Source organism: Palleronia sp. THAF1 (genome assembly GCF_009363795.1).
Lineage (GTDB): Bacteria > Pseudomonadota > Alphaproteobacteria > Rhodobacterales > Rhodobacteraceae > Palleronia.
Window position 1 is genome coordinate 722,643 of record NZ_CP045420.1, and the last position, 52,955, is coordinate 775,597.

The 52,955-nt window shown below is 63.3% G+C and carries 66 protein-coding genes (2 of these 66 cut by a window edge); 31 read left to right on the plus strand and 35 right to left on the minus strand.

Going from position 1 to position 52,955, the window contains the following annotated elements:
- The 6 genes in view from FIU81_RS03560 to FIU81_RS03585 are tightly spaced (at most 32 nt apart) and all read left to right on the plus strand, a layout consistent with a single transcriptional unit that may run on beyond the window.
- A protein-coding gene (locus FIU81_RS03560) for an ABC transporter ATP-binding protein (RefSeq protein WP_124111910.1) crosses the window boundary here: on the plus strand, positions 1–327 show its 3' portion. It extends 690 nt beyond the left edge of the window; 327 of the gene's 1,017 nt are visible here — the last part of the coding sequence; its start codon lies beyond the left edge, outside the window; it ends in the stop codon at positions 325–327.
- A complete protein-coding gene (locus FIU81_RS03565; protein WP_216644276.1) occupies positions 324–1,394 on the plus strand; it encodes a Gfo/Idh/MocA family protein in 1,071 nt (356 codons plus the stop codon). The genes FIU81_RS03560 and FIU81_RS03565 overlap by 4 nt, the downstream gene beginning before the upstream one ends.
- Positions 1,391–2,044 (plus strand): ThuA domain-containing protein, encoded by a 654-nt coding sequence (locus FIU81_RS03570; RefSeq protein WP_124111912.1) that lies wholly within the window; start codon positions 1,391–1,393, stop codon positions 2,042–2,044. Before FIU81_RS03565 ends, FIU81_RS03570 begins: the two co-directional genes overlap by 4 nt.
- A 32-nt stretch (positions 2,045–2,076) precedes the next feature.
- Positions 2,077–3,372 carry a xylose isomerase gene (gene xylA, locus FIU81_RS03575; protein ID WP_124111913.1) on the plus strand — a complete coding sequence of 432 codons (1,296 nt, stop codon included), beginning with the start codon at positions 2,077–2,079 and terminating at the stop codon, positions 3,370–3,372.
- Positions 3,373–3,392: 20 nt separating this feature from the next.
- Positions 3,393–4,451 carry a sugar phosphate isomerase/epimerase family protein gene (locus FIU81_RS03580; RefSeq protein WP_124111914.1) on the plus strand — a complete coding sequence of 353 codons (1,059 nt, stop codon included), beginning with the start codon at positions 3,393–3,395 and terminating at the stop codon, positions 4,449–4,451.
- Positions 4,448–5,590 carry a Gfo/Idh/MocA family protein gene (locus FIU81_RS03585; RefSeq protein WP_124111915.1) on the plus strand — a complete coding sequence of 381 codons (1,143 nt, stop codon included), beginning with the start codon at positions 4,448–4,450 and terminating at the stop codon, positions 5,588–5,590. The genes FIU81_RS03580 and FIU81_RS03585 overlap by 4 nt, the downstream gene beginning before the upstream one ends.
- A 186-nt stretch (positions 5,591–5,776) precedes the next feature.
- Here the strand turns inward: FIU81_RS03585 and FIU81_RS03590 are convergent, their stop codons facing one another.
- Positions 5,777–7,090 carry an NAD(P)/FAD-dependent oxidoreductase gene (locus FIU81_RS03590; protein ID WP_124111916.1) on the minus strand — a complete coding sequence of 438 codons (1,314 nt, stop codon included), beginning with the start codon at positions 7,088–7,090 and terminating at the stop codon, positions 5,777–5,779.
- A gap of 44 nt (positions 7,091–7,134) precedes the next feature.
- The gene (gene trpA / locus FIU81_RS03595) at positions 7,135–7,926 is read right to left on the minus strand and encodes a tryptophan synthase subunit alpha (protein ID WP_124111917.1); all 792 of its coding nucleotides are present in this window, start codon (positions 7,924–7,926) and stop codon (positions 7,135–7,137) included.
- Positions 7,927–8,048: 122 nt separating this feature from the next.
- On the opposite strand from trpA, the gene FIU81_RS03600 reads away from it, so the two are divergent.
- The 3 genes from FIU81_RS03600 (at position 8,049) to FIU81_RS03610 (ending at position 9,668) form a co-directional block, all read left to right on the plus strand.
- Positions 8,049–8,237 (plus strand): hypothetical protein, encoded by a 189-nt coding sequence (locus tag FIU81_RS03600; protein ID WP_124111918.1) that lies wholly within the window; start codon positions 8,049–8,051, stop codon positions 8,235–8,237.
- Positions 8,238–8,305: 68 nt separating this feature from the next.
- Positions 8,306–9,403 (plus strand): redox-regulated ATPase YchF, encoded by a 1,098-nt coding sequence (gene ychF / locus FIU81_RS03605; RefSeq protein WP_124111919.1) that lies wholly within the window; start codon positions 8,306–8,308, stop codon positions 9,401–9,403.
- Between the two features lie 67 nt (positions 9,404–9,470).
- Complete coding sequence (locus FIU81_RS03610) at positions 9,471–9,668, plus strand: hypothetical protein (protein ID WP_124111920.1); 198 nt, start codon at positions 9,471–9,473, stop codon at positions 9,666–9,668.
- Positions 9,669–9,687: 19 nt separating this feature from the next.
- Here FIU81_RS03610 and FIU81_RS03615 read toward each other — a convergent pair whose 3' ends face one another.
- Both FIU81_RS03615 and FIU81_RS03620 read right to left on the minus strand, forming a co-directional pair.
- Positions 9,688–10,032: a hypothetical protein gene (locus tag FIU81_RS03615; protein ID WP_124111921.1), complete on the minus strand. Its 345-nt coding sequence runs from the start codon at positions 10,030–10,032 to the stop codon at positions 9,688–9,690.
- Between the two features lie 10 nt (positions 10,033–10,042).
- Positions 10,043–10,915 (minus strand): hypothetical protein, encoded by an 873-nt coding sequence (locus FIU81_RS03620; protein WP_124111922.1) that lies wholly within the window; start codon positions 10,913–10,915, stop codon positions 10,043–10,045.
- Positions 10,916–11,076: 161 nt separating this feature from the next.
- Here FIU81_RS03620 and lepA point away from each other — a divergent pair, with 161 nt between their 5' ends.
- Together lepA and FIU81_RS03630 are read left to right on the plus strand one after the other, a co-directional pair.
- Positions 11,077–12,879: a translation elongation factor 4 gene (gene lepA, locus FIU81_RS03625; RefSeq protein WP_124111923.1), complete on the plus strand. Its 1,803-nt coding sequence runs from the start codon at positions 11,077–11,079 to the stop codon at positions 12,877–12,879.
- A 14-nt stretch (positions 12,880–12,893) separates the two neighbouring features.
- Complete coding sequence (locus FIU81_RS03630) at positions 12,894–13,922, plus strand: hypothetical protein (protein ID WP_124111924.1); 1,029 nt, start codon at positions 12,894–12,896, stop codon at positions 13,920–13,922.
- A gap of 173 nt (positions 13,923–14,095) precedes the next feature.
- Here FIU81_RS03630 and FIU81_RS03635 read toward each other — a convergent pair whose 3' ends face one another.
- The 8 genes from FIU81_RS03635 to glyA all read right to left on the minus strand — a co-directional run bounded on the left by FIU81_RS03635 (position 14,096) and on the right by glyA (position 17,998).
- Entirely contained in the window at positions 14,096–14,233 is a 138-nt protein-coding gene (locus FIU81_RS03635) for an entericidin A/B family lipoprotein (RefSeq protein ID WP_124111925.1), read from the minus strand.
- A gap of 144 nt (positions 14,234–14,377) precedes the next feature.
- A complete protein-coding gene (locus tag FIU81_RS03640; RefSeq protein ID WP_124111926.1) occupies positions 14,378–14,731 on the minus strand; it encodes a BrnA antitoxin family protein in 354 nt (117 codons plus the stop codon).
- A 198-nt stretch (positions 14,732–14,929) separates the two neighbouring features.
- Positions 14,930–15,079, minus strand: coding sequence for a hypothetical protein (locus FIU81_RS16645; protein ID WP_172971387.1), 150 nt, complete (start codon positions 15,077–15,079; stop codon positions 14,930–14,932).
- A gap of 116 nt (positions 15,080–15,195) precedes the next feature.
- Positions 15,196–15,549: a hypothetical protein gene (locus FIU81_RS03645; protein ID WP_124111927.1), complete on the minus strand. Its 354-nt coding sequence runs from the start codon at positions 15,547–15,549 to the stop codon at positions 15,196–15,198.
- A 91-nt stretch (positions 15,550–15,640) separates the two neighbouring features.
- Positions 15,641–15,754 (minus strand): entericidin, EcnA/B family, encoded by a 114-nt coding sequence (locus tag FIU81_RS03650; protein WP_124111928.1) that lies wholly within the window; start codon positions 15,752–15,754, stop codon positions 15,641–15,643.
- Entirely contained in the window at positions 15,754–15,891 is a 138-nt protein-coding gene (locus FIU81_RS16650; protein ID WP_172971388.1) for a hypothetical protein, read from the minus strand. The genes FIU81_RS03650 and FIU81_RS16650 overlap by 1 nt, the downstream gene beginning before the upstream one ends.
- Before the next feature lie 65 nt (positions 15,892–15,956).
- Positions 15,957–16,703: an alpha/beta fold hydrolase gene (locus FIU81_RS03655; protein WP_124111929.1), complete on the minus strand. Its 747-nt coding sequence runs from the start codon at positions 16,701–16,703 to the stop codon at positions 15,957–15,959.
- Complete coding sequence (glyA, locus tag FIU81_RS03660) at positions 16,703–17,998, minus strand: serine hydroxymethyltransferase (RefSeq protein WP_124111930.1); 1,296 nt, start codon at positions 17,996–17,998, stop codon at positions 16,703–16,705. The genes FIU81_RS03655 and glyA overlap by 1 nt, the downstream gene beginning before the upstream one ends.
- 137 nt (positions 17,999–18,135) lie before the next feature.
- On the opposite strand from glyA, the gene FIU81_RS03665 reads away from it, so the two are divergent.
- Positions 18,136–18,897: an NAD kinase gene (locus tag FIU81_RS03665; RefSeq protein WP_124111931.1), complete on the plus strand. Its 762-nt coding sequence runs from the start codon at positions 18,136–18,138 to the stop codon at positions 18,895–18,897.
- Here the strand turns inward: FIU81_RS03665 and FIU81_RS03670 are convergent.
- Positions 18,894–19,883: a DUF2125 domain-containing protein gene (locus tag FIU81_RS03670; protein ID WP_172971389.1), complete on the minus strand. Its 990-nt coding sequence runs from the start codon at positions 19,881–19,883 to the stop codon at positions 18,894–18,896. The two genes, FIU81_RS03665 and FIU81_RS03670, sit on opposite strands and share 4 nt — an antisense overlap.
- Before the next feature lie 57 nt (positions 19,884–19,940).
- Between FIU81_RS03670 and FIU81_RS03675 the strand changes: the two genes are divergently transcribed.
- The 3 genes from FIU81_RS03675 to FIU81_RS03685 all read left to right on the plus strand — a co-directional run bounded on the left by FIU81_RS03675 (position 19,941) and on the right by FIU81_RS03685 (position 23,787).
- On the plus strand, positions 19,941–20,495 hold the full coding sequence (locus FIU81_RS03675; protein WP_254695984.1) for a gamma-glutamylcyclotransferase: 555 nt from the start codon (positions 19,941–19,943) through the stop codon (positions 20,493–20,495).
- 70 nt (positions 20,496–20,565) lie between these two features.
- Positions 20,566–21,723, plus strand: coding sequence for a biopolymer transporter ExbB (locus tag FIU81_RS03680; RefSeq protein WP_124111934.1), 1,158 nt, complete (start codon positions 20,566–20,568; stop codon positions 21,721–21,723).
- Positions 21,724–21,726: 3 nt separating this feature from the next.
- Positions 21,727–23,787 (plus strand): peptidoglycan -binding protein, encoded by a 2,061-nt coding sequence (locus FIU81_RS03685; RefSeq protein WP_124111935.1) that lies wholly within the window; start codon positions 21,727–21,729, stop codon positions 23,785–23,787.
- Here the strand turns inward: FIU81_RS03685 and FIU81_RS03690 are convergent.
- From FIU81_RS03690 to gloB, 3 genes are all read right to left on the minus strand, one after another.
- Positions 23,784–24,740 (minus strand): M23 family metallopeptidase, encoded by a 957-nt coding sequence (locus FIU81_RS03690; RefSeq protein WP_124111936.1) that lies wholly within the window; start codon positions 24,738–24,740, stop codon positions 23,784–23,786. The two genes, FIU81_RS03685 and FIU81_RS03690, sit on opposite strands and share 4 nt — an antisense overlap.
- 60 nt (positions 24,741–24,800) lie before the next feature.
- A complete protein-coding gene (clpA, locus tag FIU81_RS03695) occupies positions 24,801–27,125 on the minus strand; it encodes an ATP-dependent Clp protease ATP-binding subunit ClpA (RefSeq protein ID WP_124111937.1) in 2,325 nt (774 codons plus the stop codon).
- Positions 27,126–27,310: 185 nt separating this feature from the next.
- The gene (gene gloB / locus FIU81_RS03700; RefSeq protein ID WP_124111938.1) at positions 27,311–28,075 is read right to left on the minus strand and encodes a hydroxyacylglutathione hydrolase; all 765 of its coding nucleotides are present in this window, start codon (positions 28,073–28,075) and stop codon (positions 27,311–27,313) included.
- 64 nt (positions 28,076–28,139) lie between these two features.
- Here gloB and FIU81_RS03705 point away from each other — a divergent pair, with 64 nt between their 5' ends.
- The 8 genes from FIU81_RS03705 (at position 28,140) to FIU81_RS03740 (ending at position 35,146) form a co-directional block, all read left to right on the plus strand.
- A complete protein-coding gene (locus FIU81_RS03705; protein WP_124111939.1) occupies positions 28,140–28,892 on the plus strand; it encodes a class I SAM-dependent methyltransferase in 753 nt (250 codons plus the stop codon).
- 188 nt (positions 28,893–29,080) lie between these two features.
- Positions 29,081–29,647 carry a F0F1 ATP synthase subunit delta gene (locus tag FIU81_RS03710; protein ID WP_124111940.1) on the plus strand — a complete coding sequence of 189 codons (567 nt, stop codon included), beginning with the start codon at positions 29,081–29,083 and terminating at the stop codon, positions 29,645–29,647.
- Positions 29,647–31,185 (plus strand): F0F1 ATP synthase subunit alpha, encoded by a 1,539-nt coding sequence (gene atpA / locus FIU81_RS03715; RefSeq protein WP_124111941.1) that lies wholly within the window; start codon positions 29,647–29,649, stop codon positions 31,183–31,185. Before FIU81_RS03710 ends, atpA begins: the two co-directional genes overlap by 1 nt.
- 27 nt (positions 31,186–31,212) lie before the next feature.
- Complete coding sequence (locus tag FIU81_RS03720; RefSeq protein WP_124111942.1) at positions 31,213–32,094, plus strand: F0F1 ATP synthase subunit gamma; 882 nt, start codon at positions 31,213–31,215, stop codon at positions 32,092–32,094.
- Between the two features lie 19 nt (positions 32,095–32,113).
- Positions 32,114–33,535 carry a F0F1 ATP synthase subunit beta gene (gene atpD, locus FIU81_RS03725; protein WP_124111943.1) on the plus strand — a complete coding sequence of 474 codons (1,422 nt, stop codon included), beginning with the start codon at positions 32,114–32,116 and terminating at the stop codon, positions 33,533–33,535.
- A gap of 55 nt (positions 33,536–33,590) precedes the next feature.
- Positions 33,591–34,028, plus strand: coding sequence for a F0F1 ATP synthase subunit epsilon (locus FIU81_RS03730; protein ID WP_124111944.1), 438 nt, complete (start codon positions 33,591–33,593; stop codon positions 34,026–34,028).
- 44 nt (positions 34,029–34,072) lie between these two features.
- Positions 34,073–34,426, plus strand: a complete 354-nt coding sequence (locus FIU81_RS03735; RefSeq protein ID WP_254695985.1) for an H-type lectin domain-containing protein — start codon at positions 34,073–34,075, stop codon at positions 34,424–34,426.
- A 78-nt stretch (positions 34,427–34,504) separates the two neighbouring features.
- Positions 34,505–35,146 carry a hypothetical protein gene (locus FIU81_RS03740; protein ID WP_124111946.1) on the plus strand — a complete coding sequence of 214 codons (642 nt, stop codon included), beginning with the start codon at positions 34,505–34,507 and terminating at the stop codon, positions 35,144–35,146.
- On the opposite strand, the gene FIU81_RS03745 is transcribed toward FIU81_RS03740, so the two are convergent.
- The 12 genes from FIU81_RS03745 to FIU81_RS03800 all read right to left on the minus strand — a co-directional run bounded on the left by FIU81_RS03745 (position 35,143) and on the right by FIU81_RS03800 (position 42,082).
- Positions 35,143–35,952, minus strand: coding sequence for a division plane positioning ATPase MipZ (locus tag FIU81_RS03745; protein ID WP_124111947.1), 810 nt, complete (start codon positions 35,950–35,952; stop codon positions 35,143–35,145). The two genes, FIU81_RS03740 and FIU81_RS03745, sit on opposite strands and share 4 nt — an antisense overlap.
- A 161-nt stretch (positions 35,953–36,113) precedes the next feature.
- On the minus strand, positions 36,114–36,335 hold the full coding sequence (gene rpmE, locus FIU81_RS03750; RefSeq protein ID WP_124111948.1) for a 50S ribosomal protein L31: 222 nt from the start codon (positions 36,333–36,335) through the stop codon (positions 36,114–36,116).
- An 11-nt stretch (positions 36,336–36,346) separates the two neighbouring features.
- Positions 36,347–36,739, minus strand: a complete 393-nt coding sequence (gene rplS, locus FIU81_RS03755; protein ID WP_124111949.1) for a 50S ribosomal protein L19 — start codon at positions 36,737–36,739, stop codon at positions 36,347–36,349.
- Between the two features lie 51 nt (positions 36,740–36,790).
- A complete protein-coding gene (gene trmD, locus FIU81_RS03760; protein WP_124111950.1) occupies positions 36,791–37,621 on the minus strand; it encodes a tRNA (guanosine(37)-N1)-methyltransferase TrmD in 831 nt (276 codons plus the stop codon).
- Between the two features lie 38 nt (positions 37,622–37,659).
- Positions 37,660–37,821, minus strand: coding sequence for a DUF1328 family protein (locus FIU81_RS03765; protein WP_124111951.1), 162 nt, complete (start codon positions 37,819–37,821; stop codon positions 37,660–37,662).
- A 61-nt stretch (positions 37,822–37,882) separates the two neighbouring features.
- Positions 37,883–38,389 (minus strand): ribosome maturation factor RimM, encoded by a 507-nt coding sequence (gene rimM, locus FIU81_RS03770; protein WP_124111952.1) that lies wholly within the window; start codon positions 38,387–38,389, stop codon positions 37,883–37,885.
- 67 nt (positions 38,390–38,456) lie between these two features.
- Entirely contained in the window at positions 38,457–38,855 is a 399-nt protein-coding gene (gene rpsP / locus FIU81_RS03775; protein ID WP_124111953.1) for a 30S ribosomal protein S16, read from the minus strand.
- Between the two features lies 1 nt (position 38,856).
- Positions 38,857–39,135 (minus strand): chorismate mutase, encoded by a 279-nt coding sequence (locus tag FIU81_RS03780; RefSeq protein WP_124111954.1) that lies wholly within the window; start codon positions 39,133–39,135, stop codon positions 38,857–38,859.
- Positions 39,132–39,644, minus strand: a complete 513-nt coding sequence (locus tag FIU81_RS03785; protein ID WP_124111955.1) for a GNAT family N-acetyltransferase — start codon at positions 39,642–39,644, stop codon at positions 39,132–39,134. Before FIU81_RS03785 ends, FIU81_RS03780 begins: the two co-directional genes overlap by 4 nt.
- Complete coding sequence (gene ffh, locus FIU81_RS03790) at positions 39,641–41,146, minus strand: signal recognition particle protein (protein WP_124111956.1); 1,506 nt, start codon at positions 41,144–41,146, stop codon at positions 39,641–39,643. The genes FIU81_RS03785 and ffh overlap by 4 nt, the downstream gene beginning before the upstream one ends.
- 116 nt (positions 41,147–41,262) lie before the next feature.
- Complete coding sequence (locus tag FIU81_RS03795; RefSeq protein WP_124111957.1) at positions 41,263–41,604, minus strand: DoxX family protein; 342 nt, start codon at positions 41,602–41,604, stop codon at positions 41,263–41,265.
- Positions 41,597–42,082 (minus strand): hypothetical protein, encoded by a 486-nt coding sequence (locus tag FIU81_RS03800; RefSeq protein WP_124111958.1) that lies wholly within the window; start codon positions 42,080–42,082, stop codon positions 41,597–41,599. Before FIU81_RS03800 ends, FIU81_RS03795 begins: the two co-directional genes overlap by 8 nt.
- Positions 42,083–42,245: 163 nt before the next feature.
- Between FIU81_RS03800 and FIU81_RS03805 the strand changes: the two genes are divergently transcribed.
- Positions 42,246–43,133 carry a LysR family transcriptional regulator gene (locus FIU81_RS03805; protein ID WP_124112074.1) on the plus strand — a complete coding sequence of 296 codons (888 nt, stop codon included), beginning with the start codon at positions 42,246–42,248 and terminating at the stop codon, positions 43,131–43,133.
- Here the strand turns inward: FIU81_RS03805 and FIU81_RS03810 are convergent.
- Entirely contained in the window at positions 43,130–43,468 is a 339-nt protein-coding gene (locus FIU81_RS03810; protein ID WP_124111959.1) for an ArsR/SmtB family transcription factor, read from the minus strand. The genes FIU81_RS03805 and FIU81_RS03810 overlap by 4 nt on opposite strands.
- 238 nt (positions 43,469–43,706) lie before the next feature.
- Here FIU81_RS03810 and FIU81_RS03815 point away from each other — a divergent pair, with 238 nt between their 5' ends.
- From FIU81_RS03815 to FIU81_RS03835, 5 genes are all read left to right on the plus strand, one after another.
- Positions 43,707–44,048: an AtpZ/AtpI family protein gene (locus tag FIU81_RS03815; RefSeq protein ID WP_124111960.1), complete on the plus strand. Its 342-nt coding sequence runs from the start codon at positions 43,707–43,709 to the stop codon at positions 44,046–44,048.
- Between the two features lie 3 nt (positions 44,049–44,051).
- A complete protein-coding gene (locus FIU81_RS03820) occupies positions 44,052–44,855 on the plus strand; it encodes a F0F1 ATP synthase subunit A (protein WP_413816221.1) in 804 nt (267 codons plus the stop codon).
- A 59-nt stretch (positions 44,856–44,914) separates the two neighbouring features.
- Complete coding sequence (locus tag FIU81_RS03825) at positions 44,915–45,151, plus strand: F0F1 ATP synthase subunit C (protein WP_124111961.1); 237 nt, start codon at positions 44,915–44,917, stop codon at positions 45,149–45,151.
- A 73-nt stretch (positions 45,152–45,224) separates the two neighbouring features.
- Entirely contained in the window at positions 45,225–45,770 is a 546-nt protein-coding gene (locus tag FIU81_RS03830; protein WP_124111962.1) for a F0F1 ATP synthase subunit B', read from the plus strand.
- A complete protein-coding gene (locus tag FIU81_RS03835) occupies positions 45,767–46,324 on the plus strand; it encodes an ATP F0F1 synthase subunit B (protein WP_124111963.1) in 558 nt (185 codons plus the stop codon). Before FIU81_RS03830 ends, FIU81_RS03835 begins: the two co-directional genes overlap by 4 nt.
- A gap of 147 nt (positions 46,325–46,471) precedes the next feature.
- Here the strand turns inward: FIU81_RS03835 and FIU81_RS03840 are convergent, their stop codons facing one another.
- Both FIU81_RS03840 and FIU81_RS03845 read right to left on the minus strand, forming a co-directional pair.
- Positions 46,472–47,131 carry an OmpA family protein gene (locus FIU81_RS03840; RefSeq protein ID WP_124111964.1) on the minus strand — a complete coding sequence of 220 codons (660 nt, stop codon included), beginning with the start codon at positions 47,129–47,131 and terminating at the stop codon, positions 46,472–46,474.
- A gap of 109 nt (positions 47,132–47,240) precedes the next feature.
- Positions 47,241–48,068 carry a methylated-DNA--[protein]-cysteine S-methyltransferase gene (locus FIU81_RS03845; RefSeq protein ID WP_124112076.1) on the minus strand — a complete coding sequence of 276 codons (828 nt, stop codon included), beginning with the start codon at positions 48,066–48,068 and terminating at the stop codon, positions 47,241–47,243.
- 135 nt (positions 48,069–48,203) lie between these two features.
- On the opposite strand from FIU81_RS03845, the gene nth reads away from it, so the two are divergent.
- Together nth and FIU81_RS03855 are read left to right on the plus strand one after the other, a co-directional pair.
- A complete protein-coding gene (gene nth, locus FIU81_RS03850; RefSeq protein ID WP_124111965.1) occupies positions 48,204–48,848 on the plus strand; it encodes an endonuclease III in 645 nt (214 codons plus the stop codon).
- Positions 48,845–49,825, plus strand: coding sequence for an adenosine kinase (locus FIU81_RS03855; protein ID WP_124111966.1), 981 nt, complete (start codon positions 48,845–48,847; stop codon positions 49,823–49,825). Before nth ends, FIU81_RS03855 begins: the two co-directional genes overlap by 4 nt.
- On the opposite strand, the gene FIU81_RS03860 is transcribed toward FIU81_RS03855, so the two are convergent.
- The 4 genes in view from FIU81_RS03860 to FIU81_RS03875 are tightly spaced (at most 3 nt apart) and all read right to left on the minus strand, a layout consistent with a single transcriptional unit that may run on beyond the window.
- The gene (locus tag FIU81_RS03860; RefSeq protein ID WP_124111967.1) at positions 49,803–50,924 is read right to left on the minus strand and encodes an MFS transporter; all 1,122 of its coding nucleotides are present in this window, start codon (positions 50,922–50,924) and stop codon (positions 49,803–49,805) included. The genes FIU81_RS03855 and FIU81_RS03860 overlap by 23 nt on opposite strands.
- 3 nt (positions 50,925–50,927) lie before the next feature.
- Positions 50,928–51,683, minus strand: coding sequence for a LamB/YcsF family protein (locus FIU81_RS03865; RefSeq protein WP_124111968.1), 756 nt, complete (start codon positions 51,681–51,683; stop codon positions 50,928–50,930).
- On the minus strand, positions 51,680–52,678 hold the full coding sequence (locus tag FIU81_RS03870; RefSeq protein ID WP_124111969.1) for a biotin-dependent carboxyltransferase family protein: 999 nt from the start codon (positions 52,676–52,678) through the stop codon (positions 51,680–51,682). The genes FIU81_RS03865 and FIU81_RS03870 overlap by 4 nt, the downstream gene beginning before the upstream one ends.
- Positions 52,675–52,955, minus strand: partial view of a 5-oxoprolinase subunit B family protein gene (locus FIU81_RS03875; RefSeq protein ID WP_124111970.1) — the 3' end only. The gene runs 448 nt beyond the window's last position; 281 of the gene's 729 nt are visible here — the last part of the coding sequence; its start codon lies off the right edge, out of view; it ends in the stop codon at positions 52,675–52,677. The genes FIU81_RS03870 and FIU81_RS03875 overlap by 4 nt, the downstream gene beginning before the upstream one ends.

Here is a 52,955-nt window from a genome sequence, read left to right on the forward strand (position 1 = left end):
GCGGGCTTCATCGGTTCGCCCAAAATGAACCTTCTGCCCGGTAAAGCCGTCGGCAGGCCTGACGTCGCAACGGTCGGCATCCGCCCCGAAGACGTGGAAGTCACCGAAGGCGAGGGCTGGGAGACGAAGGCCCGCGTGGTCGAAACGCTGGGCTCGGACACCATCGCCTATGTGCGGGTGGAGAACGTGGGCGAGATGACCGTCCGCCTGCCGGGCCACATCCGCATCCAAGGGGGTGAGCGGTTGAAGCTGCACGCCGACCCCGCACGCTACCATCATTTCGATCAAGACGGTCGCCGCATCGAACGGACAGAAGTATCCGCATGACCGGCATCGGGATCATCGGCTGCGGTGTCATCAGCGGCATCTACCTCGATAATATCGCCCGCCTGTCGGGGCTGGAGTTGCGGGCCGTCGCGGATGCGAAGGCGGACGCCGCGCAAAAAGTCGGGCAGGCGCGCGATGTGCCCGCCCTGTCGGTCGAAGACCTGCTGGCCCGCGACGATATCGACATTGTCGTGAATCTGACGATCCCCGCCGCACACGCGCCGGTCGGTCGGCAAATCCTAGGGGCGGGCAAGCACCTCTACCTCGAAAAACCACTCTCTGCCTCGCTGAACGCTGCACAAGACCTGATGCAATTGGCCGAAGATCGCGGCCTGCACGTCGGTTGCGCACCGGACACCTTTCTGGGCGGCGGCCTTCAAGCGGCCCGCGCCGCCCTCGATGCCGGGAAGATCGGGCGGGCGATCGGCGGCAGCGCCACGATGATGGTCGCGGGCCACGAACGCTGGCACCCGAACCCGGACTTCTACTACAGCGCCCCCGGCGGCGGCGCGCTGATGGACATGGGGCCGTACTACCTGACCGCTTTGGTCAATCTGCTCGGTCCCGTGCGCGAGGTCGCGTCCCTGTCCAGCCGCCCGCGCAGCGAACGCCGCATTGCCACCGGTGACCGCGCCGGACAGACCCTCCCGGTCGAGGTCGACACACATTTGCTGGGCCTTCTGGCTTTTGAGACCGGCGCGCTCATTCAGATCGCCATGAGCTTCGACGTCCAGACCCACTGGCACAGCCCGCTCGAAGTGTATGGCACCGAAGGCTCCATGCGCCTGCCGGATCCCAACCGCTTCGACGGCGAAGTCACCTTCGGCGACGAAACGACCATGCCCGCGTCCGACCGCGTATATGGCGCAGGCAACTGGCGCGGGATCGGTCTGGCGGACATGGCGGACGCAATTGCAACGGGTCGCGATCACCGGGCGAGCGGCGCGCTGGCGCTTCACGTCCTTGAAGTCATTGACGCGCTGCACCACGCCGCCGACACCAAGAGAACCATCCACATCAAAAGCGACTGCACTCGACCGCTGGCGCTGGAAACGGAACTGACATGAGCGATCCGCGCGCACTGATCTTCTGGGGCGGCTGGGACGGGCACGACCCCGAAGCCTGCGCCGCCGTCGTGGCGACGATGCTCGAAGAAGAGGGCATGGCCGTCACATCCGTTCAGGGCGCCGAAGTCCTGCGTTCTGACGACCTGACCGACTATGCGCTGATCGTGCCGATGATGACGCAGGTCGCCTCGGACAAGGACGGGATCGATAAGCTCTGCGCTGCCGTTCGTGGCGGCGTCGGCCTTGGTGGCTTTCACGGCGGCATGGGCGACGCATTTCGCGATTCCCCGGCCTACCAGTTCATGGTCGGCGGCCAGTGGGTCGCGCATCCGGGCGACTTCATTGACTACCGCATCGAGGTTACGCGCCCCGATCACCCGCTGATGGAGGGGATCGACAGCTTCGACTACCACTCCGAGCAGTATTTCATGCACGTGGACCCCGGCAACGACGTGCTCGCCACGACCACCTTCACCGGCGAACACGCGCCAGAGATCGATGGCACCACCATGCCCGTCTTCTGGACCCGCAACTTCGGCAAGGGCCGGGTTTTCTACTCGGCGCTGGGCCACAACTCCGCCGAACTCGCCCATCCCCAAGCGCGCGAAGTCCTGCGCCGCGGCCTGATCTGGGCCACCGCTACCACATAATTCAACATCCGAACTAAAGGAGAGCCGCCAAGATGAGCGACTTTTTCAAGGGCATCAGCCCGCTAAGCTACAACCCCGACGCCGATGATCTGGCCTTCCGCCACTACAACCCGGACGAGATGCTGATGGGCAAGCGCATGGAAGACCACCTGCGCTTTGCCGTCGCCTACTGGCACAGTTTCGCATGGCCCGGTGGCGACCCCTTCGGCGGCCAGACCTTCGACCGCCCCTGGTGGGGCGAGACGATGGAAGGCGCGCGCCTCAAGGCCGACATCGCGTTCGAGATGTTCGACATCCTGAACGCGCCGTTCTTCTGCTGGCACGACCACGACATCCGCCCCGAAGGCGACACCTTCGCCGAAAGCAAGCGCAACTTCGACGAGATCATCGATATCTTCGAGCAGAAGATGGAAAGCTCGAAGACGCGCCTTCTGTGGGGTACGGCGAACCTGTTTTCCAATCGTCGCTTCATGTCGGGTGCCGCCACCAACCCCGACCCGGACGTATATGCCTGGTCGGCGGCGACGGTGAAAGACTGCCTTGACGCCACCCACCGTCTGAACGGCGAAAACTACGTTCTGTGGGGCGGCCGCGAAGGCTACGAGACGCTGCTGAACACCGACATGGGGCAGGAACTGGAGCATATGGGCCGCTTCCTGTCGATGGTCGTCGACTACAAGCACAAGATCGGCTTCAAGGGCCAGATCCTGATCGAGCCGAAGCCGCAGGAACCCACCAAGCACCAGTATGATTACGACGTGGCGACCGTCTACGGCTTCCTCCAGCGCTTCGGGTTGGAGAAGGAGGTGAAGGTCAACATCGAGCAGGGCCATGCGATCCTTGCAGGCCATTCGTTCGAACACGAGCTGGCCTTGGCACGCGAGCTTGGCATCCTCGGCTCCATCGACATGAACCGCAACGACTACCAGTCCGGCTGGGACACCGACCAATTCCCGAACAACGTGCCGGAAGTCGCCTTGGCCTATTATGAGGTGCTGAAGGCGGGTGGCTTCACCCAAGGTGGCACCAACTTCGACGCCAAGCTGCGCCGGCAGTCGCTGGATCCGTCGGATCTGATCGCGGCCCACGCTGGGGCCATGGACGTCTGCGCGCGCGGCCTGAAGGCGGCGGCGAAGATGCTGGAAGATGACGCGCTCGAAGCCCCGCGCCGCGCCCGCTACGCCGGATGGGATACGGATGAGGCGCAGAAGATGCTGACCGGCGATCTGGAAACCGTTGCGGCGCGTGTCACAAAGGAAAACCTGAACCCGCAGCCACGCTCAGGTCAGCAGGAGAAGCTGGAAAACATCGTTAATCGCTACGTCTAGAAGCGATGGGGGAGGGGACCATGAAGACCATCAAGGGGCCGGGCTTGTTCCTGGCGCAATTCGCCGGGGACGACGCGCCGTTCAATTCGTGGAGCGCCATCACCAAATGGGCGGCGGATTGCGGCTACAAAGGTGTTCAGGTCCCCGTCTGGGACGCGCGGCTGGTCGATCTGGACAAGCTGGCGACCTCTCAGACCTATTGCGACGAATGGGCCGGAGAGGCGCGCGACAACGGCGTCGAGGTGACGGACCTGTCGACCCACGTTCTTGGCCAGTTGGTCGCGGTCCATCCTGCCTATGACGCCTGGGTCGATGGTTTCGCCGCGCCAGAGGTGCAGGGCAAACCAGACGCCCGCACCGACTGGGCGATCGAGCAGGTCAAGAAGGCGCTGACCGCGTCGAAGAACCTGGGAATCAGCCAGCACGTCACCTTCTCGGGCGGTCTGTGCTGGCCCTTCATCTATCCCTTTCCCCAACGCCCTCAGGGCATGGTGGAAATGGGATTCGACGAGCTCGCGCGCCGCTGGCGGCCGATCCTAGACCACGCAGAGGATTGCGGCGTCGATGTCTGCTACGAAATCCACCCGATGGAGGACCTGCACGACGGCATCACCTTCGAGATGTTTCTTGAACGCTTGGACGGCCACAAACGCTGCAACATGCTCTACGATCCGTCGCATTACGTGCTGCAATGCCTCGATTATCTGGAGAACATCGACATCTATGCCGAGCGCATCGCGATGTTCCACGTCAAGGATGCCGAGTTCAACCCGACCGGCCGCCAAGGCGTTTACGGCGGCTACCAACCGTGGGTGAACCGCGCGGGCCGCTTCCGCAGCCCCGGTGACGGTCAGGTCGACTTCGGTGCGGTCTTCGCGAAGATGGCGGCCAATGACTTCGACGGCTGGGCCGTCGTCGAATGGGAATGCGCGCTCAAGCACCCCGAAGACGGCGCGCGCGAAGGCGCGCAGTTCGTCAAGGACCACATCATCCGCGTCACGCCCCACGCCTTCGACGACTTCGCGGGCGGCGATATCGACGAGTCCACCAACCGTAAACTGCTGGGGATCGACCGATGAGCCGTATCAGACTGGGCATGGTCGGCGGCGGCAACGACGCCTTCATCGGTGCCGTCCACCGCATCGCCAGCCGCATCGACGATAAGTTTGAGCTGGTTGCGGGCGCGCTGTCCTCAACCCCCGAGAAGGCGAAGAAAAGCGCCGATGCGCTGGGTCTCGACCCCGCGCGTTCCTACGGCAGCTTCGATGAGATGGCAGAGGCGGAAGCCGCCCGCGATGACGGAATCGAAGCGGTCAGCATCGTGACCCCAAACCACGTGCATTTCCCGGCGGCCAAAGCGTTCCTGTCGCGCGGTATCCACGTGATCTGCGACAAACCCCTGACCGCAACGTTGGAAGACGCACAGGCGATGGAGCAGGCCGTCACCGCCTCCGACTCCCTGTTCGTGCTGACCCACAACTACACCGGCTATCCGATGGTCCGGCAGGCGCAGGCGATGGTCGCGGACGGCCAGATCGGCCAGATCCGTGTCGTGCAGGTCGAATATCCGCAGGACTGGATGACCGACGCGGTGGAAACCGAAGGCGTGAAGCAGGCCGAATGGCGCACCGACCCCGAACGCTCGGGCGCGGGCGGCTCCATCGGCGATATCGGCACCCACGCCTACAACCTCGCCTCCTTCGTGACGGGCCTCACGGGTGCGGAACTGGCTGCCGACCTGCACAGCTTCGGTGCGGGCCGACAGTTGGACGACAACGCCCACATCATGCTGCGCTTTGATGGCGGCGCGCGTGGCATGCTCTGGTGCAGCCAGGTCGCGCCCGGATGCGAAAATGGCCTGCGTCTGCGCGTCTATGGCGACAAGGGCGGGCTGGAATGGTCGCAGGAAGACCCGAATTATCTATGGTTCACTCCGCATGGGGAAGCCACGCGCAAACTTACCCGGAACGGGGCAGGGGCCACGGCCCCCGCAACCGCCGTCAGCCGTATCCCGCCGGGCCACCCCGAGGGTTACCTCGAAGGCTTCGCCAACATCTACACCGAAGCCGCGACGGCGATCCGCGCAGTGCAGGGCGGGCAGTCCCGTGACGCGGTGATGGGCAAGCTGCCGGGCATCAAGGCGGGCATGGAAGGCATGTCCTTCATCCGGGCCTGCGTCGCCTCGTCCAAGAACAACGCGACCTGGACGAAGATATGAGCACCGCCCCTGTCCTGGCTCTACGCGATGTCACGAAAAGTTCCGGTCCTGTCGTGGTGCCGCATGGCGTCTCGCTGAACGCAGCCCTTAGCCATTCCCTCAATGGCCATGGATCGACCTGCGCGTGGCCCGAGCGCCGCTCTCAGGGCCTGAAACCAAAGCTCGCTACGAGGCTATCGTTCGCGTTTAGTGCAGCTTCAGCTTCGGGCGCGTGGCCTTTGAAATCTCGCGCGCGGCAATCTGAACCGGTCCTCTGATCGGGCCGTGGATCGCAAGAAGATGCAAGCGATACAGCGACATGTAGGCCACTCGTGCCACCCAGCCTTCGACCTTCATCGTGCCGCCGATCAGGTTGCCCATCAGCGCGCCGGTGGTCGCGAAGCGCGACAAAGACACCAGCGCGCCCTTGTCCCGGTAGACGAAATCGGTCAACGGCTTGCCCTTCTGCGCGCGCTCAAGCTGACCCACCATATGATCGGCCATCTGCCCGGCGGACTGGGCACGCGGTGGCACCGGGCGCTCTTCACCGGGCAGCACGCAATGGGCGCAGTCGCCGATGGCGAAGATGCGCGGATCGTCCTTGCTGCGCAGCGTCGGCTCGACCTCGATCCGGCCCTGTCCGGACAGCGACAGGTCCGTCATCTCCGCCAGCGCGTGATCGCCCCGCACGCCCGTCGCCCAAAGGATCATGCTCGCTTCGAGTGGCGGCTCATCTTCGATTTGCACCGTGTCCTTCGTCACTTCGGTAACCTTCGCGCCCGTCCGCACATCGACGTTAAGGCCCTTCAGTTCAGCTTGCACCTTGTCTGAGACCTCTTCGGGCAACGCGGGCAGCAAGCGCGGACCGGCCTCCAACAGCGTGATCTGGATCGCCTCGTCGTCGAACACTTCCAACCCGTAGGAGCGCAACGATCGCGACGCGTGGACCAGTTCGGCCGACAGCTCCACCCCTGTTGCCCCGCCGCCGACGATGCAGATGGGCAGAGTGGCATCCTCGCCTGCCTGTCGCTTCTCGTTCACCCTTAGGCAAGAGTTCAGCAGACGGCGGCGGAATTGATCCGCCTGACGGCGACTTTCCAGGAACATCGCGTTCTCACGCACGCCGGGGATGCCGAAATCGTTGGACACTCCGCCCATCGCCAGCACCAGCCAGTCGTAGCGGATGGTGTGGCGGTCCACGATTACGCTGCCGTCCTCGTCCAGCAGCGGCGCGGTCGTCAGGGTCTGTTTCTCACGATCGATCTTCTCCAAGGCGCCGTTGAAGAAGCGATAGCCCCAGCGCGCGGCATGGCCCCCGTAACCGACCTCGTCGGCGTTGGCATCCATGGATCCCGCCGCCACCTCGTGCAGCAGCGGTTTCCACACGTGCGTGCGGTTCTTTTCGATCAGGATGATATCGTGCTTGTCGCGGCCATACTTGGCGCCCAAGCGGCGCACCAGCGCCAGCCCGGCGGCACCGCCACCCACCACCACGATTTGAGTCTTGCGTTTGGGGTCCATGGCGCGCTCCTTCCCACGCCTATTTAGGCGCGGGTCTGGATTCGTCACGCCCCGTGCGTGCCGTCCGCCAATCCGCGCACGAAGGACAGAACCTCGTCCACCGGCTTTCCGGTCGCGTTCTCTGCCACAATGGCAGACCCGACGACCACACCATCGGCCACGCGCGCCATTTCCGCCGCCGCCTCTGGCGTGCGGATGCCGAAGCCCACCACGACCGGCAGACCACCCGCGTCGCGGATGCGGGTCACGTCAGGGGCCACATCCCCCGCCACCGCGGCCGCCGCGCCTGTGATCCCGGTGACCGAGACGTAGTAAACGAAGCCAGACGTGTTCTCCAATACTTTGGGTAGCCGCTTCTCGTCCGTCGTCGGCGTGGCCAGCCGGATGAAGTCGATCCCCGCCGCCCGTGCGGGCAGGCAAAGCTCGTCATCTTCCTCTGGCGGCAGATCCACGATGATCAAGCCGTCCACGCCCGCCTCTGACGCCTCTGCCACGAAGCGCTCGACGCCGCGCGAATAGATCGGATTGTAGTAGCCCATGATGACGATCGGCGTGTCTGCATCGACCTCGCGGAAGGTCCGCACCATCGCCAACGTCTTCTCCAGCGTCTGCCCGCCTTCCAGGCTGCGCTGCCCCGCCAGCTGGATCGTCTCACCATCCGCCATCGGATCGGTGAAGGGCATCCCCAGTTCGATCACGTCGACCCCGGCCCCCGGCAGCCCGCACATCAGCTCCAACGAGCGATCGTAATCCGGATCGCCGCCCATGATGTAGGCAACGAAGGCGGTCTTGCCCTCGGCCTTCAGGTCATCAAAACGCGCAGCGATACGGCTCATCGGGCTCTCCTTCATCGTTCCCCAAGTACCTCGGGGTTTGGGGCAGCGCCCCAAGAGGTCCCAACGCTTGTGACCCCCGCGCCCGTCTTGTTCAAGGCCGGATGCTTCCCCATATATTACCTATGAACTACGTCCTTGCGCTTCTGCTCCCGCCATTGTCGATCCTGCTTCTGGGCCGGATCTTCCTGTCCATCATCGTCTTCCTGATCTGGGTGCCCGCCATCCTGATTTCGGGCGGCCTGACGCACCCGATGTTCATCGTGCTCGCCTGGATCCTGATCTACCAGGATCACGCCGACCGGCGCGTGTAGGCGCACCGCTTGTCCCTGCGCGCCAACGGCCTTAAAGCCGGGCGCGAACCAGCAAGCGGAGACGAGCGATGGGTTTCAAGATGGGCATCGTGGGCATGCCGAACGTCGGCAAGTCCACGCTTTTCAACGCGCTGACGAAGACCGCCGCCGCGCAGGCCGCGAACTTCCCCTTCTGCACGATCGAGCCCAACGTGGGCGAGGTCGCGGTTCCCGACACGCGCCTCGATCAACTGGCCCAGATCGCCAAGTCCAAGCAGATCGTGCCCACACGCATGACCTTCGTGGACATCGCGGGCCTTGTGAAGGGCGCATCGCGCGGCGAAGGCCTCGGCAACCAGTTCCTTGCCAACATCCGCGAATGCGACGCCATCGCCCACGTCCTGCGCTGCTTCGAGGATGACGACGTCACCCATGTGGACGGCCGCGTGAACCCGGTCGAGGACGCCTCTACCATCGAGACCGAACTCATGCTGGCCGACCTCGATTCGGTCGAACGTCGCCTCCAGAACCTATCCCGCAAGGTCCGCGGTGGCGACAAGGAGGCCGTCCAGCAGGAGCGTCTGCTGAAAGCCGCCCAGGCCGTGCTGGAAGACGGCAAGCCCGCCCGCACCGTCGACATCGACGCAGAGGATCAGAAGGCCTGGAAGATGCTCCAGCTTCTCACCTCCAAGCCCATCCTCTTCGTGTGCAACGTGGCAGAGGATGAGGCCGCCACCGGCAACGCCCATTCCCAAGCCGTCACCCAGATGGCCGCCGAGCAGGGCGCGGGCGTCGTCGTCATCTCCGCCCAGATCGAAGAGGAAATCGCCCAGCTCGACGCGGAAGAGGCGCGCGAATTCCTTGAAGAACTGGGCCTCGAACAGGCGGGCCTCGACCGTTTGATACAGGCCGGTTACGACCTTCTGGGCCTGATGACCTACTTCACCGTCGGCCCCAAGGAAGCCCGCGCCTGGACCGTCCGGCGCGGCACGCTGGCGCCCCAAGCCGCAGGCGTCATCCACGGCGATTTCGAACGCGGCTTCATCCGCGCCGAAACCACCGCCTTCACCGACTACGTGGCGCTGGGCGGCGAAGCGGGCGCGAAAGACGCAGGCAAGATGCGCGTCGAGGGCAAGACCTACGAAGTGAAGGACGGCGACGTCATGCACTTCCTCCACAGCGGCTGACCCTGCGACACCCCGCCCATTGCCCACCGCGCGTCCGCGCTAGGTCACTGGGCAAAGGAGCATCCCCATGACCGACGACCAATCAGAGACCCGTGCCCGCATCCTCGCCGTCGCCGGGCAGATGGGAAACCCCGCCACCCCGGCTGAGCAAACCGCCACAAGCCGAGGCTGGCTCGACGCCGACGGCACCCCCACCGACGATGGCCGCGACATGCTCGAAGCCATGGGCGAGCAGACGGGAACCCGGTCGGTGTTCCGGGGATAGGTCTGTGCGTGGGCCCGAGTCAGAGGCCGCCGCCCTCGGCCTCCTCTGCGCCGGATGTCACCCCTTCGTCCGCCTGATCCACGTTAAGGTCGAAGGCGACAAGGCCGCTGCTGATCATCGCGACAAACAGGAAGACCATTGAAAGGGCCGCCGATGTCCCGACCGGGCCCGCCTTGCCCAAAGCCGCTGCAAGAGAGCCTGTCTGATCGAGAATAGCCCCGCCCGACATTGGCCCGGCATCCCGCGACTTCCCAGAATGCTCCACTTCCCGAACCGGACGTGTGACGCGCAGAGCCAGAACCGCGAAAAGGCAAAAGCTGGCGACCGACAAACCAAGCGAAACTATGGAAATAATCTGTGGCATAGTAACCTCCTTACGTCAGCGTCAGTCCGTAAACCCCGATGCGTTGGATCTGGTAAGTGACCGACTGCACCAAGGACATCCCATTCGGCGTTCCGGCGACCAGCGTTCCAATCGGAGCAAAATGGGAATCGTAGACGGCAGATCCCGAATCCCCTCCGCGTGCGACCCCGTTCATCAATTCGAACACCTGTCCGTAGCAGCCATTGATCGTTCGCGTATAATAGAAGTCGCTGTAGGCGCGAACGTTATCGGTCTTCTGTCCTAATCGCGTGGAAAGGGTCACCGGCTCCATCGCGCCGGGGCGAACTACGGCTCGATGAAGATTGACTGCAGGTGTATATGCGGCCTCGACGACGGCAACATCGGGTTCCGGTGCGGTACCGGTGGCGACGCTGGGCTCACGCGACGCAATTACCCGGCCCGCCGTTCCTGTGGCCGTGAAATAGACCGGCCCACCGGACATGCGCGCCACATGGCCTGCCGTCAGATATCCGCTGCCGCCGGCCCAATTCACGGAAAAGCCTGCGGTTCCGTGATCGGGTTGGGTCTGTATGATCTCGTCTCCCAAAGGCGTCACCGGCTCCCGCGCTTCGATCAGGACGCTTGGCACCCACTCTGGCGTGCCGCCCCAGTCGAGCGCCTTGAATATCATGGCGCGAACGTCTGTTTCGATGTCGATCCCGACGAGCGTATCACGCGGAGCGACTGTTCGGCTTGCGTCGACGATCGCCACGATCTTTAACCCACCGTCGATGAAGCGCAGGCTGATTGCGTTGATGACGCGCAAGACCTCAGGTCCCTGCGTCAGCATCGCGGAACTTAACAGGCCCGCGCGTTCCGCGATCTGGAAGTTTTCAGGTCCCGCGAATGCGTAAAAGCTCATGCGGCCCTCCTTCGCTTCGGGCTGTTTTCAGAATAAGCCCCTTGGTTGACGTTAGGTCAATACCTCTGAAGGATGGCGGTATGCTCGCAGGCTCTTTCAAACCGGTGCGCAGGGCGCTCTAACGCATGGACAACCAGCCCTTCAGTCCGCATATCCAACCCATGACCGACCTTGCACACATCCGCAATTTCTCGATCGTCGCGCATATCGACCACGGGAAATCCACGCTTGCCGACCGGCTGATCCAGCTGACCGGTACCGTTGCCGAACGCGACATGCAGGCCCAGATGCTGGACAGCATGGATATCGAGCGCGAGCGCGGTATCACCATCAAGGCCAACACCGTCCGCATCGAATACCCCGCCAAGGACGGCCACACCTATATCCTGAACCTCATCGACACCCCCGGCCACGTGGACTTCGCGTATGAGGTCTCCCGCTCCATGCAGGCCGTCGAAGGCTCTCTGCTGGTGGTCGATGCCTCTCAGGGCGTCGAGGCGCAGACCCTCGCCAACGTCTACACCGCGATGGAGGCCGACCACGAGATCGTGCCCGTCCTCAACAAGGTCGATCTGCCCGCCGCCGACGTCGAGCGCGTGCGGACCCAGATCGAGGACGTCATCGGCATCGAAGCCCACGACGCCGTCGAGATCAGCGCCAAGACCGGCCTCGGCATCCCCGACGTCCTCGAAGCCATCGTCCAGCGCCTGCCCGCGCCCACCGAAGGCGACCGCGACGCCCCGCTCAAGGCCATGCTGGTGGACAGCAAGTACGACCAGTACCTTGGCGTCATCGTCATCGTGCGCATCATCGACGGCACCCTGAAGAAGGGCGACCGCATCCGCATGATGAAGACCGGCGGCACCTACGACGTGGACGACGTGGGCATCTACCGCCCCGCCATGACCGCCGTGAAGGAGCTGGGGCCGGGAGAGATCGGCTACCTCAACGCCTCCATCAAGCAGGTGCGCGACACCCGCGTGGGCGACACGATCACGCATGAGAAGAAGCCCTGCGCCACAGCACTTCCCGGCTTCAAACCCTCCATCCCCGTTGTCTTCTGCGGCCTCTTCCCCGTGGACACCAACGACTTCGAGGACATGCGCGACGCCATCGAGAAGCTCGCCCTGAACGACGCCTCCTTCACGTCGGAGATGGAAACGTCTGCCGCGCTGGGCTTCGGCTTCCGCTGCGGCTTCCTGGGCCTGTTGCACCTCGAAGTCATCCGCGACCGGCTGGAGCGTGAGTATGACATCGACCTGATCACCACGGCTCCTTCCGTGATCTACCACGTCTACCTCAAGGACGGCACGCGCACCGACCTGCACAACCCCGCCGACATGCCCGACATGACGCTGGTGGACCGCATCGAAGAGCCGCGCATCAAGGCCACGATCCTGGTGCCCGACGAATACCTGGGCGACGTGCTGAAGCTGTGCCAGGACCGCCGCGGCATCCAGCTGGACCTGACATACGCGGGCACCCGCGCAATGGTTGTCTACGACCTTCCCCTCAACGAAGTGGTGTTCGACTTCTACGATAGGCTGAAATCCGTAACGAAAGGTTACGCCAGCTTCGATTACCAGATGATCGGCTACCGCGAGGACGCGCTGGTCAAGATGCAGATCCTGGTGAATGACGAGCCTGTGGACGCCCTGTCCATGATGGTCCACCGCGACCGGGCAGAGGGGCGGGGCCGCGCCATGTGTGAAAAGCTCAAGGACCTGATCCCCCGCCACATGTTCAAGATCCCGATCCAGGCCGCCATCGGAGGCCGCGTCATCGCGCGCGAGACCCTGTCGGCCATGCGCAAGGACGTCACCGCCAAATGCTACGGCGGCGACGCGACCCGCAAGAAGAAGCTGCTGGAGAAGCAGAAGGCGGGTAAGAAAAAGATGCGCCAGTTCGGGAAGGTGGAGATTCCGCAAGAGGCTTTCATAAACGCGCTTAAGATGGATAGCTGATCCTCGGAGCTTCGATGACAAAAATTGTAATGATAATTGGCGCTGGAGCTAGTCAAGAATTTGGATTTCCTACTGGCGGCGATCTCATGGGGCAGATTGGAAATCTGTGTAAATTTGATACTCGTTACAATGGAATTGAAGCTGGTGACCGCGCCTTTTTTGGTTTGTTGAAGAAAGCGTCGGAGAAGTTCGATGTTCGTTTCGATGAGGTTCTTGCTGGAGCGCGACTGATAAGTCAAAATATGCATTTAGCTCCATCAATCGACAACTTTCTTCATACTCATTCAGAGAGCGAAGAACTTGTCATTGCTGGCAAGCTCGCGATCTTCACCTGCCTGCGAAGGGCGGAAGAAGGCTCTTCATTGTTTGAAGAGGAAGCGACTCTTGGTCGCCCGCGTGTCCCGGAATTTGCTACGCGAACTTGGCTAGTAGAGCTTTTTAAAATTCTTGCTTCAGGCAGGACCTCTGAACAGTTTCTCAAGGATCTAAGTGAGATCAGATTCATCAGTTTCAATTACGATAGGTGTATCGAAAGATTTTTTACTGCAGCATATGAAAGCTACTTCAATAATCCGGGAGCAGCTGCCGACCTAGCTGACAATCTCAATATTCTACATCCTTATGGCGTACTTGAGCAATATGATTTCGCCAACATCAATGGTGATAGGCGAATGTACAGTGGGGGCTTCCCAGTAGTGGCTCTGGACGCAGTTGATAACATCAGGACATTTACGGAAGGCAGCGAAAAGATAAATCGCGGCCGATTGGAAACACAGATTACAGATTCATCTGTTGTTATGTTCTTAGGCTTTGGTTTTCATGCCCTCAACAATAGGCTACTGCCTGGTAAGAAGGTGAGTGGAGAAGTACTGGCAACTTCTTACGGTCTTTCCCAGTCAAACAAGTCTGAGATCGAGCATGAGCTAATTGCAAATATCTACGGCGGCGATCCTCGATATAAGAAGAACATTCAATTTTCTGACTGCAAATGTTCTGAGCTTATCTCAAGATATTCGAGGCTACTCGAGCGGATTTTGAACTAGCTGTTTACCCTCACTCCCCATATACAATCGGCAGAACCTTCCGCGACACCGCCTCGGCGTTGCCCATGCCGTTCTTGCGCAGGACCTCCCCGACGTCTTTATCGAGCGTCATCCGCTGCATCATCGTTCGTCTGGGGACGGGCCGGTTCGATGACCGCGCCCGTCCCTTGATCTCACAGGTCGTTCTGGACGTCCTGCGCGGTGTTCTCGATGGCGCCGCCGGCGCTCTGGATGTCCTCTCCTGCACCGCCGACGGTCTCGCAGGCGGTGAGGGTGAAAAGGCCCAGAAGGGCGGCTAGGGTGATACGCATGGGTGTTCTCCGTGGGTTGCTTCCGTCGCCCAACCGATCGGAGCGGTTCGTGTTCCTGTCTCGATCACGAATCGGCGATTCCATGCAACTTTTCCGCGCCGGGCTGCATAAGCCGCCCCTTATCTTGCCAAGCACAGGCGGACATCACTCCCCATCCACGATCGTCAGAATCTCCCGTGACAGCGCCTCGGCGTTGCCCATGCCCTTCTTGCGCAGGAGTTTCTCGATCTCTTTCTCCAGCGTCATCCGCTGCATCATCGAGCGTTTGGGGATCGGGATGCCCGTGCGGGTCATCATGAAGTAGCGCAGCACCGTGTTCATGCGGGTGTGCCAGCCGTGGCCGGACCCTTTGAAGTAATGCACCACGTCCTGATCCACGCGGATCGTCAGCCGCGTCTTCGCGGGTTTCCTGTAGGTCGGGATGCGGGCCCAGGCGTCGGGCGGGTGGATGCCGCCGATCTCTGCCCGGATCGCCCGCCACTCGTGATCCTTGTCCATCGCTGCCCCCTTGTATCACGGGGCAGACTGGCCGGGACGGGGTAAACGCCGCGCAAACGCAGCGCGCTGTAGGGGCAGGGGGATGTACATCGGCCCGACACCCTATGCACATCGGCCCGCCCTTTACTGCACATCGGCCCGCCTTTTGCTGCACATCTGCCCTACGGCATATGCACGCCTGCGGGACGGATGCGGGACTTATTTTCGCTTGGTGCCCGGCATCCACATGGACATCCACATCTCGACCCATTGGTTCATCATCTGGGTCTGCATCTTGCTGGCCTCGGCCATCATCTGGCCGCGCGCCGGGGCCGCCATCTGGTTCGCAGCCGACAGCCAGGCACTCATATAGGGGTTTTTCATCTTGGAAGGTCCACATATCGAAGGGTACATCATAACCTCCACATGGCCCCTATTCTGCCCCAGCGTAAGGGGAGAGAGGCCTGCAATCGTTGCGTGTGCGTTCAGTGGGCGGGTTTACGCGCAAGGGCGTAAACGGCCGTCGCGACGATGGCGTATATCCCGTTGAAGATAAACACCAATCCCCAAGGTGCCGCCGCGCCCCAGATCAGCTTTGCGCTTAGTGTGGCCAGTAGATTCAGCACCACGATCCCCGTGATCCAAGCCGCCGCACCGCCCATCCGCGCAAAGATAGGGATCAAGGCCAAGGCGAAGACGACCGACCAGAACTCTCGCCCCGCCGACAGGATCAACCCCATGACGGGCGTGCCGGTGACGACGGTGATGGCAATGGAATTGGCGATGCAGCCAAGAATGCCAGCAACGACGGCGATCAGGATATTGCGGGTGGTGAACATGTCGGGCGGTCCTTGATTATCCGTTTCGGTATAAGCTAGGCCGCCCATCCAAGATGTCCCGCGGCCCTTTAATCATGGGCCGCAAAAGGCTTCAGCCGTCGACGATGACGTCGGCTGCGTTGTCGAAGTCATCCCCGACACCTTGCGCGGTTTCGCATGCTGCAAGGCCGGTGATCAGGGCGAGAAGAACAGCGATCCGGATCATCAGAACAGGTTCTCGCCGTTCTCTTCGGCGATCGAGTCGGCTCCGATCGCGGCGCCTGCGCCAACGGCAGCGGCGCACCCGCCAAGGGTCGTGAGGGACAGCATCAGTCCCAGTATCATCGTCAGTCGCGTTGCCATCTTGGCTCTCCTGCTGGTTGTTCCTTCTGAAACGGATCACAGCCGTTCGAGTTCCCGTGAGCAGGTCATTGCAGGAAGGTGCGCACCGCCGCCTCGACCTCACGCGGCTTCTCCGCATGCAGCCAATGCCCCGCCCCCGGTATCGCCGCAAACCGCGCCTTCGGGAAAACCTCCCGTATCGCTGGGCGCATATCCCGTGTAACGTAATCGCTGTCGGCGCCCGACAGGAACAGGGCCTCTCGCGGGAATGCGCCGGGCAGATCGGCCCAGCCGGTGATCGCATCCATCCGGGCTGCCAGCGCGTCTAGGTTCAGTCGCCAGCGCCCCTCTGCCATATCGAGGCTTTGCAGAAGGAACGCGCGAACGCCGGGGGTGTCGACCGTTTCGGCCAGCCGCGCATCGGCGTCCTTCCGGCTGTCCAGACCGCTCAGGTCCAGCGCGCGCATGGCGTCGATCAAGTGCATCTGGCTGTGGGTATAGGCGACGGGCGCGATGTCGGCGACGATCAGCTTTTGCACCTTGTCCGGGTGCCGCAAGGCCAGCGCCATAGCAGCCTTGCCACCCATGGAGTGGCCCAGAACATGTGCCGGGCCATCCAGCGTCTCTGCCAAATCATCGGCCAGATCGGTGTAGGCGTGATCCTCCGACCAGTCCGAGCCGCTGTGATTGCGCATGTCCACCGCCGTGACGCGAAAGGCGTCCGACAGGCGTTTCTGCAGAACGCCCCAGTTGCGCCCCGACCCGAAGAGGCCGTGGGCGATCAGCAGGCGCGGGGCGTCCGCGGGCCCAAGGGTCGTGGACGCCAGCCGCATCAGAGTTCGGGGTAGATCGGGTAGCGTCCGCAGAGTTCGGCGACTTCGGCGCGCACTTTCTCTTCCACTTCCTCATTGCCGTCGGGGCCCTTGGCGGCGAGGCCGTCGACGACCTGCACGATCCAGTCTGCGATCTGGCGGAACTCGGGCTCACCGAAGCCGCGGGTGGTTCCGGCGGGCGATCCCAAGCGGATGCCGCTGGTGATCATCGGCTTTTCGTCGTCGAATGGGATGCCGTTCTTGTTGCAGGTGATGTGGGCGCGACCCAGGGTCTTCTCGGTGTCGTTGCCCTTCACGCCCTTGGGGCGCAAGTCCACCAGCATCACGTGGGTGTCGGTGCCGTCTGTGACGATGTCCAACCCGCCTTTCATCAGCTGATCGGCCAGCGCCTTGGCGTTCAGGATCACCTGCTGCTGGTAGGTCTTGAAGCCCGGCTCCAGCGCTTCCTTGAAAGCGGCGGCCTTGCCCGCGATCACGTGCATCAGGGGGCCGCCCTGAATGCCGGGGAAGATGGCGGAATTGAACTTCTTGGCCAGCGCCTCGTCATTGGTGACGATCATGCCGCCGCGCGGGCCGCGCAGGGTCTTGTGCGTGGTCGTCGTGGCAACATGGGCATGGGGGAAGGGCGAGGGGTATTCGCCCGCTGCCACGAGTCCTGCGAAGTGGGCCATGTCGACCAGCAGGTAGGCACCTACCATGTCGGCGATCTCTCGCATGCGCTTGAAGTCGATGACGCGCGGAATGGCCGAGCCGCCGGCGATGATCATCTTGGGCTGGTGCTCTTTCGCCAGCTCTTCGATTTGATCGTAGTCGGGCAGCAGCGTGTCGCGCTTGACGCCGTATTGGATGGCGTTGAACCACTTGCCGGACTGGTTGGGCTTGGCGCCGTGAGTCAGGTGACCACCGGCGTCCAGGCTCATGCCAAGGATCGTGTCGCCCGGCTGCAGCAGCGCCGTGAACACGCCTTGGTTCGCCTGGCTGCCGGAGTTCGGCTGCACGTTGGCGAACTGGCAGTCGAACAGCTTGCAGGCACGCTCGATTGCAAGGTTCTCGGCCACGTCAACGTACTGGCAACCACCGTAGTAGCGGCGACCTGGATAGCCCTCGGCGTACTTGTTGGTCAGGACAGAGCCCTGCGCTTCCATCACCGCCTTCGAGACGATGTTTTCGGAGGCGATCAGCTCGATCTCGTCGCGCTGACGACCCAGCTCCTGATCCATGGCCTGCGCCAGTTCGGGGTCGGACTGATGAAGCGGCTTTGTGAAGAAGCCTTCGTCGCGATGCGGTGCATTCATGGGGTGTGCTCCTTGGCCAGCGGGAAACGGTTGGCCGCTCTTACCGCAGGGTCGGGCAAGGGGGAAGTGTTCTGGGCGACGCACCGCTTGTCATTCGCGCCATGGGCGGGCAACCCTGCCATGCAGGAGGGCCGCCCATGGACCGCAGGATCGCGTTTCTCGCCAGTCGCAGCGATGTGGCCCGCGACGCGCTGGCCGCTTTGTCGCGCGCCTACGGTAACGTCACGCCCGAAGAGGCCGACGTGATCGTGGCGCTGGGCGGGGACGGTCACATGCTGCAAACCCTGCACGAGACGCAGGCGCTGCCCGCGCCGGTCTATGGCATGAATTGCGGCACCATCGGCTTCCTGATGAACGAGTATTCCGAGACCGGGTTGCTGGAGCGTCTGGACGTGGCCGAGATCGAAACGATCAATCCTTTGAGCATGCGCGCGATGAAGGCCGACGGTTCGTCGGAGATGCATCTGGCGATAAACGAGGTCTCGCTTCTGCGCCAAGGCCCGCAGGCGGCGAAGCTGCGCATCATGGTGGACGGGCGCGAGCGTATGGAAGAGCTGGTGTGCGACGGCGCGCTGGTCGCGACGCCCGCCGGGTCCACCGCCTACAACTACTCTGCCCACGGGCCGATCCTGCCCATCGGCGCGGATGTTCTGGCGTTGACGGCGGTTGCGGCGTTTCGTCCTCGCCGCTGGCGCGGCGCATTGCTGCCCAAGACCTGTACCGTGCGATTCGAAGTGCGCGAACCGAAAAAACGCCCCGTTATGGCCGACGCCGACGGCCATTCGGTGCGCGATGTCGTTGCGGTGGAAGTGACGACCGCGCCGGACATCACTCATTCGATCCTGTTCGATCCGGGGCACGGGCTGCAGGAACGCCTGCTGCGCGAACAGTTCGTCTAAAGACGGGGGGCCGGCCCCAGTGCCACGGGGCCAAGGAACGTCTGGCCGTTGCGGAACTCCAGCGGCAGGGTCAGCCGTCCGTCGCCTCCCGACATCATGGCGACCAGCCCCAGTGCCTGCTCCACTTGCCGCAGGTTGTCTTGCGGGAACAATCCCGCCTGTGCCGCGATCTGCAGCGCGCCCTGCCAGTTGCGCAGGGTCGTTTCCAGCGTGCCGGTGACGAAGCCGTCCGCGCCGACGTTCAGGTCTCCGGCTGCATCCAGACCGATCTCACCCCAGTCGATCTTCAGGTCCGCGATCTCCAGCACCTGCACTTCCAGCGGCGCACCTTGGTAGACGGCCAGATCGACGGGCCGGTCGAAGGTCACGGTCGCGTCCAGCGTCGCCCCGTCGATCAGCCCGCTGTCCGGCCCACCCAGCCGGTCGGCCAGCGCGGGCGGCAGGCGCACGTCGTCCAGTGTGATGCCGATGTTATGCGCGCGTCCACTGTCGTCACCCGGCGCCAAGCGGCTGGCGGCAAGGATGCGTAGCGCGCTAAGGTCTACGCCGTTAGAGGACAGCACGGCATCGTCTACCACCAGATTCGCGTGGTCGAGCGTTAAATCCGTGCTCGGAGACACCGTCGCCGACCCGCGCGCGCTTTCGGTGGTCAGCGTAGCCTCTCCGAACGGCCCGGTCAGGCGCTGCGAGGGCGGCAGCGCCACGATCACCTGATTGGGCCGATACGACAAGGCGAAGATCTGCAGGAAGGGCAGGGACCACGTAAGGCCGCTTGCGGGCACGTGTACTTCCAGCTCGTCGATCATCGTGTCGAACCGGTTGGGAAAGCCGGTGACATTCAGCGCCTCTGTCTGCACCTCGACGCCTTCGGACCGTGCGGCGTCGATGCTGTCGGTCAACGCGCGCTCCAACGCGGTGGCGCCGATGAACCAGTAGGCGGACCAGCCCAAGGCAGCGACGACGATCAATCCGATAAGCCAGCGCATGATGTTCCTTTCCCGGTGGCCTTTCGCAACGGCCTGTCCCCCGATATAGGCGCGGCCATGAACGTGCCAGTGCAACCAGAAAAGATGTGGGTCTTCGGCTACGGCTCGCTTGTATGGAATCCAGAGTTTCCGGTGGCCGAACAGGTCGTCGCGCGGCTTGATGGCTACGCGCGCTCGTTTTGCATGTCCTCTATCCACCATCGCGGGACGCCTGAAGCACCCGGCCTTGTGCTGGCACTGGACGAGCGGCCCGGACAGGTCTGCACCGGCGTTGCCTTGCGGGTGCGTGACGGTCATGAGGATGCGACGCTGGCCATGCTGCGCGAACGCGAACTGGTGTCATCGGCCTATGTCGAGCGCAACCTATCCGTTGATTTGGAGGACGGGCGGCAGGTTACGGCGGTGTCCTACGTGATCGACCAGAATCATGAGCAATACCTGCGCGATCTGGACCTGGAGACTCAGGCGAAGATCATCGCGGGGGCCGTCGGCGGACGCGGGCCGAACGATGAATATCTGTTCAACACGACCAGTCATCTGGCGCAGCTTGGAATCGCCGACGCGGACCTTGATTGGCTGAGTGCACGGGTGCGTGACCTGAAAGCCACGTAATTGTCAGCGGCTTGGCGGCAAAGGCCGCGTGATATAAGAATGCCAATAAGAAACGCAGCAAGGTAAAGCGATGCAGGCCGATACCGATCAGGGCACACGTCCGGTGTTCACATTGCCCGTGCGCCAAATCGTGTCGATGGTGCTCGTTCTGGTGCTGGTCGCCGTCGGCACCGTCTTTGCGCTGCCAAGCGTGCTGCCAGTCTTCCTGAACAATCCGCTTCTGTCGGGCTTCATCGCGATGGTCTTCGTGATCGGCGTGATGGCCTGTTTCTGGCAGGTCTATCAACTGATCGTCTCGGTCCAGTGGATCGAAGGCTTTGTGCGCGAAGATCCCGACCACCGCCTGTCAGCCGCACCGCGCTTGCTGGCCCCGCTGGCCACGCTGATGCGGTCGCGCGGGCGGCGGATGCAGATTTCGTCGTCGTCCTCACGCTCGATCCTCGACTCGGTCGCCACCCGGATCGACGAGGCGCGCGACATCACGCGTTACCTGGTGAACCTGCTGATCTTCCTTGGTCTTCTGGGCACTTTCTACGGCCTTGCCACCACCGTGCCCGCCATCGTCGACACGATCCGCGCGCTCGATCCCGGCGACGGCGACGATGGGCTGGCGATCTTCGGACGCCTGATGGATGGGCTGGAGACTCAGCTTGGCGGCATGGGCGTGGCTTTCGGGTCGTCGCTGATCGGCCTTGCCGGATCGCTGATCGTGGGCCTTCTGGAACTGTTCGCCAGCCACGGCCAGAACCGCTTTTACCGCGAGCTGGAGGAATGGCTGTCTAGTATCACACGCATCGGCCTAGCCGGTGGTGATGCCGACGGCACCGGCGAACCTTTGGGAACGTCCGGCGTGTTGGAACACATCAGCGGCCAGATCGACCGTTTGGAAGACTTGTTCGTGCGGTCCGAAGCGGGGCGCATGGCCACCGATGACCGGATCGAGGCGTTGACCGGCGGGCTGGAACGTATCGCCGACCGGCTGGATGGCGAAACGGATATGAGCACCGCTCTGTCCCGCGTGGCCGAGGGGCAAGAGCGGCTGTCAGAGGCGCTTTCGGACAGTCAGGGCGGATTGGACGCCGAAAGCCGGATGCGCCTGCGGTCCATCGACGTGCAAATGCTGCGAATGCTGGAAGAGATGGCTGCCGGTCGCCAAGAGGCCACCGGAGAGTTACGGCAGGAACTGCGCCAGATCGCCCGTGCCCTTGGTCGCCGGTCGGAGGTCTAGGCCATGGCGTCACTACGCCGATCCTCTGCCCGCGTAACGGCCAATATCTGGCCGGGTTTCGTGGACGCCGTCACCTCGCTCTTGATGGTGATGACCTTCGTTCTGACGATCTTCATCGTCGTGCAATACGTCTTGCGCGAAGAGATCACCGGTCAGGAAAGCCAACTTGATGCGCTGTCGGGCGAGATCGCGGGCCTGACCCAAGCACTGGGCCTTGCCAACGCCCGCGCCGACACGCTGGAATCAGAGCGCGACACGCAGGCCGATCGCATCGCGCAGTTGCAGCAGACTATCGGCACGCAGGAACAGCAGATCGCGGGGTTCGAGCGTCAGGCCGCCACCTTCGAGGAGCGTATCGCGTCCCTGCTCGCGGAACGCGACGCGGATCAGCAGCGCATCGCCGGTCTGGAAGGGGCGCGCGACGAGCTGCTGTCCGAGCAAGAGGCGCTGAACCTTGCACTGGCGCAGGCCCGCGACGAGATCGACGCCAGCGCCGAGGAAGCACGCTTGGCCGCTGCCCGGCGCGCGGCGCTTGAGGCGCTGGTTGCCGATCTGGAAGGAGAGCGGGATCAGCAGAACACGGCTGTCGCCTCCCTCCAGGACGCTTTGTCCGAAGAAGAAGCCACGCGATTGGCCGAAGCCGCAGCAGCAGAGGCTTTGCGCGAGCGGCTCGCCAACTCCGACGCAGAACTGAGTGCGCTATCGCTGGCGCTGGAAGAACAGCGCCGTGAGGCAGAGGAAACGCTGACGCTTCTAGCTGCAGCGGAAGCGGCGGAAGAGGATCTGAGCGCGCGGTTGGCGGCGGCCTTGTTGGCGCGCGGCGATACTCAGGAACAGCTTGACGCGGTGACCCAGCGCCTGTCGGCAGCGTTGGAGCAAAACGCGGAGCTCAGCGCAGCGGATCAGGAGCTGCAGGCTGCCTTGAACGCGCAGGCGGCGGCAGAGGATCGGGTGGACCGCACGCAAGCCATTCTGGAAGCGGCGTTGGCCCAGCGGGATCAGGATCAGGCCGAAATGGCCTCTATCGCCAGCGCATTGGAGGCGGCAGAGGCCGCGCGGCTGGCGTTCCAAGGTGATCTGGATGACGCGCGGGCCGCACTTGCCGAAGCAGAGGCAGAGGTCGCACAGTTGCGCGCCGATGTGGGCCGCGAGGCGACGGAGCGGGATCGGCTGGCCGCAGCACTACAGGCGGCACGCGCGGAAGCGGCGGCGCTGGACTCGGCACAGGATGCTCAGGCCGAATTGCGCGACCAGCTTGAGCAGGCGTTGACCCTGAAGCTGCAGGCAGAGAACCGCGCCGCGGAGCAGTTGACGGAAGCCGAGCGTCAGGCGACCTTGTTGTCGACCGCGCGCGCTGAACTGTCAAAGCAGGAGAACCTGACCGATGCCGCCCAACGCCGGGTGGCCGCGCTTAACGAACAGGTCCAGCAGTTGCGCCGCGATCTTGGGTCACTACAGGCGGCGCTCGACTTGCAGGACGAAGAAGACGCCGAGGCGCAGGTGCGTATCGAAACGCTGACCCAGCAGCTTAATGCCGCCATGGCGCGGGAGCTTCTGGAACAGCGTCGCGTGGCCGAGCTGGAAGCGGCAGAGCGGGCGCGGTTGGAGTCCTATCAGTCCGAGTTCTTCGGCCGCCTGCGCGAAGTGCTGGGCGACCGCGAAGGCATCCAGATCGTCGGTGACCGCTTCGTGTTCTCGTCGGAAGTGCTGTTCCCCTCGGGCTCTGCCGACCTGTCCGTAGCGGGGCAAGCGCAGGTGGCGCGAGTCGCCGATCTGCTCGGGGACGTGGCGGACGAGATCCCCGAAAACATCGACTGGGTCGTACGTGTCGATGGCCATACCGACAACATCCCGTTGTCCGGCTTCGGCGAATTCGCTGACAATTGGGAGCTTAGCCAGGCCCGAGCGCTGTCCGTTGTGCGTTACATGGCAGAGGAACTGGGGTTCCCGGAACGGCGACTGGCGCCCACTGGCTTCGGCGACACTCGCCCGGTCGATCCGGCGAACACCAGTGCGGCGCGCGCCCAGAACCGGCGCATCGAGCTGAAACTGACGGAGCGCTAATCCAGCGTGATCTGTATGGTTTGCCGGTCGATCACGTCATCACCGCGACGCAGCGCGATCTCTCCGGTGTAGCTGCCAGCGGGCCACCCTTCTGGCGGCGTGCGGCGACCGATCGCGCGGAAGAGTTGCGCCTGCGTGCGCTCCAGATCGACGCTCTGCGCGATCACCTCGTCTTCGGGACCGGTGATCTTCATGTCCAGCGCGTCGCCTGCGCGGCTGCCGAAAGCATAGGACCAGATGACCAGCGCCGGATCATTCGTGCTCAGGGAGGCGGCCCCGGCAGTGCCCGCCTTCACGTCGGCATATTCGGGCACGGCATCTGAAAATCCCGACGCGATCAGGCCGCCGGGCTGATAAGCTGGGGGATCGGCGAACAGTGTTGCGGTGGGATCGTAGCCGCACGCGCCGTCGTCGACCGCCTCGAACGGATCGACGACGGCGCCATCCTTTCGCACCGATAGATGCAGATGCGGAAATTGGGTGCGGCCCGACAGGCCGACTTGCCCTAGTACGGTCGTCAGGCTGACCGTATCGCCTGCGGCCACAGCGACCGATCCCTGTTTCATATGGCAATACTGGGTTTCCCAGCCGCCGCCGTGATCCACGACGACACCGTTGCCGCAATCGCGGCCGTCCAAATCGGGGGCGTAGGGCGCGTCGGCGGGGATGTCAGGCAGTTCGTCGCGGACGCCCGTAATCGTGCCGGGGGCGGCGGCGCGGACGGGGACGCCGCCTTCCATCATTGCCAGAGACGGCAGGGCAAAATCCGTGCCTTTGTGATCGTCGTAGGACAGGGGGCCGCAGGTCAGGTCGGTCGCGCCCGGGCCGGGGTCCCGGTCCACGTATTGTTGTATGAAACAGCTGTCATCCGGGCAATCCAGCGGGACGGACAGGGTGAAATCCTGCGCGACAAGCGGTGTGGCAAGCAGGCAAAGGGGCAGGGCAAGGCGCATTTGAATCGGATCCGTAGAAACGAAAAACGCCCCGGCGCGATGGCCGGGGCGTTTGATGTCTTACTCTGCGGTCAAAAGAGGCGGCTTTTTCGACGACAGGCGCTTGGTCTCGGGCGGATCGATCTTCAGTTCGATCTCTCCGTCCTTCACGCCGACCTGCACGATACCGCCCTTGGCGAGCTTGCCGAACAGCAGCTCTTCCGCCAACGGTTTCTTGATGTGCTCTTGGATCACACGACCCAGCGGGCGAGCGCCCATCTTGTCGTCGTAGCCCTTGTCGGCGAGCCATGCGGCGGCGGGTTCGGTCAGTTCGATGGATACATTGCGATCCATCAGCTGCGCTTCGAGTTGCAATACGAACTTCTCGACGACCTTCAGGATCACCTCTTTCGGCAGCGCGCCGAACGAGATCACCGCATCCAGACGGTTGCGGAACTCGGGCGTGAATGTCCGCTCGATGGCGGCGGTATCTTCGCCCGTACGCTTGTCGCGTCCGAAACCGATGGCTTCCTTCGCCATGTCCGAGGCCCCCGCGTTAGAGGTCATGATCAGGATCACGTTGCGGAAATCCACCGCCCGGCCGTTGTGGTCGGTCAACTTGCCGTGGTCCATCACCTGCAGAAGGATGTTGAAGACATCCGGGTGGGCCTTTTCGATCTCGTCCAGCAGCAGCACGCAGTGCGGGTGCTGGTCTACGCCGTCGGTCAGCATACCGCCCTGGTCGAAGCCGACGTAGCCCGGAGGCGCGCCGATCAGACGGGAGACAGCGTGCTTCTCCATGTATTCCGACATGTCGAAGCGCAGCAGTTCCACGCCCAGCGTATCGGCCAGTTGGTTTGCGACCTCCGTTTTGCCGACACCCGTCGGTCCGGCGAACAGGTAGTTGCCGATGGGCTTTTCGGGCTCTCGCAGACCGGCACGGGCCAGCTTGATGGCCGACGCCAGCGACTCGATCGCCTTGTCCTGTCCGAAGACGACGCGCTTCAGCGTGCCTTCCAGATCTTTCAGGACGGACGCATCATCCTTGGACACGTTCTTCGGCGGGATTCGGGCGATCTTGGCGACGACAGCCTCGATCTCCTTGGTACCGATGGATTTGCGCCGCTTCGAAACCGCTACGAGATGCTGGGCTGCACCGGCTTCGTCGATCACGTCGATCGCCTTGTCGGGCAGCTTACGGTCGTTGATGTAGCGTGCCGACAGTTCCACGGCCGTCTTGATGGCGTCCTGCGTGTAACGGATGTCGTGGTGGTCCTCGAAGTAGGGCTTGAGGCCCATGAGGATCTTCACGCTGTCGTCCACAGACGGCTCGTTCACGTCGATCTTCTGGAAGCGACGGGACAGGGCGCGATCCTTCTCGAAGTGCTGACGGAACTCCTTGTAGGTGGTGGAGCCCATGCAACGCAGCTTGCCGCCCTGAAGCGCGGGCTTCAGCAGGTTTGACGCGTCCATCGCGCCACCAGAGGTCGCACCGGCGCCGATCACCGTGTGAATTTCGTCGATGAAGAGCACGGCGTCGTCGTGCTGTTCCATTTCGGTCATCACTGCCTTTAGACGCTCCTCAAAATCACCACGGTAGCGGGTGCCTGCGAGCAGCGCGCCCATGTCGAGGCTGTAGATGGTGGTCTTCGACAGGACTTCCGGCGTCTGACCTTCGACGATCTTCTTGGCGAGACCTTCGGCGATGGCCGTCTTGCCAACGCCGGGGTCGCCCACGAGCAGTGGGTTGTTCTTGCGGCGGCGGCAAAGGACCTGGATGCAGCGTTCGACTTCGTGCTCGCGGCCGATCAGGGGATCGACGTCGCCTTTCGAAGACTTCGCGTTCAGATCCACGCAGTATTTCCCAAGCGCCGAGTCGTCCTTGTCGGGCTCGTCAATGGCTGTGTCATCTTCAAAGCCATCCTCCGGCGCACCGGAGACGGGACGGGTTTCGGCTTGGCTGGGGTCCTTGGCGACGCCATGCGCGATGAAGTTCACCGCATCGTAGCGCGTCATGTCCTGCTCTTGCAGGAAGTAGGCGGCGTTGGACTCACGCTCGGCGAAGATCGCGACCAGGACGTTCGCGCCGGTCACCTCGGTGCGACCGGAGGACTGCACGTGGATGGCGGCGCGCTGGATCACGCGTTGGAACGCGGCTGTGGGGACGGCTTCGTTGCCTTCCACGTCCGTCACCAGCGTCGACAGATCGTCGTCGATGAATTCCACGAGGGTTTGCTTGAGTTCTTCCAGGTCGACGGAACAGGCCCGCATCACCTTGGCGGCGTCAGGCTCATCCGTCAGGGCCAGAAGGAGGTGCTCCAACGTGGCCAGTTCATGTCTGCGGGTGTTGGCCAGCGCCAGTGCCTGGTGAATGGCCTGCTCGAGTGTGGTCGAAAATGACGGCACGCGCGTGCTCCTTGTTCTTTGGCGGTCAAAGCGAGAGGCCGGGACCACCTTTGCATCTTCAAGTTAAAGCTTGGTTGTCTCCGCCCTGTCTTCAAGCAATTTCTTTGCGTCAGCGCTCACAATTACCGTGAGTTGCGAAACTGTGCCGCGCCGGGGCCCAGAAAGCGGCTGCGCGGAAACGGATCCTAGAAGCTGTCCTTGCGGGATCGGATCTCGGCGAAGACGGAGATATCGTCGGCTTCGTCCATAGATATGGCCTCTTTCACGGATGCCAAGTGGGCGCGCAGGAAGGGGTTGGTCGCCTTTTCCTCGGCCAATGTCGACGGCACGGTAAACTCGTCGTTGTCGCGCATATCCTCGACCCGTTCGGCGCGGGCCTGCAGGTCGGCGTTGTCCGGTTCGATCGTCAGCGCGAACTTCGCGTTGTTCAGGGTGTATTCGTGGCCCGAATAGATGACCGTGTCGTCCGGCAGGGCCGCGATTTTCTGCAGGCTGTTCCACATCATTTCGGGTGTGCCTTCGAAGATGCGCCCGCAGCCGAGGGCCATCAGGCTGTCGGCGGTGAAGGCGGCATCGGCATCCGGCATGTGGAAGGCGATGTGGCCGACGGTGTGGCCCGACACGTCGAGCACATGGACGGGATAGCCCGCGAAGTTAAAGCTATCGCCATCCTCCACCGAGCGGTTCAAGGCGGGAAGGCGTTCCATATCGGCTTTGCCGCCCGTCACGTGCAGATCGGAAAAACGGTCCTTCAACCCCGCCAGCCCTTCAACGTGATCGGCGTGGTGGTGGGTTATCCAGACCTCGTCCAGCGACCAGTCGCGACGGTCAAGCTCTGCCAGGATCGGCGCGGCTTCGGGCGCGTCCACAAGGGCGGTCTTGCCGTCCGCGCGTACGAGAAAGGCGTAGTTGTCGCTGCGACAGGCAACGGTCACGATGTCGATACGCATTTGGATTGATCCCTAGATCCTATAGTGTTCGACAGACACGGTAACGCAGGAGCGGCACGCGGCAATGCATCTTGATGTAACGGACCTGCGCAATTTCTATTATCGCTCCCGGTTGGGGCGGGCGGCGCAGTCCGCGATCCGCGACCAGGTGTCGCGATTCTGGCCGGACGTGACGGGCGATACGCTGATCGGCCTTGGGTTCGCGGTGCCATTGCTGCGCCCGATGATGGGGCAGGCGCGGCGGACCATTGCGCTGATGCCGGGCGCGCAGGGGGTGATGGCGTGGCCGCGCGGGCAGGATAACATTTCGGTCCTGTGCGAAGAGACGCTGTTGCCGATCCAGACGGGATTCGCCGACCGCCTGATCTGTCTGCATGGGTTGGAGACGTCAGAAACGCCGGGACGTCTGTTGCAGGAATGCTACCGTATCCTTGGCCCCGGTGGGCGGGCGTTGTTCATCGTGCCGAACCGGGCGGGGCTGTGGTCACGCAACGACAAGACGCCCTTCGGTTTTGGACGGCCTTATTCGCTGGGCCAGCTGGAAGCGTTGCTGCGGGACTATGACTTTAACCCGCAACGTCACGCGGCGGCCCTGTATCAACCGGTGTCGGAACAGCGGTTCTGGCTGCGATCCGGCCCCATGATCGAAAGATGGGGGCGCAACATCACGGGTCGTTTTGCAGGCGGCGCACTGATGGTCGAAGCGACCAAGCAGGTGCCGGCCCGGGCCGGTGGCTTGGGGATCAGGGTTGCCCGGCCCGCTCGGGCGACGGCTCCGGCGGGGCAGCCGGTTCCAAGCCGGGTGATCGCGGGCTGACGAATAGACGAGGAAACCTTCGGAACCGCACGTGATTGCGCCATCAAGCAGTTGCGACCCCCGAAACCCTCTGCTAGATCGACTGCGATTTCGACGGGGGGTTCAAGAACAGGCCCTTCTAAGACCCGACACCTTCTCTCTCTGGCCCGCCGGGTCTGGGGGAGTGTGGTGCGAGCAACATCGAAAGGGTGGACGTGTCCGAACCGGCTTCGATCTCTACTGGCATCGCCCAACGCTATGCCACCGCCATTTTTGAATTGGCCAAGGAAGATAATGCGCTTGACCAGATCGCCAATGACGCGGACGCGCTTGTCGCCGCGCATAACGAAAGCGCCGACTTTCGCGATCTGATCCACTCGCCGATCTACGGCCGGGATGAGCAGACCGCCGCCATCGCTGCGATCGCCGCGAAGATGAACCTGCATCCCATGATGCAGAACACGCTGCGCCTTATGGCGCAGAAGCGTCGTCTCTTCGTGGTTCGTGAACTGTCCCGCCAGCTGCGCGAGATGATCGCCGCAGAGCGTGGCGAGGTGACCGCTGAAGTGACCGCCGCGACCGAACTGTCGGACGCGCAACGCCAGAATCTCGCCGCCGCCTTGAAAGAGGCCGTCGGTCAGGACGTGAATATCAATCTTGCCGTCGACGAGAGCCTTATCGGCGGTCTCGTTGTCAGGGTGGGTTCGAAGATGATCGACACGTCGATCAAGTCGAAACTCGCCTCCCTCCAGAACACCATGAAAGAGGTCGGATAATGGGCATCCAAGCTTCCGAGATTTCCTCGATCCTGAAGGATCAGATCAAGAACTTCGGCCAGGAAGCCGAAGTCGCCGAGGTTGGCCGCGTGCTGTCCGTCGGTGACGGTATCGCCCGTGTCTATGGCCTTGATAACGTTCAGGCCGGCGAGATGGTCGAGTTTCCGGGCGGCATCCAGGGCATGGCCCTGAACCTTGAGACCGACAACGTCGGCGTCGTGATCTTCGGCACCGACCGCGACATCAAGGAAGGCGACACCGTAAAGCGCACCAACGCCATCGTGGACGTGGGCGTTGGTGACGACATGCTGGGCCGCGTTGTCGATGGTCTGGGCAACCCGATCGACGGCAAGGGCGAGATCAACTACGCCGAGCGCCGCGTCGCCGACGTGAAGGCGCCGGGCATCATGCCCCGCAAGTCGGTGCACGAGCCCATGGCCACGGGCCTCAAGGCCATCGACGCCATGATCCCGATCGGCCGTGGCCAGCGCGAGCTGATCATCGGTGACCGTCAGACCGGCAAGACCGCCGTGGCGCTGGACGCGATCCTGAACCAGAAAAGCTACAACGACGCCGCCGGCGACGATGAGAGCAAGAAGCTGTACTGCATCTACGTCGCTATCGGTCAGAAGCGTTCGACCGTCGCGCAGCTGGTGAAGAAGCTCGAAGAGACGGGTGCCATCGAGTACACGACTATCGTGTCTGCGACCGCGTCCGAACCTGCGCCGATGCAGTACCTCGCCCCTTACACCGCAACAGCGATGGCCGAATACTATCGCGATAACGGCCGCCATGCGCTGATCATCTACGATGACCTGTCGAAGCAGGCCGTGGCCTACCGTCAGATGTCGCTGCTGCTGCGTCGTCCGCCGGGCCGTGAAGCCTATCCGGGTGATGTGTTCTACCTGCACTCGCGCCTGCTGGAGCGGTCCGCCAAGCTGAACGAAGACAACGGCTCGGGTTCGCTGACGGCGCTGCCGATCATCGAAACGCAGGGCGGCGACGTGTCGGCCTTTATTCCGACGAACGTGATCTCGATCACCGATGGCCAGATCTTCCTGGAAACGGACCTGTTCTATCAGGGCATCCGTCCCGCCGTGAACACCGGTCTGTCGGTGTCTCGCGTTGGATCGTCGGCGCAGACCAAGGCCATGGCCTCTGTCGCCGGTCCGGTGAAACTGTCGCTCGCCCAGTATCGCGAGATGGCGGCCTTCGCGCAGTTCGGTTCGGACCTGGATGCGGCCACGCAGCGTCAGCTGAACCGGGGCAAGCGCCTGACCGAACTGATGAAGCAGAAGCAGTATTCGCCGCTGTCGAACGCCGAAATCGTCTGTATCATCTTCGCGGGTACGTCCGGTTACCTTGACGATGTCGCAGTGAGCGATGTGCAGCGTTGGGAAGACGGCTTGATCAGCTTCCTGCACGCCAAACATCAGGACACGATCGACTGGATCACCAACGAAGATCCGAAGATCAAAGGCGATGCCGCCGACCGTCTGAAGAAGGTGCTCGACGAGTATTCGGCGGACTTCTCGTAAGCGGACGCGGATAGGAGGGACGGCTGAATGCCTAACCTGAAGGATCTCAAGAACCGGATCTCGTCGGTCAAGAATACGCGCAAGATCACCAAGGCCATGCAAATGGTTGCGGCGGCGAAACTGCGTCGTGCTCAAGAGGCCGCAGAGAACGCGCGCCCCTACGCCGAGCAATTCGATCAAGTGATGGGCCAGCTGGCGGCGGGCGTGGGCGGTAGCGATACCGCGCCCCTGCTGCTGCGTGGCACCGGCAAGGAAGAGGTCTTCCTGCTGGTCGTCATGACGGCGGAAAAAGGTCTGTGCGGTGGTTTCAACACCAACATCGCCAAGAAAGCGATCGAGCGGATCGAAGATCTGAAGAAGCGCGGCAAGACGGTGAAGATCATCACTGTCGGCAAGAAGGGCCGTGCTGTTCTCAAGCGTCGTTACGAGGACATGCTGATCGACCACGTCGATATGACCGATGTCAAAACGGTCGGCTACGGCAACGCGCAAGAGATCGCGCAGGACGTGCTGACCCGCTTCGACGGTGGTGAGTTCGACGTCGCCTACATCTACTACGGCGAGTTCGAGAACGTCATCACGCAGCACCCGACCGAGCAGCAGATCGTCCCCGCAAGCTACGATGCGCCGGAAGACGATGCGACGTCGAACAGCACGGTTTACGAGTACGAGCCGTCGGAAGAAGCGATCCTTGCGGATCTTCTGCCGCGCGGTGTGGCGACGCAGATTTTCGCGGCGCTGCTGGAAAACGCGGCGTCCGAACAAGGCGCGCGCATGAGCGCCATGGACAACGCGACCCGCAACGCGGACGACATGATCGAAGACCTGAACCGCGAATACAACCGTACCCGCCAGGCCGTCATCACCAACGAGCTGATCGAAATCATTTCGGGCGCCGAGGCGCTCTAGGACGAACCGGAGAAACACCATGGCTGTAGCCAAAGGCAAGATTACGCAGGTCATCGGCGCCGTTGTCGACGTTCAGTTCGACGACGCCCTGCCCGAGATCCTCAACGCGCTGGAAACCGAGAACAACGGCAAGCGCCTCGTTCTGGAAGTCGCCCAGCACCTGGGCGAGAACACCGTCCGCACCATCGCCATGGACGGGTCGGAAGGCCTCGTTCGTGGTCAGGAAGTGCGCGACACCGGCGGCCCGATCATGATGCCGGTCGGCCCCAACACGCTGGGCCGCATCCTGAACGTCGTGGGTGAGCCCGTGGACGAGGGCGCTGCGGTTGAAACCGAAGAATACCGCGCCATTCACCAGCCCGCGCCCGAGTTCGCGCAGCAGTCCACCAGCTCTGAAGTTCTGGTGACGGGCATCAAGGTCATCGATCTGCTGGCCCCCTACGCCAAGGGCGGTAAGATCGGCCTCTTCGGTGGTGCCGGTGTGGGCAAGACCGTTCTGATCATGGAATTGATCAACAACATCGCCAAGGTGCACTCGGGCTATTCGGTGTTCGCCGGCGTGGGCGAGCGAACGCGAGAGGGCAACGACCTCTACCACGAGATGGTGGAATCGAACGTCATCAAGCCCGACAACCTGCCCGACAGCCAAGTGGCGCTGGTCTACGGCCAGATGAACGAGCCTCCGGGTGCGCGTATGCGCGTCGCCCTGTCGGGTCTGACGCTGGCCGAGTACTTCCGCGACCAGTCCGGTTCGGACGTTCTGTTCTTCGTCGACAACATCTTCCGCTTCACGCAGGCGGGTTCGGAAGTGTCCGCTCTGCTGGGTCGTATCCCCTCTGCCGTGGGCTACCAGCCGACGCTGGCCACCGACATGGGCGCCATGCAGGAACGGATCACCTCGACCAAGTCCGGCTCGATCACCTCGATCCAGGCCGTCTACGTGCCGGCAGACGACCTGACCGACCCCGCACCCGCCACGACCTTCGCGCACCTCGACGCGCAGACGGTTCTGAACCGCTCGATCTCGGAAAAGGGTATCTACCCGGCCGTGGACCCGCTGGACAGCTCATCGCGTCTGATGGACCCGCAGGTTCTGGGCGAAGAGCACTACCAAGTGGCGCGTGACGTGCAGAACACGCTGCAGCGCTACAAGGAACTGCAGGACATCATCGCCATTCTGGGCATGGACGAACTGTCGGAAGACGACAAGCTGGCCGTCGCCCGTGCACGTAAGATCGAGCGCTTCCTGTCGCAGCCATTCGACGTGGCGCAGGTCTTTACCGGTTCGCCCGGCGTGCAGGTGTCGCTGGAGGACACGATCTCGTCCTTCAAGGCCGTTGTCGCGGGTGAGTACGATCACCTGCCCGAAGGCGCGTTCTACATGGTCGGCGGCATCGACGAGGTCAAAGCCAAGGCCGAGAAGATGAGCGAAGAAGCCTGAAGCTGATACGGGTCGCGGTGGTCCGCGACCCGACACCCCAAGCCGGAGACCGATCATGGCCGACATGATGCAATTCGACCTCGTCAGCCCCGAACGCCGCGTCGCGTCCTATAAGGCGTCTGCCGTGTCCATTCCGGGTACCGAAGGCAACATGACCGCGATGCCGAACCACGCGCCGCTGATCACCACCCTGCGCCCCGGTGTGCTGCATGTGGAAGGCGAGAAGGGGGCCGAAGAGTACATCGTAACGGGTGGCTTCGCGCAGATCACGCCCGAAGGTATCTCTGTGCTGGCCGAGGAAAGCTACCACCGCAACGAGATGAGCCAAGAAATCCTGGATCGCATGTTGGAAACCGCCGCCGAGCGTCAGCGCAAGGCTGTTGAAGCCTCGCACAACGAGCCTGGCCCGGCGGACGACGCGGCCAAGCTGATGGCAGACATGGTCGCCATGGGCACGCACATCGGCCTGTCGCCGAAGCAATCCAATCTCTGACCCAGCAGGGCGTTCGCTGACGCGAGCGCCCGATGCAACGAGCCATGTCTGAATCCCTTTCCTACATTTCCATCGACCAAGGGCGCGAACAGTTGTTTTCGCACTTCGATACCGATGGAGAGATGTGGACCGGAAGCGGGCCGCGGCAGGTTAGCACCCGAATAACGTTCAATAACGCTTTCGCCGGTCCCCCAGCGGTAAATGTATCTATCAGCATGTGGGACGTAGGGCGGTCTGCCAATCTTCGGGCTGAAATCCTTGCGCAAAACATCAGTTCCGATGGCTTCGACATGGTGTTCCGCACGTGGGGTGACAGCCAGATCGCCCGGATCGGTGCCGATTGGATCGCCATTGGGGCTGCCGTCGATCCGACGCTTTGGCAGGTGGACGGGGCCTAACGATTTCACGGTAGCGCCTTATCGTCGACGCCTTTGGGCTGGAGAAGAGAGCCAACCGTCGCAACGCCCGTGCTGCTTATGTTTTCTCTTCGCCGTTCCATTCTGTATCAGCTCGCCGCAGGCGTGTTCGCGCTGATTGCGCTGTTCTGCGCGCTGAACTGGATGATTGGTGGCTATGTCGCCATGCAGCGCGCCGCCGATCTGAAGCTGACGTTGACCGAAATGCTCCCCGGAAGCGATAGGCCGATCTCGGCCATCGTTCGAATTTTCCCCGCAAGCTTTGACGCGACAGAAAGAACCTTGGATGCCTACGCACTCGATGCGACCAGCATATCGGTCGCCCGCGTGGTCGTTCCCGAAGGCTTCGCTGTTCCGGCAGAGGATTGGACCCGGCGCGGGGACGGAACCGCATTGGTTCGCATGACTGTTTGGCGCGATGAGGAAACAGGGAGCCTTGTGCTGGATGAACCCGGTTTCCAATCCCAAGCCTCTGACTGGTCCATCTTCACAGGCATCGGCCTAACGGCGGCCATCATCAATGGAACCGTGGCTGTCGTTCTGATTATCCTATCGGTTCAGGCCTCCGCGGTGCCGTCGCAGGCCCCAAGTCATCGCCCGAGCAACGCCCGACCGCGCAGCGCGAAATCGGTGCGGGCCGCCCGGCGGTTTGCAGCACTTGAAGCGCAGGACCGGCTGAACACGACCTCATCGAAGGTCTAGAACGCGACTTCGACGCCAGGCAACTTGAGCGCCTTGATCAGGTCGCGCAGCTCTTGTCGGGCGGCCACGTTCGACAGGTTCAGCCCGCCGACACCTATGTCCTTCAGGTCGAGCAGCGTCAAACCACGCGGGAACAGCTCTCGGAAGATGACACGCTCGGAGAACCCGGGAGCTGCGCGGAAACCGATCCGCTTGGCAAGGTTGTCCACCGCCTCTGCCATGCGCTTTTTGTTGCGCATCTGCTGCGGTCCCAGACGGTTGCGCACCACGATCCAGTCGATCGGCGGCAGCCCGGCGCGAGCGCGCAATTGACGGGCGTTCCAGACCATTTCGGAATAGACCGAGGGGCCGAGAATACGGTTGGTCTGTCCGTCCACCTTTGCCAGCAAGTCGAAGTCCACGAAGCTGTCATTCAGCGGCGTAATCAGCGTGTCAGCCAAAGAGTGCGCCACTTGGCTAAGACGAGTGTGCGAACCGGGGCAGTCGATCAGTATGAAGTCTACGCGATCTTCCAGGCCGGCCACTGCCATCGACAGCCGCGTGTCGTGGATGTTCTCGCCTTCCGGAACATCTTCGGCTTTCAGCTCTGGCAGCAGCCGATATTCAGGGATCGGCAGCTCCATGCCCGTCGCTTTGTTGTGGGCGATGCGGTTCTCGACGTAGCGACCGAAGCTTTGCTGGCGCAGGTCCAGATCCAGCGCGCCGACCCTATGGCCCATACGCTCTAGCGCAGTCGCGACGTGCATAGAGGTCGTGGACTTGCCCGATCCGCCCTTCTCGTTTCCGACGACGATGATGTGCGCCATGTGCTGCCTGTCCCGTTCGTTTTGCGGCGTTATATGGGCGGATCGCCGCCAATGGAAGCGGTTGGGCAGAGCGGTCTGCCATTCGGGGCAGGGCAGGCACACAAAAGCAAAACGCCGCCCCGGTCAGGGCGGCGTTTGCCGAAAATCGAACGGGGGAGGGTTTAGAAGCCCAGGCCCTCGTACTTCTTTTTGAACTTCGAAACGCGGCCGCCGGTGTCCATCAGGCGGGTCGAACCGCCGGTCCAGGCGGGGTGTACGGAGGGGTCGATGTCCAGAGAGATCTGGTCGCCTTCCTTGCCGTAGGTCGAGCGCATCTGGACGACATCGCCGTTGACCAGCTTGACGTCGACCACGTGGTAGTCGGGATGGATATCCTTTTTCATCGGGTCGCTCCTTACTTGCTGGCGCTGTCGCCGGACTTCGGCGCGCGGTAGTTGGTCTGTTCGACGATACGGGCCGACTTGCCGCGACGCTCGCGCAGGAAGTACAGCTTGGAACGGCGGACGCGGCCACGACGGACGACGTGGATCGACTCGATGTTCGTGGAATACAGCGGGAAGACGCGCTCGACGCCCTCACCGAAGCTGATCTTGCGAACCGTGAACGAGCCGGCGATGCCTTTGCCGTTCTTGCGGCTGATGCAGACGCCTTCGTAATTCTGAACGCGGGTGCGGGTGCCCTCGGTCACCTTGTAGCCCACGCGAATGGTATCACCGGCCTTGAAGTCCGGGATCTCTTTGCCGAGCTCTTCGATCTGCTCGGCTTCGATCTGTGCGATCAGGTCCATGCCTAACGCTCCTTCGTTGCCCAGGGTTTTCCCCGGAGATTGATTACCACCTCAGAGCTCTCGGTCTTCGTCCGGGTCCAAGCCGCGCGCTGCGCAGTATGCCCGCCAGAGATCAGGTCGTCGTTCTTTCGTCAGCCTTTCGGCCATTGCGCGGCGCCAGTCTTCGATCTTGCCGTGGTGCCCCGAAAGAAGAATCTCGGGGATGTCATGGCCGGACCAGTGCGCGGGCTTCGTGTACTGGGGATGCTCCAGCAGGTTGTCGGAGTGGGACTCCTGTTCCGTGCTGGCCTGATTCCCAAGCACGCGCGGTATAAGGCGGACCGTCGCGTCAAGCAAGGCCTGCGCCGCGATCTCTCCTCCCGTCAGAACATAGTCGCCTAGGCTGATTTCCTCGATGCGGTGATGGTCCAGAACGCGTTGGTCCACACCTTCGAAACGCCCGCACAGAAGGGTGACGCCCTTGGTCTGGGACAGACGCTCGGCCGTGCGCTGTGTGAAGGGCGCACCACGGGGCGACAGGTAGATCACGGGCCATTCCGCCCGGTCGTCCGGCGTGCCTTGAGCGGCTTCTCGCAGGGCTGCGCTGACGACATCGGGGCGCAGGACCATGCCCGCACCGCCGCCTGCGGGGGTGTCGTCCACGTTGCGGTGCCGTCCCTCGCCGAAGCGACGCAGGTCGATGGGAGTCAGCCGCCACAGTCCGTCCTCCAGCGCCTTGCCGGTCAGACTAAGCCCCAACGTGCCGGGAAAGGCCTGCGGAAACAGGGTGATGACGCGCGCGTCCCACGTGTGCGCATCCGACGGCACTTCGGCCATGAGATCACGCGGTTGCAGGTTGGCGCGGGCCGACAGGCGGCCGTGGGATTTGGTCGGGGCGGGCATCGCAACCGGGTGGCCCCGGTTGCGGCCCAAGTCAAGGGTCAGGCGATGGCGACGACCCCAAGAACCAGCAGAAGGAACAGGACCAGCGCGATGCCGATGAGAACCTTGGCGGCTGATAGGGCAACGCCGGAAATGCGGCCGAAGCCAAGAAGCGCTGCGATGGCGGCGACGGCCAGCAGGATAAGAATGAGTTGAAGCATGGGACGGGCAATCTTTAAAGGGTGACTGGCAGAGCAACGGATCGCTGCCCTGCCTGTTCCTTCACGAAAAGATGCCCTCTGGCGGGTCTATCACAAGCCTGCCCCCGGCCAGATCGACTGTCGGGACGAAGGCTTGGGTGAACGGCAGCAACACAGGCTCGGTTTGACCATTTGCTGCAATCTCCAGCAGATCACCGGCCCCTTGTTCGATCACGGCTTTCACTTTTCCGACAATCGTGCCGCCCGTATCGACGACATCCAGTCCGATCAGATCGGCGTGGTAGAACTCGTCGTCATCCGGGTCTGGCAGGCGCTCTCGGGGAGCGTAGAGGCGGACGCCTTTCAGCGCGTCGCCCTCTTCTTTCTTCGCAACGCCTGACAACCGTGCGGAGAACCCGTTCTTTATCGCCCCATTCAGCGTGACATCGAAGGTCCGCCCATCGTCGGTGACAAGCGGCGCGTAGGCCGCGATGGCTTCCGGCTGGGCGCAGAAGCTTTTCAGACGAACGTCACCACGAACGCCGAACGATCCGGCGATCTGACCTACGCAGACAAGGGAATCGGCCATCGCGCGCTCCGTTCATGAAATTGAAAGGCCCCGCGCCGTAGGGTGCGGGGCCGTTCGCTGGGCAGGATCACTCTGCGGTTTCTTCCGCAGGGGTCTCTTCGGCAGGAGCGTTGGCGGCTTCGGCGCGGGCCGTGGCCTTGTCGGCACGCTCTTGCGCGCGCTCTTCGGCCTTCTTGCCCGGCTTGGCTTTCTGCATGTTGGCGCGTTCTTTCTTCTCGATCACGCCAGCGGCTTCGAGGAAGCGAGAAATGCGGTCGGTGGGCTGTGCGCCTTCGCTCAACCAGTACTTCACGCGCTCCATGTCCATCTTCACGCGGTCTTCGCTGTCCTTAGGCAGAAGCGGGTTGTAGGTGCCCAGCTTTTCCACGAAGCGGCCATCGCGGGCCATACGGGTGTCGGCGGCGACGATGGAATAGTGGGGGCGCTTCTTGGAGCCGCCACGGGCGAGCCGGATTTTCATAGCCATGTTATTGATCTCCTGAGATTTTACGGTGGTTGTCTTTGACCCGGTCAACGACCAGGGCCAGGATTTGCAGGGCGAGGGCGGGATCGACGCCCGTCTCCTCGGCCAGTGCTTCGATGCGGGCGCGTTGTTGCGCTTCGCGGGATTCGTCGAGGGGCGGCAGACCGCCAGTCGCCTTGAGCGCGCCGACCTGATCGGTGTTGCGAAAACGCTCGGCAAGGGTGTGGATCAGGATCGCATCCAGCTGGTCGATGCGGTCGCGCAGGGTTTGAAGGTCGGTCATGGGTGCACCCACACTTCACAGCCCGCGTCATGGGCCGCGCGCTCGCCATCGGTAGTTGCGCCCAATCGGCGGGCGACGGCTTGGCTGGGGGCATTGTCCGGGTCGATGTAGCTGACAAGACGGGCCGGAGGCAGGGTGGCTGCCGCCCAATCGCGCGCGGCGGTCGCGGCTTCTGTGACGAAACCTTGGCCTCGATCCGTAAACAGCACCCAGCCGATTTCGCGGTCGAAATGGACGGGGGGATGGTGAACGCCGGTCATGCCGATGACAGCGCCGGTATCGCGGCGTTCGATGAAGAACCAGCCGTAGCCCATCAACGCCCAGTGGCCTGTTATTCCGGCAAAAGCACGCCACAGATCTTTGCCAGCGAAAGGCCCGCCGACGAAGACCGAGTCTTCAGACGTGTAAAACGCCGCATAGACGTCGAAATCCGCCATCGTCGGAAGACGCAACGTCAGGCGGTCCGTCGTCAGGACCGGGCCAGAGATATGGGCGAGGGCGGTGCTCACTTCTTCTTCCCGAAGCCCGACAAGCCGGGGGGTAGGCCACCGCCGCCGCCGAAGGGATTCTGGCCGCCGCCAAACGGGTTGCCGCCGCCCATGCCGGGAATGCCGCCTTTGCCCATCTGGGCCTGCGCCTGGGCGATCTGTTCTTCCGAGGGGCCACCCTTGCCCATCATCCCGGCCATGGCCTTCTTGAGCATGCCGCCCTTGCCCATCTTCTTCATCATATCCGCCATCTGACGGTGCATCTTCAGAAGCTTGTTCAGTTCGGACACTTCCAGACCCGCGCCCTTCGCGATCCGCTTCTTGCGGGAGGCCTGCAGGATCTGCGGGTTGGCGCGTTCCTTCTTGGTCATGGACTGGATCAGGGCGATCTGGCGGGTGAACACCTTGTCGTCCATGCCCGATTCCTGGACCTGCTTGGCCATCTTGTTCATGCCGGGCATCATGCCCATCATCCCTTCCATGCCGCCCATCTTGAGCATCTGCTCAAGCTGCGTGCGCAGGTCGTTCATGTTGAACTGGCCCTTCTGGAAGCGCTTCATCATACGCTCGGCCTGCTCGGCCTCGATCGTGGCCTGCGCCTTTTCCACCAGCGCGACGATGTCGCCCATGCCAAGGATACGGCCGGCGATACGCTCTGGCTCGAATGTCTCAAGCGCGTCCATTTTTTCGCCAAGGCCGACGAACTTGATGGGCTTGCCAGTGACGGCCCGCATCGACAGGGCCGCACCGCCGCGACCGTCCCCGTCCATCCGCGTGAGGCAGACGCCGGTGACGCCGATCTTGTCGTCGAACTCGGTCGCGACGTTGACCGCGTCCTGACCGGTCAGGCCATCGACGACCAGCAGCGTTTCGCGCGGATTGGCGACGTCGCGCACTTCGGCGGCCTGCTGGATCAGCTCTTCGTCGATGTGCAGGCGGCCTGCGGTATCGAGTATGTAGACGTCGTATCCGCCAAGGCTGGCCTGCGTCTTGGCGCGCTTGGCGATCTGAACGGGGGTCTCACCCTTGACGATGGGCAGAGTGTCGACGCTGATCTGCACGCCCAGGATCTGCAACTGCTCCATCGCGGCGGGGCGGTTGGTGTCGAGAGATGCCATCAGCACGCGCTTGCCGTCACGGTCTTTCAGACGTTTGGCCAGTTTCGCGGTGGTGGTGGTTTTACCCGATCCCTGCAGGCCGACCATCAGGATCGGGGCGGGGGGGCTGTCGATCTTGAGTGCGCCGCGGTCCTCGTCGTCGCCGCCAAGGACGTGGATCAGCTCGTCATGGACGATCTTGACGACCTGCTGGCCCGGCGTAACGGACTTGGTGACGGCTTGGCCCGTGGCCTTCTCCTGCACGGCCTTTACGAAATCGCGGGCGACGGGAAGCGAGACGTCTGCTTCCAGCAGGGCCACGCGGACTTCGCGCAGGGCGGTTTTGACGTCGTCGTCGGACAGCGCGCCCTGCTTGGTCAGCCGGTCGAAGACGCCGCCAAGGCGGTCTGACAGGTTGTCGAACATGGGCGTAGTCCCCCGAAGCAAACGTAATTGGCCCCCGCGGGCGAAACTCGCTGGCGGGGGGCGATCCCGACGCGATGCCGGGACCGGAAGCTGTGACTTCCGGAATTGAGAGCCAGCTATGCGCGGCGCGCGCGCATGTCAAGATAGATGAGCAGGGCAGTGGCAAGGCCCATGGCTGCGATATGCCAGACTGGTGGCCCGACGAGCATGGTCTTCGCGGTAAAGCCGACGATCATGGTAATGAACAGGGCAAGCGCGGCGAGCCGGGCCAGGGGCGACCACAGGGCCAATGCGCCCAAAGTTTCAACCGTGCCGGTCACGAAACGTGGCCACTGGCCGAAACCGAGTGCATCATACAATGCAACGGTTCCGGCCGTGCCGGTCAGCTTGGTCAAGCCGAACCATAGAAAACCCAGGGTCAACGCGGCGCGCAGACCCTGGCGCGCAGTATCAGTCATCGCGGTGTGCGGCGGCGGTCACGCTGTCGAACGCGTCTTCGCGCTGGCGTTCGATATTGGCGGTCAGGTCGTCAAGGCGCGAAGACAGGTCTGCCAGATCCTGTTCTGGATCGCCTTCGCCGAAGACATAATCACGAGCTTGACGTACGCGGTCGGGCGCGAACCATGCGGTCAGAGCGGCGGGGATCGCGATGGCCGCAACGACCCCGGCAGCGATCATGGTGCCGTAAGAGGGTCGGTCGCTGGCCATTCCCGCGCGGACCTGTAGATCGTGCGACATGCCGTCGAGGCGGGACATGATTTTGCGGGCTTGGCCTTCGACATCAGACGATCCGCTGTCGAAGGCATCGTGGACGCGATTCGACAGGTCATGTCCCAAACGACGGGTGCGGTCGGGATACATCGCGGCGGCCACGGCCGGAATGATCGTGGCGGCGGCTGCGATGGCGATGGCGGAATTGCGGGTGGTCGGGGTCATGTTGCTCTCCGTAGGCAAAGGGTCGCAGGGTGAACCCGGCGCGACGGTCCTTGTTCCGTATGCGCTGTATCCTTGTCGGATGCAGTGCTGATGCCCTTGCGATGGCACACCCTTGGGTCATAATATATGTAACATTGTTCAAGGGCGCACAATCAACATGGCAATCAAGACTTGGGATGAGGTGAGGACCGCCTATCAAGTGGCGCGGTCCGGCACTGTCAGCGGGGCGGCGTCGGTCCTTGGGGTGCACCATGCGACAGTGATCCGTCACATCGACGCGCTGGAGGATCAGTTGGGCGTGAAGCTGTTTCAGCGCCACGCGCGGGGTTACACACCGACAGAAGCGGGTTTGGATCTGTTGCAGGTCGCACAAGCCGCCGACGATCAGTTCGCGCAGCTCGCAGGCCGCGTGCAGGGGCGTGGAGAGGCCGTATCGGGCGATCTGGTGGTGACATCGCTCGATTCGCTGTCACCGCTGCTGGCGCCGATCTTCACCGCCTTTCGGGCCCAGCATCCCGACGTGCTGATCCACCTGCTGGCGGGGGATCGCCTGTTCCGGCTGGAATACGGTGAGGCGCATGTCGCGATACGGGCGGGCGCGCCGCCCAGCGATCCCGATAACGTGGTGCAAAGCCTCGGGCATATGGATTTCGCGCTTTATGCGGGCGCGGCGTATCTGGATGCGAAGGGTGCGCCGGGATCGGAGGACGATCTGGCGCAGCACGATTTCGTAGGACCGGAAGACCCCGACACGCGCGCCCCGTTTTACCGATGGCTTCATGATGCCGTTCCGAAAGAGCGGATCGTGTTCCGCACCTATGACCAACGCATCGCGCTGGATGCGGTGCGGGCGGGCGTCGGCCTTGGGTTCCACAGCTATACAACGGGATCGCGAGACGACGGCCTGACGCAAGTTCTGCCACCACGCGAGGAATGGCGCGTGCCGCTGTGGCTGGTCACCCACGTGGACCTGCACCGCAGCGTGAAGGTCCAGGCGTTCCTGACGTTCCTGAAAGAGGCAGCCAAAGAGTGGCCGACGGCGCAGCTTTAGCCGTCGGACGGGTCGGATAGACGCTCGGAGACGAGGAACCGCTCGTAGTCGTCAAGGTTGACGGGATCGAACTGCCCGAACCCCTGCATCCACACGGACGCGCAGCGCAGAGCATCGGGTTCCAGCTTGCACCAGACCACGCGCCCGCGCCGTTCCTGAGCGATCAGGCCAGCGCGGGACAGGATGCCAAGGTGCTTGGATATGGCGGCCAGGGACATTTCGAACGGTTGCGCCACATCCGTTACGGCCATGTCGTCTTCCAGTAGCATCGCAAGAATACGCCGCCGGGTTGGATCGGCGAGGGCTTGGAAGACAAGATCGAGCGGTTGGGACATGGGGCATTTGCGCTTGGCGAGCCGCGGCGCGCAAGTGGTGTTGAGGTCGCGCAGGGCCGAGGTCTTGCCATGAGTATTTGAGAAAACAAAGAATATGGGCGCCGTTACTCAACCGTTGCGTTGAATATGAATGGTATATGACGGTCGCGTTAAGATATTGATTTGACGACATTCTGGCAGTCTTGACCCCCTGAGCGCTTCCGGCGTAGGTAACGGCCGACCGAGAGGGGGCCCCGCCATGGTGGACGACGCGACACGCGCCCGCATGGAAGAGCTTGAGAAGAAGCTGGCCGCGCGCAAAAGGCGCGACGCGCCAGAGCCTTCGTCCCACGGTCAGGGCTATTCGGGGGGCGAGCTTGCCTACCGCATGGTCATCGAATTGGTCGTCGGCCTGGGGATGGGCTTCGGCATCGGGTACGGTCTGGATGTCCTGTTCGGGACGATGCCGATCTTCCTGGTGCTCTTCACCTTCCTGGGCTTCGCCGCCGGCATCAACGTGATGCTGCGCACGGCGAAGGAAGTTAAGTTAGGCGTCGATGCGGCGGAAGCTGAAGCGGCATCGGAGCAAAAGAGGGAATAGATCGTGACCAAGGTGATCGGCATCGTACTGCTTGTCGTGGCGTTTCTGGCCACGCTCGTCTTCGCAGGCACGGGAGAGGGTCTGAACATCCACCCGATGGACCAGTTCGTGATCCAGCCGCTGTTCTCGGACGGTCGGGTCGGCATGTTCACGGTCAGCAACCTGACGCTTTGGATGGCGCTGGCGGTTCTTGCCACGGTGCTTCTGCTGGTCATCGGCACGCGCGGCCGCGCCGTCATCCCAAGCCGCGCTCAATCGGTCGCCGAACTGGCCTACGGCTTCGTCTACAAGATGGTCGAGGATGTCGCGGGCCGCGACGCTCTGAAGTACTTCCCCTACATCATGACGCTGTTCATGTTCATCGTCATGGCCAACAGCCTTGCGCTGATCCCGATGTCCTTCTCGACCACCAGCCACATCGGCGTAACGGTCGTTCTGGCGCTGTTCGTGTTCCTGGGTGTGACCATCCTTGGCTTCGTCAAGAACGGCGCTTCGTTCCTGGGCTTGTTCTGGGTCAGCTCCGCTCCGCTGGTGCTGCGCCCGATCCTGGCAATCATCGAACTGATTTCCTACTTCGTGCGCCCTGTCAGCCATTCTGTCCGTCTGGCCGGTAACATCACCGCCGGTCACGCCGTGCTGAAGGTGTTCGCTGGCTTCGCCGGTGCGCTGGGTTTGTTCAGCATCGTCCCGGTGCTGGCGATCACGGCGATCTACGCGCTCGAAGTGCTTGTGGCCTTCATCCAGGCCTACGTCTTCACGATCCTCACGTGCGTCTACCTCAAGGACGCGCTGCACCCGTCTCACTAACGCGGGCGGGGCGCTCTGCCCTGTCCTGACAACTGACTTCCAATCCAAGGAGAATGATCATGGAAGGCGATATCGCAAACATGGGCCAGTTCATCGGTGCTGGCATCGCAGGTCTCGGCGCTGGCCTGGCCGCTCTGGGTGTTGGCAACGTGGCCGGCAACTTCCTGTCCGGCGCGCTGCGCAACCCGTCGGCTGCTGCCGGTCAGACCGCCACGCTGTTCATCGGCATCGCGTTCGCCGAAGCACTGGGCATCTTCTCGTTCCTGGTCGCCCTGCTGCTGATGTTCGCCGTCTAAGGTCTGACCTGATGCTCTTCGTGGCCGGGGGCGCTCTGCATCCCCGGTCGACCGACTTCAGAAGGATGCTTTGATGGCGACCGAATCCAGAGAAGCCGCGCTGGGAGCCGGGCACGAGACCGCCACCGGCATGCCTCAGCTCGACTTTACCACGCTGCCGAACCAGATTTTCTGGCTTCTCATCGCGCTTGGCGCGATCTACTTCGTGCTGTCCCGAGTGGCGTTGCCGCGGATTGAATCCGTGCTGTCCGAACGTCAGGGCACGATTACCAATGATATTGCCGCCGCCGAAGAGCTGAAGCTCAAGGCTGCGGAGGCCGAAAAAGCTTACGATCAGGCGCTGGCAGATGCCCGCGCCGAGGCGAACCGCATCGCGGAAGAGAACAAGGCCGAGATGCGCGCTGAACTCGACGCCGCGATGGAACGTGCGGATGCAGAGATCGCGGCGCAGCAATCGGAAAGCGAGGCCCGGATCGCCGAGATCCAGGCCAGCGCGACCGAGAACGTCGAGAAGGTGGCCAAGGACACCGCGCAAGCCATCGTGGCGGCATTCGGCGGCGCTGCCGACGAAGGCTCCGTGAACGCAGCGGTCGACCGCAAGATGGGAGGCACGGCATGAACCGTTATATCGCCATCGCCGCCGCACTGATCCCGGCACAGGCCTTCGCGGCCGAGGGCGCTTTCCTCGACCTCGACAACACCGACTTCGTGGTGACGCTAGGCTTCGCGATCTTCATCGGCATCCTGCTGTACTACAAGATCCCGTCGACCTTGCTGGGAATGCTCGACAATCGTGCCGAAGGCATCAAGGCCGACTTGGCCGAAGCACGTGAGTTGCGGGAAGAAGCGCAGACGCTGCTGGCCTCCTACGAGCGCAAGCAGAAGGATGTGCAGGCGCAGGCCGATCGCATCGTCGAAAACGCGCGGGCTGAAGCCGAGGCGAATGCCGAAAAGGCCAAGGCTGAACTGGCAACCTCGGTCGAGCGCCGTCTTGCCGCTGCCAAGGACCAGATCGCGCAGGCCGAGGATGACGCCAAGCGGCAAATCCGCAGCCGTGCCGTGGACGTGGCTATTGCCGCCGCCCGTCAGGTTCTGGCCGAGCAAATGGATGCGTCCCGTCGCAACACGACAATCGACGAGTCCATCGAAACGGTGCGCGCAAAGCTGCACTAGGTCCGAACGAGGCCAGTCCGCCAGGGAGAAAAATAACCCGTCGCGAGAAATCGCGGCGGGTTTTCTTATGTCCGTGCCCAGTCCTCGCACACAAAAAAGGCCCGCGGGGATGCCGCGGGCCTTCTGTCGTCCGGGGTGATCCGAAGCTTACTGTTGATTCGGGCGGATCACGATCTGCACGCGGCGGTTCAGCTGACGCCCCTGTGCCGAATCGTTCGACGCGACCGGGCGGCTTTCGCCGTAACCCACGGCCCGCAGGCGCGACGGGGATACGTTGTTCGCGACCAGCACCTGCGTGATCGCCTGTGCACGGCGCTGCGACAGGTTCTGGTTGTAGGCGTCGGAACCGGTGGAATCGGTGTGGCCCTGCACCTCGATGGTCGAGGCAGAGTACTTGTTCAGGTTCGCCGCCAGCTGACGCAGATCGCCGTTCAGGTTCATGTTCAGCTGCGCGCTGTCGGTGTCGAACAGGATGTCCTGCGGCATACGCACGATCAGTTCGGACCCGGTGTTCTCGATGATGATGCCCGTGCCCAGTTGCGCACGCAGTTCGGCGGCCTGGCGTTCCAATACGGAACCGACGGCAGCACCCGCGCCGCCACCGACGACCGCTCCGATCAACGCGTTGCGCTGGCGGTCATTGGCGTCGTCTCCCTGGCTGGCACCGGCCAGCGCGCCCACGGCGGCACCGACAAGTGCGCCGTTGCGCACGCGATCCGGCTCTCCGGTGGTGGGGGAAGTCACGCAACCGGCCAGCGTCAGGCTGGCGGCGGTGGCGGTAAGAAGGGTGATCTTGGTGAAGGTCATGGGATCCTCTGAAATCGGTTGAGATGCACATCTCTTGCGCGCGTATCTATTCCAAATGGGCAGGTTTCACAGTCCCGTTGCCGAAAACGTGCGCGGGAAACCGCCAAGATCAGAAGCCGGTGCGCGCTGCCTCATCCGCCAGCAAAGCGCGTTTCACCGGCAACCCCCAGTGGTAACCGCCCAGAGCGCCGGTCTGGCGCAGGGCACGGTGGCAGGGGATCAGCCAGCTGATCGGGTTGCGCCCCACGGCCGTGCCCACGGCGCGATGCGCTTTCGGATGGCCGATGGCGCGCGCGATCTCGGCATAGGTGGTCACATGTCCTTCGGGGATCGCCAACAGCGCCTCCCAGACCTTGATCTGGAACGGGCCGCCCATCAGGTGCAGCCGATGCTCGCCGGTACCGTGAAGCGCGGCGAAATGCGGGGCCAGAGCCGCTTCGTCCTGCAGATAGGTGGCGGAAGGCCAGCGCGCGGACAGGTCATCGTAAGCAACCGTATCGCCGTCTTCTTCGGTGAAGGCCAGTCCTGCCAGACCGCGTTCCGTCGCCATGCCCAGCATCCGCCCGAATGGGCCGTCCGCGTAGGCGTACCGAATCGTCAGTCCCTCGCCCTTGCGCGCGTAGTCACCTGGGCTCATCGCTTCCCACCGCAGGAACAGATCGTGCAGGCGCGATGTGCCGGAGAGCCCCGTCTGACCTGCGACATCCAGCAGCGTGTGCCGCTCGTCCAACAGCCGCTTGGCATGGCCCAGCGTCAGGAATTGCTGGAACCGCTTGGGACTGACCCCGGCCCAGCGCGAGAACAGGCGCTGGAAGTGCGCAGGGCTCAGGTCCATCTCGGCGGCGATGTCCTCAAGGCTCAGGTCGCGGCCTTGATCCAGCCGGTCGATGGCCCGGCGCATGAGCAGCCAGTGGTAGCGGGATTCGATCTCTGTCATTTGGGTCATGGCCTCAAGATACGCGCCCGCAACGCGCCCGACGACCCGGAACCTGCGCATCCCCCTTCTTTGTTTTCACAAATACTCACGACCCGAAGCTGGACAGAGGCGCAACGCCGGTGCAGGAACGCGCCCATGGCCAAGCCGCTTCCCTATCAGCTGCAATCGCAGATATTCGCCCGCTTTCAGGCTGCCGAAGCCGTACCCCAGGGCGAACTGGATCACGTGAACGCCTACACGCTGGTCGTCGCCGTTGCCCTTTCCGCGCAGGCGACCGATGCGGGCGTGAACAAGGCAACGAAAGACCTGTTTGCCAAGGTCACCACGCCCCAGCAGATGCTGGACCTCGGGGAAGAGGGACTGATCGAGCACATCAAGTCCATTGGCCTGTACCGCAACAAGGCGAAGAACGTCATCAAGCTCAGCCGCATCCTCGTGGAAGAACACGGCGGCGAAGTGCCATCGTCGCGTGCCGCGCTGGAAGCGTTACCGGGCGTCGGGCGCAAGACCGCGAACGTCGTGCTGAACATGTGGTGGGGCCATCCCGCGCAGGCTGTGGACACACATATCTTCCGCATCGGCAATCGCACGCGGATCGCGCCCGGCAAGGATGTCGTCGCGGTCGAGCGGGCGATTGAGGACAACGTGCCCGCCGAATACCAGCTTCACGCGCACCACTGGCTGATCCTGCACGGACGCTATACCTGCGTGGCGCGTAAACCCAAATGCCCGGCCTGCCTGATCCGGGATCTATGCCCCTACGAGGAGAAGACCGAATGACCAAAGTGATCGGCATCGGAAACGCCATCGTCGATGTGATCGCCCGCGCCGAGGATACGTTCCTGGAGCATATGGGGATCGAGAAAGGCATCATGCAGTTGATCGACCGCCCGCGCGCCGAGCTTTTGTATGCCGCGATGGAGAATCGGGTCGAGACGCCCGGCGGGTCGGTCGCGAACACCATTGCGGGGCTGGGCAAGCTGGGACTGGAAGCCGCGTTCATCGGCAAGGTGAAGGCCGACGCGCTGGGGCGTGGATATGCCGAGGGGATGCAGGCCGACGGTATCGCATTCCCGAACCCGCCGGTCGAAGGGGCAGACGCGCCGACCTCGCGCTCGATGATTTTCGTGTCGCCCGATGGCGAGCGGTCGATGAACACCTATTTGGGCGCAGGTGCCGATCTGGGCGCGGGCGATGTGGCTGAAGCGGCGTTCTCGGACGGCGGATTCGTGTTCCTCGAAGGCTACCTGTTCGACAAGGACGAGGGGAAGACAGCCTTCCGCCGCGCCGCGCAACTGATGCACGACGCGGGCGGGCAGGCCGGGATCACCCTGTCCGACCCGTTCTGCACCGACCGCCACCGCGCTGACTTCCAACAGCTGATCGCTGGAGAGATGGACGTCACCATCGGCAACGAGGCTGAGTGGACGACGCTGTACGAGACCGACTTGGATACGGCTCTGGACAAGGCGGCAAGCGCCTGTCGCACCGTGGTCTGCACCCGTTCCGGCGACGCAGTTCTCGTCATTCAGGACGGCAAGCGAGTGGAGATCCCGGTTGAAACGGTTGTTCCGGTGGACGCTACCGGCGCGGGCGACCAGTTCGCCGCCGGCTTTCTCTATGGCTATACGACAGGCCGGGATATGGAGACTTCGGGCCGCATGGGAGTTGCCGCTGCGGCAGAGGTCATCGGGCACGTGGGCCCCCGGCCCGAGACGGACATGGGCGTGCGGTTCAAAGAACTGGGGCTGCTCTAGCCCGCAGCGCCCGAAACAAGGCGGGCAGGACGGCGAGGGCGCTCAGCAAGGCCAGCGGAACAAAACCGTAGGCTTGGTAGACGGGCCGGAACGCCAATGTTGCGCCGAAGACGGCGGCGTAGGTCGTGGCAGAGTTCAGGCCCATGATCGCACCGCGCCGCGTCGGAGCGAGTGCGGTCAGCCGCCCGACGATCAGGTTCAGGCCAAGGTGGTTCACGGCACCCCAAACCGTGCAGGTCACCAGCAGCAACGGCAGGCTATGCGCCGTCATGGCGAGGGCCACGTAAACGGCGATCAGGGCTGCAAAGACGGGCGGGGCCGCTCGGTCTGCTCCGACGCGGTCGATCATCCGGTCCAGTGGCGACACCCCCGCGAAGCCGATCCCGTAGAACAGCGCCGTCAGCCCCGCGACCGTGGTCGAACGACCCAATCCTTCGGTGATATGCGGCCCGAGAAATGCGTATAGCCCGTAGAACGCGGCCATGAACGAAAGCACATTCAGCAACGCGGGGATCACACCGGGGATGCGCCAGGCGGCCGAACCCCGGACGCGGTCGCGCGGCGTGTTCGGCAGGGCACGGACCAGCCAGACAAGGGCTGCCCCAAGGATGCCCATCACGGCATAGACCAGCCTCCAATCCATAAGGTCGGCGAGCAGGGCCGATGCCGCAACGCCGAAGACAAGGGATAGCACCCAGCCGGTCAGCACTTTGCCCATGACCTCGGCACTGCGGCCCGGCGGAGCCAGTTCTGCCGCCAGGCCGTAGATCGCCGGAAGCGCGATTCCCGCGGCAAGACCGGCAACGGTTTGCGAGGCGGCCAGCCACGTGACGGACGGCGCAAGGGCAGAGGCCACCAGCGCCGCAACCATGACTCCCAGCGCCAGTGTCAAAGCGCGGGCCAGTCCGATCCGGTCGGCGTAGGGGGCCAGCACCAGGGCAGAGACTGCCGTGCCCGCGCCGTAGGTCGCGGTCGCCGACAGCACGGCAGCGGCTGTGGTGCCAAGGTCTGCGCCCACCGCACCGGCCAAAGGCGACAGAACCAGAGAGTTCGCACCGACGATGCCCACTGCGGCGGCAAGGGTAGGGACGGGGCGCATGGCCTAGAAGGGCGCGATGGTTATGCCATCCGCAACCAGCCGGTCGCGCAGGGTGCGCGCGGCGGCCACGGCAGAGGGCTCGTCCCCATGAAGGCAGACGGTGTCGATACGCGCTTCGATCCGTGTGCCCTTGGCGGTAATGATCGCGCCTTCGCGCACCATGGCGCTGATGCGTTCGGCGGCCTCGTCCGCGTCCGTTACCATGGCCCCCGACTGGCCGCGCGGAATCAGGGTGCCGTCCTCGGCGTATCCCCGGTCCGCGAAGATCTCGGCGGCGTAGGTGGCGCCAAGGGCTTTGGCGGCATCCTCCATCGGCGTTGCCGCCAAGACCATCAGCACAAGGTCCGGCTGCACGTCCAACGCGGCGGCATAGGCAACGCGGGCGAGGTCGCCATCCACCATCGCCATGTTCGACAGCGCGCCGTGCAGCTTCAGGTGCCGCACATGCCCGCCTGCCGCGCGCGCCATCGCCTGTGCAGCGCCCAGCTGGTATTGCACCAGCCGCGCGACCGAGGCGGGGGCCATGTCCATCTTGCGTCGCCCGAAGCCCTGCAGATCGGGGAAGCCGGGATGCGCGCCGATGTTGGTACCCGCCGCGACCGCGCGCGCCATAACGTCGGCCATCGTGTCCCAATCTCCGGCGTGGAAACCGCAGGCGATGTTGGCGCTGGTGACGATGTCCAGCAGGGCGGCATCGTCGGTCATGCGCCACGGGCCGAAGCCTTCGCCCATGTCGGCGTTCAGGTCGATTTTGGTCATGGCTGGTCCCCGTCGGTGACGCCGCTGATCAACTGGTAGTCGGACAGGTTCATGTCGCGCGGATCGCGCGTCAGCGGGCGGGTGCGCTTGGTCAGACGTGCCAGCAGCGCGGCGTCGTCTTCGTAGGTGGTCAGGGCCTCTTCGCGGGTGACGAAGGCAAAGCGCAGCTTGGCCCCGGTGGCGACCTGCATCGCGCGGGGCAGATCGGCGGGCAGGATCGACGCGATGCGGGGATAGCCACCGGTCGTCTGGCATTCGGGGCCAAGGATGTAGGGCGTGCCTTCGCCTGTCATCTGGATGTCGCCGGGGCGGGCGATCTCGGACAACAAAGACAGTTGTCCCGCCGTTGCGAAAGGCGCGCCCTCATGGGTCAGACGGATGCCCTGCCGATTGCCGCGCGTGTCGCGGGTAAAGACGGTGTCGGTGAAGCGTGCCTGGGTGGCGTCGTCGAACAGATGTGTGTGGGCCGATGGCAGTAGACGCAGGGGGGCGTCGGTGCCGCGCGGGGCCGGATCAAGCGTGCGGTCAGTTATCGTGCCCGTGTCTTCGGCGAGGGGTAGTGTGTCGCCGTCCTTTAGTGTTGAGCCGATCCCTGCGGCCCGGTGGGTGGCGCGGCTGCCCATCAGCAAAGCGGTGTCGATCCCGCCGCCGAAAGTGAAGTATGCAAAGCCACCGCCTTGGGGCGACAGGGTCAGCGTATCGCCAGCCTGCAATCGGTGGCTGGCTGACCAGCGTAACGGACCATCGTTGCGCGCGGCGCGCATGGGCGTCCCGGTCAGGGCTATGCGCGTGGGTGCGTCCACGGTCAGCGTTAGTAGCACGGGGGGCAGTTCCAGCGCGGCTGTCACGGTTTGACCCAGCAACGCAGCGCCTTCGAACAGTGCGATCCGGTCGGCGGCCCCTCCGCGTGACAGGCCTTGAGCGATGTAGCCCGGTCTGCCGAGGTCCTGCACCGTGATACCCGGACCGGCTCGCGTGATGGTGACGTGGGTCATGCGATGTCTTCCACGGTCGCGCCGCCATCGGGGGCCGACAGAGTAGCGAAGGCGTCAGCACCTACGCGCTTCAGCTGGATTTCATCGCCCGGCTGCAACGCAATGGGCGCATCAGCGTTGTCGGGACGGAACCCGTGGAAGCGAGTCATGCCGACCTGTCGCCAACCGGTGGGGCCGGATGTGGCAAAGACGATGACCTGCTGCACGGCGGTGACGATGGCGCCGGTTTCGACGCGGGTCAGATCGGTCTGGCGGTCGATGGCCCAATGGTCGGGTA

Bases quoted from the DNA above. Each gene is read 5' to 3' on its own strand.
- FIU81_RS16650 (WP_172971388.1), bottom strand. From the start codon at position 15,891: ATGGCAACGCGACTGACGATGATACTGGGACTGATGCTGTCCCTCACG.
- FIU81_RS03570 (WP_124111912.1), top strand. From the start codon at position 1,391: ATGAGCGATCCGCGCGCACTGATCTTCTGGGGCGGCTGGGACGGGCAC.
- FIU81_RS03705 (WP_124111939.1), top strand. From the start codon at position 28,140: ATGCATCTTGATGTAACGGACCTGCGCAATTTCTATTATCGCTCCCGG.
- FIU81_RS16645 (WP_172971387.1), bottom strand. From the start codon at position 15,079: ATGAGTGCCTGGCTGTCGGCTGCGAACCAGATGGCGGCCCCGGCGCGC.
- FIU81_RS03670 (WP_172971389.1), bottom strand. From the start codon at position 19,883: ATGCGCTGGCTTATCGGATTGATCGTCGTCGCTGCCTTGGGCTGGTCC.
- trmD (WP_124111950.1), bottom strand. From the start codon at position 37,621: ATGCCCGCCCCGACCAAATCCCACGGCCGCCTGTCGGCCCGCGCCAAC.
- FIU81_RS03815 (WP_124111960.1), top strand. From the start codon at position 43,707: ATGGTGGACGACGCGACACGCGCCCGCATGGAAGAGCTTGAGAAGAAG.
- FIU81_RS03865 (WP_124111968.1), bottom strand. From the start codon at position 51,683: ATGACCAAAATCGACCTGAACGCCGACATGGGCGAAGGCTTCGGCCCG.
- FIU81_RS03680 (WP_124111934.1), top strand. From the start codon at position 20,566: ATGCAGGCCGATACCGATCAGGGCACACGTCCGGTGTTCACATTGCCC.
- FIU81_RS03650 (WP_124111928.1), bottom strand. From the start codon at position 15,754: ATGATCCGGATCGCTGTTCTTCTCGCCCTGATCACCGGCCTTGCAGCA.
- FIU81_RS03860 (WP_124111967.1), bottom strand. From the start codon at position 50,924: ATGCGCCCCGTCCCTACCCTTGCCGCCGCAGTGGGCATCGTCGGTGCG.
- FIU81_RS03640 (WP_124111926.1), bottom strand. From the start codon at position 14,731: ATGGACAAGGATCACGAGTGGCGGGCGATCCGGGCAGAGATCGGCGGC.
- FIU81_RS03690 (WP_124111936.1), bottom strand. From the start codon at position 24,740: ATGCGCCTTGCCCTGCCCCTTTGCCTGCTTGCCACACCGCTTGTCGCG.
- FIU81_RS03780 (WP_124111954.1), bottom strand. From the start codon at position 39,135: ATGACCGACCTTCAAACCCTGCGCGACCGCATCGACCAGCTGGATGCG.
- FIU81_RS03795 (WP_124111957.1), bottom strand. From the start codon at position 41,604: ATGACTGATACTGCGCGCCAGGGTCTGCGCGCCGCGTTGACCCTGGGT.
- FIU81_RS03620 (WP_124111922.1), bottom strand. From the start codon at position 10,915: ATGAGCTTTTACGCATTCGCGGGACCTGAAAACTTCCAGATCGCGGAA.
- FIU81_RS03740 (WP_124111946.1), top strand. From the start codon at position 34,505: ATGTTTTCTCTTCGCCGTTCCATTCTGTATCAGCTCGCCGCAGGCGTG.
- nth (WP_124111965.1), top strand. From the start codon at position 48,204: ATGGCCAAGCCGCTTCCCTATCAGCTGCAATCGCAGATATTCGCCCGC.
- rpsP (WP_124111953.1), bottom strand. From the start codon at position 38,855: ATGGCTATGAAAATCCGGCTCGCCCGTGGCGGCTCCAAGAAGCGCCCC.
- FIU81_RS03735 (WP_254695985.1), top strand. From the start codon at position 34,073: ATGTCTGAATCCCTTTCCTACATTTCCATCGACCAAGGGCGCGAACAG.
- atpA (WP_124111941.1), top strand. From the start codon at position 29,647: ATGGGCATCCAAGCTTCCGAGATTTCCTCGATCCTGAAGGATCAGATC.
- FIU81_RS03665 (WP_124111931.1), top strand. From the start codon at position 18,136: ATGGACCGCAGGATCGCGTTTCTCGCCAGTCGCAGCGATGTGGCCCGC.
- FIU81_RS03845 (WP_124112076.1), bottom strand. From the start codon at position 48,068: ATGACAGAGATCGAATCCCGCTACCACTGGCTGCTCATGCGCCGGGCC.
- rpmE (WP_124111948.1), bottom strand. From the start codon at position 36,335: ATGAAAAAGGATATCCATCCCGACTACCACGTGGTCGACGTCAAGCTG.
- rimM (WP_124111952.1), bottom strand. From the start codon at position 38,389: ATGGCCGATTCCCTTGTCTGCGTAGGTCAGATCGCCGGATCGTTCGGC.
- FIU81_RS03565 (WP_216644276.1), top strand. From the start codon at position 324: ATGACCGGCATCGGGATCATCGGCTGCGGTGTCATCAGCGGCATCTAC.
- glyA (WP_124111930.1), bottom strand. From the start codon at position 17,998: ATGAATGCACCGCATCGCGACGAAGGCTTCTTCACAAAGCCGCTTCAT.
- FIU81_RS03685 (WP_124111935.1), top strand. From the start codon at position 21,727: ATGGCGTCACTACGCCGATCCTCTGCCCGCGTAACGGCCAATATCTGG.
- gloB (WP_124111938.1), bottom strand. From the start codon at position 28,075: ATGCGTATCGACATCGTGACCGTTGCCTGTCGCAGCGACAACTACGCC.
- FIU81_RS03635 (WP_124111925.1), bottom strand. From the start codon at position 14,233: ATGCGTATCACCCTAGCCGCCCTTCTGGGCCTTTTCACCCTCACCGCC.
- FIU81_RS03810 (WP_124111959.1), bottom strand. From the start codon at position 43,468: ATGTCCCAACCGCTCGATCTTGTCTTCCAAGCCCTCGCCGATCCAACC.
- FIU81_RS03830 (WP_124111962.1), top strand. From the start codon at position 45,225: ATGGCGACCGAATCCAGAGAAGCCGCGCTGGGAGCCGGGCACGAGACC.
- atpD (WP_124111943.1), top strand. From the start codon at position 32,114: ATGGCTGTAGCCAAAGGCAAGATTACGCAGGTCATCGGCGCCGTTGTC.
- ychF (WP_124111919.1), top strand. From the start codon at position 8,306: ATGGGTTTCAAGATGGGCATCGTGGGCATGCCGAACGTCGGCAAGTCC.
- FIU81_RS03675 (WP_254695984.1), top strand. From the start codon at position 19,941: ATGAACGTGCCAGTGCAACCAGAAAAGATGTGGGTCTTCGGCTACGGC.
- FIU81_RS03730 (WP_124111944.1), top strand. From the start codon at position 33,591: ATGGCCGACATGATGCAATTCGACCTCGTCAGCCCCGAACGCCGCGTC.
- FIU81_RS03590 (WP_124111916.1), bottom strand. From the start codon at position 7,090: ATGGACCCCAAACGCAAGACTCAAATCGTGGTGGTGGGTGGCGGTGCC.
- FIU81_RS03645 (WP_124111927.1), bottom strand. From the start codon at position 15,549: ATGTTCACCACCCGCAATATCCTGATCGCCGTCGTTGCTGGCATTCTT.
- rplS (WP_124111949.1), bottom strand. From the start codon at position 36,739: ATGGACCTGATCGCACAGATCGAAGCCGAGCAGATCGAAGAGCTCGGC.
- FIU81_RS03870 (WP_124111969.1), bottom strand. From the start codon at position 52,678: ATGACCCACGTCACCATCACGCGAGCCGGTCCGGGTATCACGGTGCAG.
- FIU81_RS03655 (WP_124111929.1), bottom strand. From the start codon at position 16,703: ATGCGGCTGGCGTCCACGACCCTTGGGCCCGCGGACGCCCCGCGCCTG.
- xylA (WP_124111913.1), top strand. From the start codon at position 2,077: ATGAGCGACTTTTTCAAGGGCATCAGCCCGCTAAGCTACAACCCCGAC.
- FIU81_RS03580 (WP_124111914.1), top strand. From the start codon at position 3,393: ATGAAGACCATCAAGGGGCCGGGCTTGTTCCTGGCGCAATTCGCCGGG.
- FIU81_RS03835 (WP_124111963.1), top strand. From the start codon at position 45,767: ATGAACCGTTATATCGCCATCGCCGCCGCACTGATCCCGGCACAGGCC.
- trpA (WP_124111917.1), bottom strand. From the start codon at position 7,926: ATGAGCCGTATCGCTGCGCGTTTTGATGACCTGAAGGCCGAGGGCAAG.
- ffh (WP_124111956.1), bottom strand. From the start codon at position 41,146: ATGTTCGACAACCTGTCAGACCGCCTTGGCGGCGTCTTCGACCGGCTG.
- FIU81_RS03840 (WP_124111964.1), bottom strand. From the start codon at position 47,131: ATGACCTTCACCAAGATCACCCTTCTTACCGCCACCGCCGCCAGCCTG.
- FIU81_RS03765 (WP_124111951.1), bottom strand. From the start codon at position 37,821: ATGCTTCAACTCATTCTTATCCTGCTGGCCGTCGCCGCCATCGCAGCG.
- FIU81_RS03800 (WP_124111958.1), bottom strand. From the start codon at position 42,082: ATGACCCCGACCACCCGCAATTCCGCCATCGCCATCGCAGCCGCCGCC.
- FIU81_RS03615 (WP_124111921.1), bottom strand. From the start codon at position 10,032: ATGCCACAGATTATTTCCATAGTTTCGCTTGGTTTGTCGGTCGCCAGC.
- FIU81_RS03825 (WP_124111961.1), top strand. From the start codon at position 44,915: ATGGAAGGCGATATCGCAAACATGGGCCAGTTCATCGGTGCTGGCATC.
- FIU81_RS03720 (WP_124111942.1), top strand. From the start codon at position 31,213: ATGCCTAACCTGAAGGATCTCAAGAACCGGATCTCGTCGGTCAAGAAT.
- lepA (WP_124111923.1), top strand. From the start codon at position 11,077: ATGACCGACCTTGCACACATCCGCAATTTCTCGATCGTCGCGCATATC.
- FIU81_RS03600 (WP_124111918.1), top strand. From the start codon at position 8,049: ATGAACTACGTCCTTGCGCTTCTGCTCCCGCCATTGTCGATCCTGCTT.
- FIU81_RS03585 (WP_124111915.1), top strand. From the start codon at position 4,448: ATGAGCCGTATCAGACTGGGCATGGTCGGCGGCGGCAACGACGCCTTC.
- FIU81_RS03610 (WP_124111920.1), top strand. From the start codon at position 9,471: ATGACCGACGACCAATCAGAGACCCGTGCCCGCATCCTCGCCGTCGCC.
- FIU81_RS03745 (WP_124111947.1), bottom strand. From the start codon at position 35,952: ATGGCGCACATCATCGTCGTCGGAAACGAGAAGGGCGGATCGGGCAAG.
- FIU81_RS03630 (WP_124111924.1), top strand. From the start codon at position 12,894: ATGACAAAAATTGTAATGATAATTGGCGCTGGAGCTAGTCAAGAATTT.
- FIU81_RS03855 (WP_124111966.1), top strand. From the start codon at position 48,845: ATGACCAAAGTGATCGGCATCGGAAACGCCATCGTCGATGTGATCGCC.